The organism is Aquimarina agarilytica ZC1 (assembly GCF_000255455.1).
GTDB lineage: Bacteria > Bacteroidota > Bacteroidia > Flavobacteriales > Flavobacteriaceae > Aquimarina > Aquimarina agarilytica.
Genome location: NZ_JH621251.1, coordinates 57,672 through 115,342, shown reverse-complemented (window position 1 = coordinate 115,342; position 57,671 = coordinate 57,672). Strand labels below are relative to the sequence as shown.

52 protein-coding genes (2 of these 52 cut by a window edge) are annotated in these 57,671 nt (G+C 32.5%); 25 read left to right on the top strand and 27 right to left on the bottom strand.

The features are described 5' to 3' along the window. From KQA_RS0205065 to KQA_RS0205055, 3 genes are all read right to left on the bottom strand, one after another. On the bottom strand, nucleotides 1-193 hold the beginning of the coding sequence (locus KQA_RS0205065) for a TonB-dependent receptor (RefSeq protein ID WP_010178759.1). It extends 3,203 nt beyond the left edge of the window; only the first 193 of its 3,396 coding nucleotides appear in the window; it begins with the start codon at nucleotides 191-193; its stop codon lies beyond the left edge, outside the window. 317 nt (nucleotides 194-510) lie between these two features. Further along, a complete protein-coding gene (locus tag KQA_RS0205060) occupies nucleotides 511-1,701 on the bottom strand; it encodes a pyridoxal phosphate-dependent aminotransferase (protein ID WP_010178756.1) in 1,191 nt (396 codons plus the stop codon). A gap of 20 nt (nucleotides 1,702-1,721) precedes the next feature. Beyond that, nucleotides 1,722-2,822: a fatty acid desaturase family protein gene (locus KQA_RS0205055; protein ID WP_010178754.1), complete on the bottom strand. Its 1,101-nt coding sequence runs from the start codon at nucleotides 2,820-2,822 to the stop codon at nucleotides 1,722-1,724. A 152-nt stretch (nucleotides 2,823-2,974) separates the two neighbouring features. Between KQA_RS0205055 and rsmG the strand changes: the two genes are divergently transcribed. The 3 genes from rsmG to KQA_RS0205040 are packed head-to-tail and all read left to right on the top strand — an operon-like array spanning nucleotide 2,975 to nucleotide 5,351. After that, nucleotides 2,975-3,604 (top strand): 16S rRNA (guanine(527)-N(7))-methyltransferase RsmG, encoded by a 630-nt coding sequence (gene rsmG, locus KQA_RS0205050; RefSeq protein WP_029209463.1) that lies wholly within the window; start codon nucleotides 2,975-2,977, stop codon nucleotides 3,602-3,604. A gap of 53 nt (nucleotides 3,605-3,657) precedes the next feature. Beyond that, complete coding sequence (locus tag KQA_RS0205045; RefSeq protein WP_010178750.1) at nucleotides 3,658-4,377, top strand: NRDE family protein; 720 nt, start codon at nucleotides 3,658-3,660, stop codon at nucleotides 4,375-4,377. Nucleotides 4,378-4,382: 5 nt separating this feature from the next. Beyond that, nucleotides 4,383-5,351, top strand: a complete 969-nt coding sequence (locus KQA_RS0205040) for a DUF6695 family protein (protein WP_010178748.1) — start codon at nucleotides 4,383-4,385, stop codon at nucleotides 5,349-5,351. Nucleotides 5,352-5,402: 51 nt separating this feature from the next. Here the strand turns inward: KQA_RS0205040 and KQA_RS0205035 are convergent, their stop codons facing one another. The 3 genes from KQA_RS0205035 to KQA_RS0205025 form a co-directional block, all read right to left on the bottom strand. Then, nucleotides 5,403-7,550 carry a prolyl oligopeptidase family serine peptidase gene (locus KQA_RS0205035; RefSeq protein WP_029209462.1) on the bottom strand — a complete coding sequence of 716 codons (2,148 nt, stop codon included), beginning with the start codon at nucleotides 7,548-7,550 and terminating at the stop codon, nucleotides 5,403-5,405. 226 nt (nucleotides 7,551-7,776) lie between these two features. Next, nucleotides 7,777-8,163 carry a Co2+/Mg2+ efflux protein ApaG gene (apaG, locus tag KQA_RS0205030; RefSeq protein ID WP_010178744.1) on the bottom strand — a complete coding sequence of 129 codons (387 nt, stop codon included), beginning with the start codon at nucleotides 8,161-8,163 and terminating at the stop codon, nucleotides 7,777-7,779. Nucleotides 8,164-8,271: 108 nt separating this feature from the next. Further along, nucleotides 8,272-9,522: a type IX secretion system plug protein gene (locus KQA_RS0205025; protein WP_010178742.1), complete on the bottom strand. Its 1,251-nt coding sequence runs from the start codon at nucleotides 9,520-9,522 to the stop codon at nucleotides 8,272-8,274. Nucleotides 9,523-9,742: 220 nt separating this feature from the next. Here KQA_RS0205025 and KQA_RS0205020 point away from each other — a divergent pair, with 220 nt between their 5' ends. The 10 genes from KQA_RS0205020 to KQA_RS19495 all read left to right on the top strand — a co-directional run bounded on the left by KQA_RS0205020 (nucleotide 9,743) and on the right by KQA_RS19495 (nucleotide 22,090). After that, nucleotides 9,743-11,092: a Na(+)-translocating NADH-quinone reductase subunit A gene (locus KQA_RS0205020; protein ID WP_010178740.1), complete on the top strand. Its 1,350-nt coding sequence runs from the start codon at nucleotides 9,743-9,745 to the stop codon at nucleotides 11,090-11,092. A gap of 11 nt (nucleotides 11,093-11,103) precedes the next feature. Continuing rightward, nucleotides 11,104-12,318, top strand: a complete 1,215-nt coding sequence (locus KQA_RS0205015; RefSeq protein WP_010178738.1) for an NADH:ubiquinone reductase (Na(+)-transporting) subunit B — start codon at nucleotides 11,104-11,106, stop codon at nucleotides 12,316-12,318. A 2-nt stretch (nucleotides 12,319-12,320) separates the two neighbouring features. Continuing rightward, complete coding sequence (locus tag KQA_RS0205010) at nucleotides 12,321-13,091, top strand: Na(+)-translocating NADH-quinone reductase subunit C (protein WP_010178736.1); 771 nt, start codon at nucleotides 12,321-12,323, stop codon at nucleotides 13,089-13,091. Between the two features lie 2 nt (nucleotides 13,092-13,093). Further along, nucleotides 13,094-13,774 (top strand): NADH:ubiquinone reductase (Na(+)-transporting) subunit D, encoded by a 681-nt coding sequence (locus KQA_RS0205005; RefSeq protein WP_010178734.1) that lies wholly within the window; start codon nucleotides 13,094-13,096, stop codon nucleotides 13,772-13,774. Between the two features lie 22 nt (nucleotides 13,775-13,796). Continuing rightward, complete coding sequence (gene nqrE, locus KQA_RS0205000) at nucleotides 13,797-14,516, top strand: NADH:ubiquinone reductase (Na(+)-transporting) subunit E (protein WP_010178732.1); 720 nt, start codon at nucleotides 13,797-13,799, stop codon at nucleotides 14,514-14,516. A gap of 1 nt (nucleotide 14,517) precedes the next feature. Further along, on the top strand, nucleotides 14,518-15,825 hold the full coding sequence (nqrF, locus tag KQA_RS0204995) for an NADH:ubiquinone reductase (Na(+)-transporting) subunit F (protein WP_010178731.1): 1,308 nt from the start codon (nucleotides 14,518-14,520) through the stop codon (nucleotides 15,823-15,825). Between the two features lie 405 nt (nucleotides 15,826-16,230). After that, complete coding sequence (locus KQA_RS18550; RefSeq protein WP_010178729.1) at nucleotides 16,231-19,185, top strand: T9SS type A sorting domain-containing protein; 2,955 nt, start codon at nucleotides 16,231-16,233, stop codon at nucleotides 19,183-19,185. A gap of 132 nt (nucleotides 19,186-19,317) precedes the next feature. Beyond that, nucleotides 19,318-20,037 carry a DUF1223 domain-containing protein gene (locus KQA_RS0204985; protein ID WP_010178727.1) on the top strand — a complete coding sequence of 240 codons (720 nt, stop codon included), beginning with the start codon at nucleotides 19,318-19,320 and terminating at the stop codon, nucleotides 20,035-20,037. A gap of 30 nt (nucleotides 20,038-20,067) precedes the next feature. Beyond that, nucleotides 20,068-20,739 (top strand): class I SAM-dependent methyltransferase, encoded by a 672-nt coding sequence (locus tag KQA_RS0204980; RefSeq protein ID WP_010178725.1) that lies wholly within the window; start codon nucleotides 20,068-20,070, stop codon nucleotides 20,737-20,739. Between the two features lie 133 nt (nucleotides 20,740-20,872). After that, nucleotides 20,873-22,090 (top strand): alpha/beta hydrolase family protein, encoded by a 1,218-nt coding sequence (locus KQA_RS19495; RefSeq protein WP_010178723.1) that lies wholly within the window; start codon nucleotides 20,873-20,875, stop codon nucleotides 22,088-22,090. A gap of 15 nt (nucleotides 22,091-22,105) precedes the next feature. Here KQA_RS19495 and tsaB read toward each other — a convergent pair whose 3' ends face one another. From tsaB to KQA_RS0204915, 12 genes are all read right to left on the bottom strand, one after another. Then, the gene (gene tsaB / locus KQA_RS0204970) at nucleotides 22,106-22,792 is read right to left on the bottom strand and encodes a tRNA (adenosine(37)-N6)-threonylcarbamoyltransferase complex dimerization subunit type 1 TsaB (RefSeq protein WP_010178721.1); all 687 of its coding nucleotides are present in this window, start codon (nucleotides 22,790-22,792) and stop codon (nucleotides 22,106-22,108) included. Between the two features lie 40 nt (nucleotides 22,793-22,832). After that, complete coding sequence (locus KQA_RS0204965) at nucleotides 22,833-23,639, bottom strand: OmpA/MotB family protein (protein WP_010178720.1); 807 nt, start codon at nucleotides 23,637-23,639, stop codon at nucleotides 22,833-22,835. A 79-nt stretch (nucleotides 23,640-23,718) separates the two neighbouring features. Continuing rightward, nucleotides 23,719-24,117 (bottom strand): hypothetical protein, encoded by a 399-nt coding sequence (locus tag KQA_RS0204960; protein WP_010178718.1) that lies wholly within the window; start codon nucleotides 24,115-24,117, stop codon nucleotides 23,719-23,721. Nucleotides 24,118-24,215: 98 nt separating this feature from the next. Then, nucleotides 24,216-25,550 carry a TolC family protein gene (locus KQA_RS0204955; protein ID WP_010178716.1) on the bottom strand — a complete coding sequence of 445 codons (1,335 nt, stop codon included), beginning with the start codon at nucleotides 25,548-25,550 and terminating at the stop codon, nucleotides 24,216-24,218. 3 nt (nucleotides 25,551-25,553) lie between these two features. Continuing rightward, on the bottom strand, nucleotides 25,554-26,678 hold the full coding sequence (locus KQA_RS0204950) for an efflux RND transporter periplasmic adaptor subunit (RefSeq protein WP_010178714.1): 1,125 nt from the start codon (nucleotides 26,676-26,678) through the stop codon (nucleotides 25,554-25,556). Nucleotides 26,679-26,687: 9 nt separating this feature from the next. Next, nucleotides 26,688-27,968 (bottom strand): ABC transporter permease, encoded by a 1,281-nt coding sequence (locus KQA_RS0204945; RefSeq protein WP_010178712.1) that lies wholly within the window; start codon nucleotides 27,966-27,968, stop codon nucleotides 26,688-26,690. Beyond that, nucleotides 27,961-29,208 (bottom strand): ABC transporter permease, encoded by a 1,248-nt coding sequence (locus tag KQA_RS0204940; protein ID WP_010178710.1) that lies wholly within the window; start codon nucleotides 29,206-29,208, stop codon nucleotides 27,961-27,963. Before KQA_RS0204940 ends, KQA_RS0204945 begins: the two co-directional genes overlap by 8 nt. Further along, complete coding sequence (locus tag KQA_RS0204935) at nucleotides 29,201-29,902, bottom strand: ABC transporter ATP-binding protein (protein ID WP_010178708.1); 702 nt, start codon at nucleotides 29,900-29,902, stop codon at nucleotides 29,201-29,203. Before KQA_RS0204935 ends, KQA_RS0204940 begins: the two co-directional genes overlap by 8 nt. A gap of 297 nt (nucleotides 29,903-30,199) precedes the next feature. Next, nucleotides 30,200-30,415, bottom strand: coding sequence for a hypothetical protein (locus KQA_RS0204930; RefSeq protein ID WP_010178707.1), 216 nt, complete (start codon nucleotides 30,413-30,415; stop codon nucleotides 30,200-30,202). Beyond that, nucleotides 30,415-30,987: a DUF420 domain-containing protein gene (locus KQA_RS0204925; RefSeq protein WP_010178705.1), complete on the bottom strand. Its 573-nt coding sequence runs from the start codon at nucleotides 30,985-30,987 to the stop codon at nucleotides 30,415-30,417. Before KQA_RS0204925 ends, KQA_RS0204930 begins: the two co-directional genes overlap by 1 nt. Beyond that, the gene (locus KQA_RS0204920) at nucleotides 30,987-31,715 is read right to left on the bottom strand and encodes an SCO family protein (protein ID WP_010178703.1); all 729 of its coding nucleotides are present in this window, start codon (nucleotides 31,713-31,715) and stop codon (nucleotides 30,987-30,989) included. The genes KQA_RS0204925 and KQA_RS0204920 overlap by 1 nt, the downstream gene beginning before the upstream one ends. Nucleotides 31,716-31,717: 2 nt before the next feature. Beyond that, the gene (locus KQA_RS0204915) at nucleotides 31,718-32,368 is read right to left on the bottom strand and encodes a hypothetical protein (RefSeq protein ID WP_010178700.1); all 651 of its coding nucleotides are present in this window, start codon (nucleotides 32,366-32,368) and stop codon (nucleotides 31,718-31,720) included. 521 nt (nucleotides 32,369-32,889) lie between these two features. On the opposite strand from KQA_RS0204915, the gene KQA_RS0204910 reads away from it, so the two are divergent. Next, nucleotides 32,890-33,804 (top strand): manganese-dependent inorganic pyrophosphatase, encoded by a 915-nt coding sequence (locus KQA_RS0204910; RefSeq protein ID WP_010178698.1) that lies wholly within the window; start codon nucleotides 32,890-32,892, stop codon nucleotides 33,802-33,804. 77 nt (nucleotides 33,805-33,881) lie between these two features. Here the strand turns inward: KQA_RS0204910 and KQA_RS0204905 are convergent, their stop codons facing one another. The 3 genes from KQA_RS0204905 to KQA_RS0204890 all read right to left on the bottom strand — a co-directional run bounded on the left by KQA_RS0204905 (nucleotide 33,882) and on the right by KQA_RS0204890 (nucleotide 39,138). Then, on the bottom strand, nucleotides 33,882-36,395 hold the full coding sequence (locus tag KQA_RS0204905) for a DUF5686 and carboxypeptidase-like regulatory domain-containing protein (RefSeq protein ID WP_010178696.1): 2,514 nt from the start codon (nucleotides 36,393-36,395) through the stop codon (nucleotides 33,882-33,884). 249 nt (nucleotides 36,396-36,644) lie between these two features. Further along, nucleotides 36,645-37,604, bottom strand: coding sequence for an alpha/beta fold hydrolase (locus tag KQA_RS20480; protein WP_010178694.1), 960 nt, complete (start codon nucleotides 37,602-37,604; stop codon nucleotides 36,645-36,647). Between the two features lie 301 nt (nucleotides 37,605-37,905). Further along, nucleotides 37,906-39,138: a hypothetical protein gene (locus KQA_RS0204890; protein ID WP_157366589.1), complete on the bottom strand. Its 1,233-nt coding sequence runs from the start codon at nucleotides 39,136-39,138 to the stop codon at nucleotides 37,906-37,908. 240 nt (nucleotides 39,139-39,378) lie between these two features. Between KQA_RS0204890 and KQA_RS0204885 the strand changes: the two genes are divergently transcribed. The 8 genes from KQA_RS0204885 (at nucleotide 39,379) to KQA_RS0204850 (ending at nucleotide 46,880) form a co-directional block, all read left to right on the top strand. Then, the gene (locus KQA_RS0204885) at nucleotides 39,379-39,903 is read left to right on the top strand and encodes an RNA polymerase sigma factor (protein ID WP_010178690.1); all 525 of its coding nucleotides are present in this window, start codon (nucleotides 39,379-39,381) and stop codon (nucleotides 39,901-39,903) included. A gap of 139 nt (nucleotides 39,904-40,042) precedes the next feature. Next, entirely contained in the window at nucleotides 40,043-40,972 is a 930-nt protein-coding gene (locus KQA_RS0204880) for a FecR family protein (RefSeq protein WP_157366588.1), read from the top strand. Continuing rightward, complete coding sequence (locus tag KQA_RS0204875; protein WP_010178686.1) at nucleotides 40,973-43,498, top strand: TonB-dependent receptor plug domain-containing protein; 2,526 nt, start codon at nucleotides 40,973-40,975, stop codon at nucleotides 43,496-43,498. A gap of 82 nt (nucleotides 43,499-43,580) precedes the next feature. Beyond that, on the top strand, nucleotides 43,581-43,808 hold the full coding sequence (locus KQA_RS0204870; RefSeq protein ID WP_010178684.1) for a hypothetical protein: 228 nt from the start codon (nucleotides 43,581-43,583) through the stop codon (nucleotides 43,806-43,808). Between the two features lie 15 nt (nucleotides 43,809-43,823). Beyond that, complete coding sequence (locus tag KQA_RS0204865) at nucleotides 43,824-44,249, top strand: organic hydroperoxide resistance protein (protein ID WP_010178682.1); 426 nt, start codon at nucleotides 43,824-43,826, stop codon at nucleotides 44,247-44,249. 211 nt (nucleotides 44,250-44,460) lie between these two features. Beyond that, on the top strand, nucleotides 44,461-44,952 hold the full coding sequence (locus tag KQA_RS0204860; protein ID WP_010178680.1) for an RNA polymerase sigma factor: 492 nt from the start codon (nucleotides 44,461-44,463) through the stop codon (nucleotides 44,950-44,952). Continuing rightward, nucleotides 44,936-45,568, top strand: coding sequence for a hypothetical protein (locus KQA_RS0204855; RefSeq protein ID WP_010178678.1), 633 nt, complete (start codon nucleotides 44,936-44,938; stop codon nucleotides 45,566-45,568). The genes KQA_RS0204860 and KQA_RS0204855 overlap by 17 nt, the downstream gene beginning before the upstream one ends. Then, nucleotides 45,528-46,880: a hypothetical protein gene (locus KQA_RS0204850; RefSeq protein ID WP_010178676.1), complete on the top strand. Its 1,353-nt coding sequence runs from the start codon at nucleotides 45,528-45,530 to the stop codon at nucleotides 46,878-46,880. The genes KQA_RS0204855 and KQA_RS0204850 overlap by 41 nt, the downstream gene beginning before the upstream one ends. Before the next feature lie 21 nt (nucleotides 46,881-46,901). Here KQA_RS0204850 and uvrB read toward each other — a convergent pair whose 3' ends face one another. Next, a complete protein-coding gene (gene uvrB, locus KQA_RS0204845; RefSeq protein ID WP_010178674.1) occupies nucleotides 46,902-48,902 on the bottom strand; it encodes an excinuclease ABC subunit UvrB in 2,001 nt (666 codons plus the stop codon). Between the two features lie 111 nt (nucleotides 48,903-49,013). After that, the gene (locus tag KQA_RS0204840) at nucleotides 49,014-50,039 is read right to left on the bottom strand and encodes a PorP/SprF family type IX secretion system membrane protein (protein WP_010178671.1); all 1,026 of its coding nucleotides are present in this window, start codon (nucleotides 50,037-50,039) and stop codon (nucleotides 49,014-49,016) included. Nucleotides 50,040-50,463: 424 nt separating this feature from the next. On the opposite strand from KQA_RS0204840, the gene KQA_RS0204835 reads away from it, so the two are divergent. Beyond that, nucleotides 50,464-51,525, top strand: a complete 1,062-nt coding sequence (locus KQA_RS0204835) for a hypothetical protein (protein ID WP_010178669.1) — start codon at nucleotides 50,464-50,466, stop codon at nucleotides 51,523-51,525. 42 nt (nucleotides 51,526-51,567) lie between these two features. On the opposite strand, the gene KQA_RS0204830 is transcribed toward KQA_RS0204835, so the two are convergent. Further along, the gene (locus KQA_RS0204830) at nucleotides 51,568-52,683 is read right to left on the bottom strand and encodes an LOG family protein (protein WP_010178667.1); all 1,116 of its coding nucleotides are present in this window, start codon (nucleotides 52,681-52,683) and stop codon (nucleotides 51,568-51,570) included. 118 nt (nucleotides 52,684-52,801) lie between these two features. Here KQA_RS0204830 and hisS point away from each other — a divergent pair, with 118 nt between their 5' ends. Further along, entirely contained in the window at nucleotides 52,802-54,175 is a 1,374-nt protein-coding gene (gene hisS, locus KQA_RS0204825; protein ID WP_010178665.1) for a histidine--tRNA ligase, read from the top strand. A gap of 121 nt (nucleotides 54,176-54,296) precedes the next feature. Here hisS and KQA_RS0204820 read toward each other — a convergent pair whose 3' ends face one another. The 3 genes from KQA_RS0204820 to KQA_RS0204810 form a co-directional block, all read right to left on the bottom strand. After that, complete coding sequence (locus KQA_RS0204820) at nucleotides 54,297-54,662, bottom strand: hypothetical protein (RefSeq protein WP_010178662.1); 366 nt, start codon at nucleotides 54,660-54,662, stop codon at nucleotides 54,297-54,299. Nucleotides 54,663-54,977: 315 nt separating this feature from the next. Next, nucleotides 54,978-55,691, bottom strand: coding sequence for a VC0807 family protein (locus KQA_RS0204815; RefSeq protein ID WP_010178660.1), 714 nt, complete (start codon nucleotides 55,689-55,691; stop codon nucleotides 54,978-54,980). Between the two features lie 9 nt (nucleotides 55,692-55,700). Further along, nucleotides 55,701-57,272 carry a hypothetical protein gene (locus tag KQA_RS0204810; RefSeq protein WP_010178658.1) on the bottom strand — a complete coding sequence of 524 codons (1,572 nt, stop codon included), beginning with the start codon at nucleotides 57,270-57,272 and terminating at the stop codon, nucleotides 55,701-55,703. Nucleotides 57,273-57,490: 218 nt separating this feature from the next. Here KQA_RS0204810 and lpdA point away from each other — a divergent pair, with 218 nt between their 5' ends. Beyond that, nucleotides 57,491-57,671, top strand: partial view of a dihydrolipoyl dehydrogenase gene (gene lpdA / locus KQA_RS0204805; RefSeq protein WP_010178656.1) — the 5' portion only. The gene runs 1,226 nt beyond the window's last position; the window shows 181 of its 1,407 coding nt (coding positions 1-181); its start codon is at nucleotides 57,491-57,493; its stop codon lies off the right edge, out of view.

Sequence of the window (57,671 nt, the reverse complement as noted above, 5' to 3'; positions counted from 1 at the left end):
AACCATCTTCATCAGTTAATGCGCCATATAGTGTTCCAGAATTGACTTCGACCATAACTACTTGTGCTCCTAAAACGGGAGTGCTTTTGTCGTCTATGATTTTTCCAGAAACAGCGGATCGTGTTACTCCCTGAGCAAAACTGCTTATTGATTTAATTAATAAAAGGAATAATAAGAGTTGATTTTTTTTCATAGTAAAGTTTTGAGTAAAAAAAATTACTCAAATTTACTAGTTAGATGTAGGTACTTGCTTCTTTTAATGTAAATAAAAAGAGAATTTTAGATTATCAAATTGTAACGAAAACATTTTATTTGCACTTTTTAGTCCTTTTTATAATTAATATTGATTTATTTTGTGATTATAAAGTTGAATTTTAAGTTTTCGGGTAAATTTGTTTTTTGATTAAGTTTGTGTTTGAAGTTTCCTAAGAATTGTTATAATGTAAGCCTCGGATACAAAAAACCACCCTTAAAAGGATGGTTTTTTAAAATTTTTATAAAAAGCTTAATTTAGCTAACCGCTTCTTTAATGCGTTTTATGGCTTCGATGATTTGTGCTTCACTTGCCGCATATGAAATACGAATACAGTTTCCGTTTCCAAAGGCATCTCCAGTAACTGTAGCTACATTTGCAGCCTCAAGTAAATAGATAGCAAATTCTGAAGCATTGTTGATCTTTTTACCGCCTAAAGTTTTACCAAAAAAGGCAGTAACATCCGGATATACATAAAAAGCACCTTCTGGCTCATTACATTTAAATCCTTCAATGTCGTTTAATAAGCCTAAAATTAATTTTCTACGCTCTTTAAATTTGTCAACCATGTATTGAATACGGCTAACCGGTTCAGCCAAAGCAGTTATAACGGCGCGTTGAGCAATACAGTTGGCGCCACTAGTTACTTGACCTTGTAATTTGTTACAAGCGCGTGCTATATAAGTAGGCGCTCCAATATAACCAATTCTCCATCCTGTCATTGCAAAAGCTTTTGCAACTCCATTAACAGTAACCGTACGATCATACATGTCTTCAAACTCAGCCATGGATGCATGAGCAGTAACTCCGTAGTTGATGTGTTCGTAAATTTCATCACTTACTACTACAATTTGTGGATGCTTTTTTAATACATCAGCTAAAGCTCTTAATTCCTCTTTACTATAAATAGATCCACTTGGGTTACAAGGAGAGCTATACCAAAGCATTTTAGTTTTTGGAGTAATAGCAGCTTCAAGTTGTTCAGGCGTCATTTTAAAGTCACTATCAATTGAGGTGGCTACTTCGACAGGAACACCATCAGCTAATTTTACAATATCACTGTAGCTAACCCAGTAAGGACAAGGTAAAATAACTTCATCACCTTTATTAAGGCATACTTGAGCTACATTGTATAATGCTTGTTTGGCACCTGTAGAAACTACAATTTGAGAAGCTTCATAACTTAAGTTGTTATCTCGTTTAAATTTGGTGATTATAGCATCCTTTAGTTCACCATATCCATCTACAGGAGTATAGGAATTATAATCATCATTTACAGCCTGAATGGCTGCATCTTTTATGTAATCAGGTGTGTTAAAGTCAGGTTCTCCTAAACTAAGACCAATAATGTCTTTTCCAGCGGCTCTTAATTCACGCGCCTTAGCAGCCATTTCAAGTGTTGCGGATGGTGCTAAACTATTAATTCTTTCGGATAATTGATTACTCATTGTTATTTAAATTATGTGCTTTATGAAGTTAAATTGGGGTTCATGCCCAAGTGTTTTAAATGTCTAAAATGTGCAGCTAAAGCACTTCCCATACTCTTATATTCATAGTAAGGTAGGTTAAATTCTTTAGCAGTTTCTTTTATTATTTTTGAAATTTTAGGATAATGTACATGGCTAATATTTGGAAAAATATGATGCTCCACTTGGTGGTTTAAACCGCCTGTAAACCAACTTAAAAATTTATTATTTGTTCCAAAATTGGTTGTAGTGAATAATTGATGTATTGCCCAGGTGTTTTTCATGGTTCCTTCTTCACTAGGTAATGGAGTATCAGTTTCTTCAATAATATGCGCTAATTGAAAAACGGTACTCAAAATCAGTCCTGCAACATAATGCATTACAAAAAAGCCAAGTAATATTTTATACCAAGCCACATCCAATACAAGCATAGGTGTAACAATCCATACGCTGAAGTATAGAATTTTACTAACGATTACCGTAGTCCATTGTTTAAATGCATTTGGTAATTTTTCATAAGAGAGTTTACGCTTTAAATAGCGAGCCGTTTGTTTAAAATCAACAGTAGTTACCCAATTAACTGTAAGTAACCCATAAAGGAATATGGAGTAAATATGTTGAAATTTGTGAAAATATTTCCAATCAGAATGCCTGCTAAATCGAATAATACGACCTGCATCTAAATCCTCATCGTGTCCATGTATATTAGTATAGGTATGGTGTAGTACATTGTGTTGTACTTGCCAATTGTATACATTTCCGGCTAAAAAATACATGCTTGATCCCATGAGTTTGTTTACCCATCTTTTTGATGAATAAGAACCATGATTACCGTCATGCATTACATTCATGCCTATTCCAGCCATACCTATACCCATTATTACGCACAAAATTAGCATAAGCCATTGTGGTATTGGACTAAGTAAGATTAAAAAATAGGGTGCTGTGAATAAGGTGAACATCACCATAGTTTTAAGGTGTAGCTTCCAATTTCCTGTTTTTTTTATATTCTGTTCTTTAAAGTAAGTGTTTACTCTGCGGTTAAGTGTTTTAAAAAAAGCAGGAGAATTTACTCGGCTAAAACGTATTTGAGCTCCTTTCATAGAGGTTTTTTTTAGGAACAGTTTTGTTAATGTTTTATTAAAGCTAAAATTCCTATTCAATGAACAAAAATAGGTATTTAAATTTTTTACTCCTCTCAATTTTCTAAAAATAGCAATCTAAAACTTATTTTTGTGACTTATTTATGACCTGTATGCAAATTATATTAAAATATTTTCCAGATTTAACAGAGGAACAAATTGATCAGTTTACAAAATTAAAAGAATTGTATGCCGAATGGAATGCTAAAATTAATGTAGTTTCCAGAAAGGATATAGATTTACTCTATGAGAGACATGTACTCCATTCGTTGGGTATTGCTAAGGTGCAAAAATTTTTGCCAGGAGCTAATGTAATGGATGTAGGTACAGGTGGTGGTTTTCCAGGAATTCCATTGGCGATTCTTTTTCCTGAGACTAATTTTTATTTGTGCGATGTTATTGCAAAAAAAATAAAAGTAGTGAATGCAGTAGCTACAGCTTTAGAATTGACAAATGTTAAAGCAGAACAGAAGCGAGCAGGAACTTTTGATACGCAGTTTGATTTTATTGTGAGTAGAGCAGTAACTAAAATGCCAGATTTTGTGAAATGGGTACGTAGTAATGTGAAAAAGAAATCGAATCATGAACTTAAAAATGGTATCTTGTATTTAAAAGGAGGCGATTTAACCGAAGAGTTGAGTGTTTTTTCAACAGTTAAAGAATATTTGTTAGCCGATTTTTTTGAAGAAGACTTTTTTGAAACCAAAAAAGTTGTTCATCTACCCATGAAATATAAGGGGTAGTAATTAGGATTTTTTTGTAAGTTGTTATAGATTGCAATGACTGATAAATTTATATGTGTACAGTTACTTTAGTTTCTTTAAATAAAAATAGTTTCATATTAACTTCCAACCGTGACGAAGCCATAGGTCGTAAAACACTACCTATAGCAAGTTATGCGCAAGGTGGGAAAAGACTTCTATACCCTAAAGATGAAGTGGCTGGAGGGACATGGATAGCTGCTAGTGATGAACAAACAATGATTTGTTTATTGAACGGAGGTTATAAAAATCATGTAAAAGCCCATAATTACAGACATAGTCGTGGAGTGGTAGTTACTGATATCCTTACGGAAGGTAATTTATGGGAAGCTATGCAAAATTATAATTGTGAAGGCTTGGAGCCTTTTACTTTAGTAGGTGTAGATTGGAATTCTGAATTAAAATTTTATGAGTTGGTTTGGGATGGCTCTAAGAAACATATCAGAAAATTGGCGACATCTCATATGCATATATGGTCCTCATCAACTTTGTATACCGATGAAATGAAACAAATGCGTAAAGATTGGTTGGCCGATTTTAAGTTAAATAATAGTATAGATAAAGATTCCTTGATTCATTTTCATAAAAATGGAGGAATAGGAAATGAATATTACGATTTGCAAATAAAACGAGGTGATCTACAAACTCGTAGTATTACTCAGGTATGCGCTGGTGATCGGGATTTGCAAATGCGATATGAAGATTTAGTGATTAATAAGGTGTTTCAAAAATCCTTTGAAACAGTAAATATCTAAAATCCTTGAATACAGGTAAAATTATCCCCATTGCTTTTCCTGATACTTTTGTTCGTTACTCAGAAGAAAAGGTGTTGAACTATTTTTTTCCATTAGTAGGACTGGGAAGGAAAAAGTATATTAAAGCTGGGCACGCTATTTTATTGTTAATTGAAAATGCAACAGGTGCTATTCAGTATTTTGATTTTGGTCGTTACATTACTCCTTTGGGAAAAGGTAGAGTGCGAAGTGCCAAAACAGATGTGGAATTGAAAGTACCTTTTAAGGCAGAAATATCAAGTTCAGGTCATGTTGAAAATATTGAAGCTATTTTATTGTGGTTAGATGCGCATCCAGAAAAAACACATGGAAGTGGGCGTTTGGTAGCTTCAGTCTGTCATGATATTGATTATAGTAAGGCGATTAACTTTTTAAATAGTTTACAGGACCAAGGAAGTGTTCCTTATTTAACTTTTGGTAATGTAGGTAGTAATTGCTCACGTTTAGTGGCGGATACATTGATAAATTCTTCAACAGATAAAAAAATAATAAAAGTTTTAAAACGTAATAGTTCGTTTACTCCAAGTCCATTAGGTAATGTAAAATATGGAGCTAATGGAGGTAAAATATATAAAGTGTTACATGGGAAAGTAGGGGAGTACGATGGTTATATGTTGAAGGAAAATTTAACAAATTATTTTGATCCTAGGATTCCAAAGCTTGCAAGTAAAAGCCTTAAAAAGACAAAGGGGAAAGCCCAATTATTATCAGGTATAGGGGCTAGCGCTTATTTTGAAATTGAAGCTACAGAACTAGAGGATAGGTATGTAATAAAAAGATACACCCCTAATTTTTGTAAAGATTTTGAAGGAGAATTTATTGTAAATAAATCAGGCTTTGATATCAATGAAAATTATGAGTTTGTTTATGATTCCAATTGTAGTTATTGTCACATAATGCAGGCGGGCATAACTTACAGGTTTGATGTGATATGAAATATATTAGAGCGAGTTATAGATTGATGTCTATAACTCGCGTTCTATTTTTTAAAGCTTTTGAATTGTTTTAATTCCCATATTAAACAGACTAAAAGCAAATATATCTGCATATTGTTCTATAGTTTTACTTATTGGAGTTCCTGCTCCGTGTCCTGCATTAGTTTCAATACGAATTAAGGCTGGATTAATACCTGTTTGATATTCTTGTAATGTAGCAGCAAATTTAAAACTATGTGCAGGTACCACGCGATCATCATGATCACCTGTAGTCACTAATGTGGCAGGGTATTCAATTCCTTGTTTAACATTGTGTAAGGGAGAGTATTTTTTTAGGTATTCAAACATTTCTTTACTCTCTTCGGCAGTTCCATAATCATAGGCCCAACCGGCACCAGCTGTAAAAGTATGGTAGCGTAGCATGTCTAAAACTCCTACTTGACAAATGGCAACTTTAGCTAAATTGGGTTGCTGAGTCAATGTGGCACCAACTAAAAGGCCTCCATTGCTTCCTCCTCGTATAGCTAAATAATCGGAAGAAGTGTATTTTTCTGATGTTAAAAAATGAGCAGCAGCTGCAAAATCGTCAAATACATTTTGTTTTTTTAATTTAGTTCCAGCTACATGCCATTTTTTACCATATTCACCACCGCCACGTAAATTGGCAACAGCATAAATACCTCCTTGTTCTAGCCAAACCGAATTGGGCGTGCTAAAACTTGGGGTGAGGCTAATATTAAAGCCTCCATAACCGTATAGGATTGTTGGGTTTTTGCCATCAAGTTTGATTCCCTTTTTGTGTGTAATAATCATTGGGATTTTAGTCCCGTCCTTAGAGGTGTAAAAAACTTGTTTGGATTCATATTTTTCAGAATCAAAATCAATTTTAGGTTTCCAATATTCGTTATACTTTCCAGTTTCAATATTGTATTTGTAAGTACACCATGGAGTGTTGTAATTAGTGAAGTTGAAATACAATTCTTTATCTGTATTTTTGGCGCTAAATCCACTAGCGCTTCCTATACCGGGGAGTTTAATTTCACGTATTAATTTGCCGTTATAATCATATTGATATACTTTGGAAATAGCATCTACGGTGTATTCTGTGAAAAAATAACCACCTCCAATATTTGCAGAAAGGACGTTTTCTGTTTCGGGAATAAGATCTTTCCAATTTTCTGGCAAAGGATTTGAAGCATCTACCGTAACAATTTTTTTATTTGGTGCATTTTTGTTGGTGCTAATGTATAGTTTTGTGTCTTTATTATCTATTACATAGCTGTCGGAATCAAAATTATCGATAATACAAACTAATTTACTATTAGGGGTAGTAAGGTCTTTGATAAATAACTTATTTCCCGAAGTGGATTTAGCAGCAGTGATTACTAAAAACTTTTCGTCTTCGGTTAAGTATCCCCCAACATAACGATGCTTTTCAATATCATTTCCACCGTAAATTACGACATCAGACGTTTGAGGAGTTCCTAATTTGTGGTAGTATAATTTGTGCTGATCCGTTTTTGCAGATAATTCGCTGCCGTCAGGTTTGTCATAACTTGAGTAATAAAAGCCTTCATTTCCTTTCCAGGAAATACCGCTAAATTTAATATCGACTAGCGTATCTTCAATGATTTTTTTTGATTCGGTGTCAATAGTAATTACTTTTCGCCAATCGCTTCCGCCTTCTGATATGGCATAAGCAGCTAGACTTCCATCTTTTGAAAAATTGATAGATGATAGGGATGTGGTACCGTCTTTAGTAAAAGTATTTGGATCTAAAAAAACTTCATCACTATTTTGATCTTTTTTTTGATAAAGCACATATTGATTTTGGAGTCCATTATTTTTGTAATAATAAGTATATTTTCCTTCTTTAAATGGGGCAGTTATTTTTTCGTAATTCCATAATTTTTCAAGGCGTTTGCGAAGTGTTTCTCTGTAGGGAATTTTTTCTAAATAACTAAAGGTGGTTTTATTTTGTGTATTCACCCATTTTTCGGTTTCTGCGCTTCTATCATCTTCAAGCCAGCGATAAGGATCTTTAACTTTGGTGTCAAAATAGGTGTCTATGCTATCTACTTTTTTTGTGTTGGGGTAATTCACGGTAATGTTTCCTTTTTTTAATGTTTGTGCTTTAATACTTTTCTTGAAAGGCACTACTGCTAATGTGGCGAGTAAAATTAATTTGAGTGAATTCATTGTGTTGTTGTAAAATTGAGTTTCATTAAAATTACTCAAATCAACTACATAAATGAAATTGTGTGGGGTTATTTGTTAATTTTTTAGAAAAGTATAATTTATGATTTTTTTGATAAAGAATTAATTAAAATGAAGGCTTGAAAATGCTAATTCTTGATTAAGAAAATAACAAAGTTGCTTGTAGTAAAACGAATGTTAGTTTTAAGTAGATTTTTTAATGTACTATTTAATTAATAGCAAAAGGAGCGCTCAGCTTAAAAGAAGGTATAATAACCTTAAACTTTTTGGTAGAAGTAAAGTTGATCATGTTGTAATAGCCATCCATCGAACCAAAGGGAGATGATAAAAGGCATCCGCTTGAATAGGTGTGAGATTCTCCGGGTCTTAGTACGGGTTTTTTACCAACAACTCCTTCGCCTTCTACAATTTCAGTGTTGTTTAAGGCATCTTTAATTTTCCAAAATCGAGATGTAAGTTGAACGGAATCTTTACTTTGGTTTTCAATGGTAACACGATAACCAAAGGCAAAGTGAATTTTATAGTTCTTATAGAACGTCCCTTCGAAATTAGTTTCGACAGATATTTTTATCCCACTTGTAACTTGTTGTACCATAACCCAAATTACCTAACACTATTAATTTGAGCATACAATATAGTGAATTTTGTAAAAACAACCAGTGTTTTTAGTAAATCTATAAGTGTGAAAAAGGGTACAAGGCTATTAATTGGTAATATTAGCGGAATTCGTGCTTCCAATTCCTATAATACTATCGTTTCTGCTATTCGGAGCGCGGTAGTAAGCAATGATTATATATTCATTTTCTGTTTTGTCAAAATTGCCGCAAATCGCATTTTCGTCTATAATTCCATTTTTGTCTTTTGTAACGTATTTAAAGTTGTAAAAACCTTGTTTAAATAAGCGTTTTCCAATATAAGCACGCTCTTCTTTATTGTAAGTTAGTAGCGTACTTTGATCGGTAGTAAAGTTGTTGAAATTTCCATAAAGATGAATTTCTTTGTTGCCTACGTTGGCTGTTTTTAATTTAAAATGAAGCCATACATATTCGGCTTCAATATCACTATTTTGTGCATCAATATTGCGGACAACAAAATTTCCGTTTACATCCGGGAAAAAAGTATACACTTGATTTGATCTGTTGGAGTGTGCATACAAGTAATTATGATAGATGTCTTTTAATTCAATATGACTAATGTTTACTGTGGCATTTCTCACATCTTTATTATCAAAATTCCAATATTCATTCCCGCCCCAAAAGCTAGTTTCCTTGTCGTATCTGTAAATGAATTTATTACCAATAGTATATTGTGATTTTAAATTGGTAATGGCAGTTTTTAAATTGTTATTTTGTAAAATAAGTGTTTTTAAATTCTTTTTAGGGTTAACAATAAGTTCATTGGAGTTAATGCTAAATTGTACTACTTGTTTTTTGTTTAAAAAATTAAAATCTCTAGATCGTTTTACATTAGCTTGTATAGTGGCTCCTTTTTGGTAGACTATGAATTTTTTTGAAAAAACCAATTCTTCATTGTCGTTATAAAGTTCAAAAATGTAATTACCACTTTTTTTAAGAGCACGAGTGCTACTGTTAGGTATTTGCATTTTGTAATGTGTGTATATTTGAAGGCTGTTTAAGGAATTTTCGGTATCCTGTAAAAGTATGTTGTCAATTCCATCTAGATATTCATTTTTTGAAAGAATGGTTGGTGTCCAATCAAAATTGTAATAGCTGATCTTGTAATAGTAAAAGGCTTCGTCTCCAATAATGTCATCAAAGTTGATTTCAAAACGAGTACCAAGCTCAATTAGAGGTGTGCCATTTTTGTTTTCGCCATTTTGAACAAATTGAATTGTTTTAATATATTCTGGTGGAGCTACTTCAGTTGCTTCTTGCGAAAGCATATAAAAAAAAGAAAGTAGTGTAAATAAAAATGACAAAGACTTAGAATACATAGTAGAATTTTGACTTGTTTAATGTTATCAAATTTAGTGCCTAAATGAAAGCTAAATTTAGGTAAATCCCTTTTGAAACGCTAGTATATTGAATTAGTTATAGGAAAGTACTTTATTTAGAGTTGTTTTAAATAATAATAAGTAGGTATAGTTGTTTTACAGAGCCTGAAATTATCACTAAATTTGTGCGGTTTTTAAGTTAAATATACAGACTACAAATATGTCAAAAGACATTCGTATTAAGAAAGGCTTAGATATTAGTTTGCAAGGAGCTGCTGAAAAGCAATTGGCTCAGGCAATAAAAAGTAATACCTATGCCATCAACCCAGACGATTTTCATGGAGTAATCCCTAAAATTATCGCTAAGGTTGGTACAGAAGTAAAAGCAGGTTCTCCGCTTTTCTATTCCAAATCTAACGATCAAATCCTTTTCAATTCGCCAGTGAGTGGTGAGGTTGTTGAAATTGTGCGTGGTGCTAAAAGAAAAATCCTTTCTTTTAAAGTACTTGCGGATAAGGAACAACAATATGAGGATTTTGGAGCTAAAAATGTAGCCTCAATGAGTGGTGATCAAGTAAAATCACACTTATTACAAGCTGGATGTTGGCCGTTTATTAAGCAACGCCCGTATGACATTATAGCAAATCCAGAAGTAGCTCCTAAGGCTATTTTTGTATCGGGACACAATAGTGCACCTTTGGCTGCGGATTTGGATTATGTTTTAGCTGGAAAAGAAAATGAATTGGATGCAGCCATTACAGCTTTATCTAAATTAACTTCAGGTAAAGTACATGTTTCGGTAAATAACCAAGCATCACCACTTGCAAAAGTGGGTAATGCTGAGGTGCATACATTAAGTGGGCCGCACCCTATAGGAAATGTGAGTACACAAATCGCTAAGGTTGATCCTATTAATAAGGGAGAAATTGTTTGGGTAGTTTCTGCTCAAGATTTGGTGATTATTGGAGAGTTATTGCTTACAGGGAAGTATAATGCAACACGTAAAATTGCGGTTGCAGGTTCATCTGTAAAATCACCTAAGTATTACGAGACTAAAATTGGTGCTGAGGTATCAACTTTTGCTTATGATGCAGGTATTAATGGTGATAATGTGCGTATGATTAATGGTAATGTATTAACAGGTATAACTGTTGCACCTGATGGACATTTAGCATCAACCGTTGATACGTTTACTGTAATTCCAGAAGGAAATGATTATGAATTTTTCGGATGGAATAAACCAATTTTTAACAAAATTAGTTATTCTAGAGCCTTGACTTTTTCTTGGTTATTTCCAAAGAAAAAATACGATTTAAATACAAATACTAATGGTGAGCACAGAGCTTTTGTAGTTACAGGTAACTATGAAGAAGTGTTTCCTTTAGATATTTATCCATTACAGTTATTAAAAGCATTTAGCTACAATGACTTAGATGAAATGGAGAAATTAGGCGCTTATGAAATAGCACCTGAGGATTTTGCGTTAACTGAATTTGTGTGTGTTTCTAAACAAAACCACCAAGAGATAGTACGTAAAGGTTTGGATCTTATGTATAAAGAAATTGGTTAAAAGACGGAAAGATGAGCTTAAAAAATAAATTACATAATTTAAAAGAGCAGTACAAAGGCACTAAAATGGCGCCTGCGTTTAACGCAATCCATACGTTTTTGTACTTGCCTAATGAGACTACGCATGCGGGAGCACATGTGCGTGGTGCCGATGATTTAAAAAGAACAATGAATATGGTGATTTTAGCCATGGTTCCTTGTTTAATTTGGGGAATGTTTAATGCAGGTTACCAACATTATTCAGCTATCGCTGGTGGGACACCTGAGTTTGTATCATTCTTTGATCATTTAAAGTATTTTTTCACTTTAGATAACTTGTTAATAGGAGCAAAAAAAGTACTTCCTTTAGTAATTGTGTCTTATGTAGTTGGTTTGGCAATTGAGTTTTTATTTGCTGTAATCAAAAAACACGAAGTTGAAGAAGGATATTTGGTAACAGGAATGTTAGTGCCTTTAATTGTACCTATTGATACACCATTATGGATGTTATCAATAGCAGTAGCTTTTGGTGTTGTTATCGGAAAGGAAGTATTTGGAGGAACGGGAATGAATGTATTAAACCCGGCCTTAACAATTAGAGCATTTTTATTCTTTGCTTACCCAACTTGGATGAGTGGTGATAAAGTTTGGGTACACGATGCTGTTAATAGAGTAGGTACACCCGATGCTATTTCTGGTGAGACTATGTTAGGTATGCTTGCGCAGAAGAAAGATTTAACCTATGGAATGGACGAAGCATTTTTTGGTTTTATTCCAGGTTCGGTAGGAGAAACGTCTACCTTGTTAATTGCTTTAGGAGCTCTGATTTTGATTTTTTCGAAAATTGCAAGTTGGAGAATTATAGCTAGTGGGATTGTTGGAGCTTTAGCTATGGGATTAATCTTTAATGGAGTTATTGCTCAAGGATGGATTACCGAAGGGAGTAAGTTTTATGACTTAATGAACCTGCCATTTTGGAATCATTTATTAATAGGAGGTTTTGCTTTTGGTATTACATTTATGGCAACAGATCCCGTATCTGGAGCACAAACAAATAAAGGGAAGGTTTGGTATGGATTCTTAATCGGATTTTTCGCAGTAATGATCCGTGTATTTAATCCAGCATATCCAGAAGGAATTATGTTAGCGATCTTATTAATGAATGTTTTTGCACCAACTATTGATCATTATGTAGTTCAAGGTAACATAAACAAGAGATTAAAACGTTTAAAAGTTAAAACAGCATAACGATGGCAGTAAATACTGAAAAAAATTCATATACCTTACTATTTGCTGTCGGAATGGTAGTAGTAGTAGGAACCGTGTTAGCAGGTCTTTTCGGATCATTAAATGCAAACATTAAGGAGAATAAGAAGAAAGAGAAAAAACAAAATATTTTGTTTGCTATGGGAATCACCAAAGCAACATTAACAAAAAATGCCGAAGATGCAAACTCTCCAGTAGATGCTAATGAGGCAGATAAAATTTTTTCTCAATATATAGGTGAAAACCAATATATCATTGAAGGATCAAAGGCAACAAAATCAAGTGATGCTTTTGATATTGATGTTAAAAAAGAAGGACAGAAAGCAAAAGAAGCAGGTTATGTTCGTAAGTTACCATTGTATATAGGAACAGTTGATGGAAAAAAATCATATGTAGTGCCTTTATATGGAAAAGGACTTTGGGATGCCATATGGGGTTACGTAGCTTTAGAAGGAGATCTAAAAACGGTAAAAGGAGCTTTCTTTGATCACAAAGGAGAAACACCAGGTTTAGGAGCTAACATTAAAGAAGCATTCTTTTATGAAGATTTTAAAGGAGAAAGTATTTATAGTGGAGCAGAATACAAAGGTATTACTGTAGCTAAAGGAAATAATGATCCAACTAACCAAAGAAAAGGAGATAACAAAGTTGATGCAATTGCAGGTGCTACCATTACAGGTGATGGTGTTACGGCAATGATTAAATCAGACTTAAAGTTATACATTCCTTATTTTGAAACTGTAAAACCAAACTAGTCATGGCTGAAGTAGCAGAAAAAGAAGTAAAAGCAAAAGAGCCGTTGTTCTCAAAGCAGAATAAAGGTTTAATGACAGATCCTCTGTTTGATAATAACCCAATTACAATTCAAGTACTGGGTATTTGTTCAGCCTTAGCAATTACAGCGCAATTAAAAGCGTCAATTGTAATGGCATTGGCAGTAATGTTTGTATTAGCAATGGGTAATGTTGTGATTTCATTAATGCGTAACATTATTCCTTCAAAAATTAGAATTATTGTTCAACTAGTTGTAGTTGCAACTTTAGTGATTGTTGTGGATTTAGTACTTAAAGCTTTTGCTTATGAGTTAAGTAAACAATTATCAGTATTTGTTGGATTAATCATTACCAACTGTATTATCATGGGACGTTTCGAAGCTTTTGCTTTGGGTAACGGTCCTTGGAAATCATTCCTTGATGGAATTGGTAATGCTGCAGGTTATGGTTTAATATTGATCATAGTAGGTTTTTTCCGTGAATTATTAGGTTCTGGTACTTTATTAGGATTTAAAGTTTTAGGTGATCCAATCGGAAAAACAGGATTGTATGCAATTGGTTATGAAAATAATGGTTTTATGTTATTAGCGCCAATGGCCTTGATTACTGTAGGTATCATTATTTGGATCCAACGTAGTAGAAATAAATCATTAATTGAAAGTTAAGAACTTAAAAGTATAAGATATAATGGAACATTTAGAATTATTTTTTAAGTCTATATTTATAGATAACATGGTATTTGCAACCTTCCTTGGGATGTGTTCATATCTTGCAGTGTCTAAAAAAGTATCAACAGCAGTAGGTTTGGGAGCAGCAGTTATTTTTGTAATGGCAATTACTGTACCTGTGAACTGGTTGTTGGATACTTATGTGTTAAAAGAAGGAGCATTATCATGGTTAGGAGCAGAGTATGCTAGTTATGATTTGAGTTTCTTGTCCTTTATTTTATTCATTGCTACCATTGCAACTATGGTACAATTAGTAGAAATAGTAGTAGAAAAATTTTCACCATCATTATACAATTCATTAGGTATCTTTTTACCTTTAATTGCTGTAAACTGTGCTATTTTAGGAGGTTCATTATTTATGCAATCTCGTGAAATTCCTACTTTAGGAATGGCCTTAAATTATGGAGTTAGTTCAGGAATTGGTTGGTTTTTAGCAATTTTAGCTATTGCAGCTATTCGCGAAAAAATCAGATATTCAAATGTGCCTGCGCCATTAAGAGGTTTAGGAATTACATTTATTTTAACAGGACTTATGGCTATTGGCTTTATGAGTTTTGGAGGAATGTTAACTGGTGATGAAGGAAATAAAAAGCCAGTAAAAGAAGAGGTTCAAGCAGAAGCGGAAGAGCTTTTAGATGAATCTAAGGAAATGGTGTTAAATACAACAAATAAGCAATAACATGATATTAGCAGCTAGTACAGGAGGAACAATTATTGCAACGGTGGTAGCCTTTTTACTACTTACGTTGATTTTAGTTGGTATCCTTTTATTTGCAAAAGAAAAGCTTTCGCCTTCGGGGCCAGTGAAACTTAAAATCAATGGAGGAGATGAGATCGAAGTATCTTCAGGGAATTCATTGTTAAGTACTTTAGGAAACAATAAAATATTTTTACCATCTGCTTGTGGTGGTGGTGGTACATGTGTACAATGTAAATGTCAGGTATTAGAAGGTGGTGGAGATTTACTACCTACTGAGGAGCCTCACTTTACACGTAAAGAAGCCGCAGCAGGATGGCGTTTAGGATGTCAGGTTAAAGTAAAATCTGATATGGTAATCAAAGTTCCAGAAGAAATTTTTGGAATTAAAAAGTGGGAGGCTACTGTGGTACGTAACTATAACGTAGCTTCATTTATTAAGGAATTTGTAGTTGAGATTCCTGAAGATATGGATTATGAAGCAGGAGGGTATATTCAAATCGAAGTACCAAAATGTACTGTTGATTTTAAAGATATCGATATTACAGCACACCCTGAAGAACATGAGACGCCTGATAAATTCCAATTAGAGTGGGATAAATTCAAACTTTGGGATTTAAAAATGACTAATCCAGAAATGGTTGAGCGTGCCTACTCAATGGCTTCTTACCCAGCAGAAGGACGTGAAATTATGTTGAACGTTCGTATTGCAACTCCTCCTTTTGATAGAGTGAAAGGTGGTTGGGCAGATGTGAATCCAGGGGTAGCTTCATCATACGTATTCTCATTGAAAAAAGGTGATAAGTGTGTCATTTCTGGTCCTTACGGTGAATTCTTTATTAATCACAGTGAAGCCGAAATGATTTATGTAGGTGGAGGAGCCGGTATGGCACCAATGCGTTCTCACTTATACCACTTATTCCGTACATTAAAGTCTGGTCGTAAAGTATCCTACTGGTACGGTGGACGTTCAAAACGTGAATTGTTCTACACAGAACACTTTAGAGCTTTGGAACGTGATTTTCCTAACTTTAAGTTTTACATTGCATTATCAGAACCAATGGAGGAAGATAACTGGAAAACTAAAGATGGTTTAGATGGTGAAGGTGATGGTTTTGTAGGTTTTGTACACCAAGTAGTAATTGATAACTACTTATCAAAACACGATGCTCCAGAAGATATTGAATTCTATTTCTGTGGACCACCATTAATGAATAAAGCTGTTGAAAAAATGGCTGATGATTTTGGTGTGCCAAAAGAAAATGTTCGTTTTGATGACTTTGGAGGTTAATTGAAATTTATATTTAATAGCATAGAGGCTGTCTGAAAAGATAGCCTCTTTTTTGTTTAAAAGTTTCTGGTTTGTAGTTGTTTATATTTTTGCACTTTAATTTATGGCAATGATAATAAACTACCGCAACTTTAAGTTACTGCCATTAATACTACTATTTTTTGGAGCATGTTCTAGCAGTGATGATGTTTTCATAAAATAAATAATTTAATGTAATACGCATCTCAAAGAATTATCCCTACCACTCCTTGTAAGATTTTTTTTATAATTGTAATAATGTTAATTTTTTAATAAAAACATACGTTCTATTAAAATTTACTTGTGTGGTATAATTCGTTCAATGTGTAGATACTAATTAGTTTTTTGAAATGTTATGTAGGGACAAAACCAAAAAACCAAAATACAATGAAATCAATTTTACACTTTGCGTGTGTAGGAGTACTTGCCTGTACTTCATATGCGCAAACGCTCGATCAAGATTATTTCGATAATTTAAAATCAAAAAAGCAACTTTCTTCTTCTAATTTTGAATGGCGACAATTTGGGCCAGGAAATTCAGGATATTGTGAGGAGTTTTGGATACATCCTACAGACCCAACTTGTTTTTATATGTCTCCAGATTTATCAAACTCTTATGGTAGTTTTGATAATGGTGAAAGTTGGCAAACTATTAAAGAGATAGATGGAGATAGTCAAGGAATGAGACGCGTTCAAGCCATTACTTTTTCACATCAAAATCCCAATTTAGGTTATGCTACTAATGTGCGTGGTTTTTTATTTAAGACTACAAACAAAGGGAAAAGTTGGGACAAAATAGAAGAACTTATTGAAGGAAGACATTCTGAATTAGTCGTTGACCCTTCTAATGATAATAATTGGTACATAGGTGCAGGTGATTTTTGGAATGTTAAAGGCTACCATCGTACCAAAGCTAATCCACAAGGTAACATCGATCGTTTTATAGCTTATGGTCATATTTATCGTAGTACCAATAAGGGAACCTCATGGGAACCGGTTATTGTTGATCCAGCTCATAAGGATGATTTATCTGTAGGAGTTATTATTGTTGATCCTTCAAATTCAAATAGGATTATTGCCGCAACAAATTTTGGATTGTATAAAAGTACCGATAAAGGGCTTACATGGGAAGCGGATTCAGGAAAAGGACTGCCTCATAATTTACCTAGGGATATGGATTATTATGTGGATAATACAAATCCCAAAAAATTAAAAACAACGTTATTTTTAGTAGAGCAAACCCAATATGAACCTAATGGGAATTCGATTAAAGCAACAGGTGGTGTATTTAAAAGTAATGATTTTGGAGCTACTTGGACTAGTGTTACAGGTAATTTAGGAGTACGTTTTACTTCGGCAAATAGTGGAGGAGTAGATCAACCTAATGGTGTGGATAATTTTTTTGCAGTAGATAAGTATTACCGCGCGGTTTCTTATTGGTTGGGAATGAATAAAGGAGAAGCTCAAAAAACATATAGTAAACTTCCTGAAACAACTATACTATCAGTTTACAATCGATTAGTGGTTAATCCTAAAAATGCAAAAGAATTGTATATATCATTTAATTCCAAACATGATTTTAGTTTTGGACCTGGTGATGTATGGAAAACAGAGGATGGAGGTATAAATTGGTTTCCGTGTGTGCGAACAGGTACTTATTGGAAAGGAAGTAGGGATGATGATTATTGGACTGCTAGAAATAGTCCTAATGATGTGAATACAAAATTTGCACATTTAGAAAGAGAGATGCAAAGCGGAAATGAATCTTCGGGATGTAGATTTTTAGAAATTAATACCAAAGGAGAAGTATTTACCAGTATTGATCAACAAACATTCCGATCAAGGGATAATGGAAAAACATGGGAACAAATTGATGATATTGAAACTTCACCCGGAAGTAATAAATGGATTGGTCGAGGTGATAGTAATTTGCCAGGACGATTTATTTTATTGGAAACTGGTGTAAAAGGCAGAAAGCTTTTATGCTCTGGTGAACATGGTTTGTGGAAAACAGTTCCTCATGATGATTATGCTAAAGCAGATGAATTAACAGTTGCCGTTGAGCAAATTGAAGGCCAGAATAACCCCGGAGGAGCTCATTCAATAGCGTCAGTTGCAGTACATCCCAATGATCCGAATACTATTTTTACTTTGCAATTTAGACAAAAACATCGCGGACAGTTGCGTAAATCTACAGATGGTGGTAAAACATGGAATAATGTAGCATTTCCGTTTGAAGGTGACTATACGGGTACAAGTGAGTCTCAAAAGCATATTTTTCAATATAATTTGTTGATTAGACCTGATAATGCAGATCGTATGTATTTTTGTGTCATGGAAAATCCAGTGGCAGAGGTAAATGCTTCCTTTAGAAAAGTGACTCGGGATGCAGATTTAGGAATACGACGAAGTTTTGATGGTGGTACAACTTGGGTAGCTTCAAACAAAGGCTTACCCCAAAAGCCAAGTGTAAGACGAATTACATTTCACCCAGGTAAGCCATGGCAAATGTATGCTGCTTTAAATATAAGTAGCTCTGGTACTAAAGGAGGACTTTATTTTTCGGATAATAGTGGTCAAGTATGGAGCAAAGTTACCATCCCTTCCGTTATAAAATCGGTGAATAATGTATTTGTAGATACACACAAAAATGAAAATAATGTAAATGATATTTATATTTCATGTGGTCAATTTGAAAGTAATGATCCAAATGAAGGAGGTGTTTGGAAAAGTGCTGATGAAGGAACTACATGGAAAAAAATATTTGATATGCCTTATGTTTGGCAGACAGAAACCTCACCAATTGATCCTAAAATTATTACAGTAAATGTGCCTTTACAGGATAAGAAAAGGAAAAATGTAACTGTTTTTAATCCGGGGGCATACCTGTCATTAGATGGAGGGAATACTTGGGAAAAAATAGCAAATAACTTAGGACAACCTAACGTAATCACAGATCTTAAACCCGATACAGAAAATACCAATGAATTTTGGTTGGCTTTAAAGGGAAGTGCATGGGCCAAAGGAATTTATAGAGGTAATATTATATTGGGAGTAAATGATGCCGGCGATATTGAAAAAGGAGAATCTGAGTTTGTAACCTATTATCCTAATCCAACTGTTAATGGAAGTTTTACTATTAAATCCGCGCATTTAAATTTTACTAAGCCTACATTAGAGGTTTACGATTTAGAAGGTAGGTTAGTTGAAAGTATAAAAACAACTCCTTTAATTGGTAAAAATGAAATAGCTATTCATTTGAATAAAATTAGTGCAGGTGTGTATATAACGCTACTAAAACATGAAGGCAAAAGCTATGTTAAACGATTAATAATAGAGTAATTTATTTATTTGTATTAAGGGGATGTTAGTTGTAACAGCCCCTTTTTTAAGTTTAGAATGCATTTTATAGTAAAAATAAGTGGTAGTTTGGTGTTCTTGTAATGGGTAAACTGGTATAACGTCTATTTATATATGAAAAAGATATCTATAGCCGTTTTTTTAGTTTTAAATTCAATAGTATTAAGTGCACAACAAGCTAACATAGTTTTAGAACTGTTTACTTCACAAGGTTGTAGCAGTTGTCCTAGAGCAGATCAATTATTAAAAAAAGTAGCAGAAAGTGCTCATGGAGGTGAAATTATTACTTTGGCCTACCACGTTGATTATTGGGATCGTTTGGGTTGGAAGGATCCATTTAGCAAAGCAACATATTCGCAATATCAATATAAGTATGGGCAAAAATTTGGTGGCAATTCGATTTACACACCTCAATTGGTTATTAATGGAGATCAGCATATTGTAGGTTCGGATGTAAAATCATTAACTAATCTATTACAAAAACTAAATAACAAAAAGTTCACATCAAAAATTAGGTTGTTTAACCCTGTAAAAGGAAGTAATAAAATTAGTGTTGATTATACTGTAGAAAGTGGATTGGATGATAATTTAAGTGTTGTTTTAGTACTTAAAGAAAAAGTAACTTCGGTTAAACGAGGAGAAAATAGAAATAAAGTACTTACTGATGCATATATTGTTTTAGACAAAAAAACAGTAGCGTCTTTAAAAATAAAATCCGGAACGATTGATTTTGATTTAGACTCTAAATATACCCTTAATGAATTACAGATTGTAGGTTATACTCAAGATCAACAACTTTCATTGACTGGTGCTTGTAAGTTAGAACTATTTTAGTAGCTTTAAGTACTACTAAATTAAGAAACATTGGAAGATCAAATCACAACACCCGATTTTAAAAAAATAGCGGCACAATTAAGAAAGCCAGAAGGAGCAGATGGTATAAAAGTTGCCGAAAGAATGAATGTAGGAAACAAGTCGATGAACCTGCATGCTATAGCAGTTTTAGATCCGCAAGCAAATGAAACTATTCTTGAAATAGGTATGGGGAATGGTTTTTTTGTTAAAAATATAGTTTGTGTAGGGGAGCATATTAATTATGTAGGTTGTGATTATTCTGGTGATATGGTGCAATTAGCTTCCGAAATAAATAAAGATTTTATAGCCCAAGGTCAAGTTAATTTTGTAAAAGCTGATATTAAGGATTTGCCATTTGATACCGCTAGATTTGATAAAATAATAACTATCAATACGTTTTATTTTTGGGAAGATCATGTAAAAGTTTTATATGAATTGAAGCGAGTGCTTAAAAAAGAAGGAGAACTAATTATTGCTGTTCGACCAAAACATAATTTAGAAAAATTCCCTGTTACCAAATATGGCTTTTCAATTAAATCAAATGATGAAATTATAGAATTATTACGATCAAATGGTTTTAATAGCATAGAATCTACAGCGATAATGGAGCCTTTACAAGAAGGTTTTGTTGCTGGACATAACGAAAGAGAAACCTTAATTTTGAGTTGTAAATTGGAGTAATATATAGGGGAATGACAACTATATTTGTCCGAAAATAGTGACATTTTTTTTGTTTTTTCAGCTTTTTATTGATGTGAAAAATAATTAAATTAACTAATAATCAGTTAGTTGGTGTAAAATAAATTTATATCCTATGGAATTAGTTAAAAAGTTTAGCTTCCCTATTTTAGTAACGAGTATACTATTTTTAATGGCATCATGCTCCTATGTGTTCGATGTGCCCAATAAACCAATACCTAAAGTTATGGTAGCTTCCTCTTTTGGAAAAAGTTTTACAAGTCAAGAGATTATTGATTTTAAATTTACGAATGAACGTTTAACCAAAGTGGAAAGGTTTGTTGATTCGGATATTGATGTATATGATGTAGCTTATAAAACGCTCAATGGATTTGGGGAGAAAATAATAAATTCTGGTATTGTACTATTACCAACTAGTGATATAGCTATAAAAGGAGTAATTAGTTACCAGCCCGGAACTGTTTTTTTAGAAGCAGATCGAACAACAAATTACAACAATACGGAAACAGGGACTTTTAATTTTTTCTCATTTTTAGCGGCGAATGGCTATATTGTGTTTGCAGCAGATTATGCAGGTTTTGGACTTTCAAAAGAGGAGAAGCATCCTTATAATATTCCCGATAAATTGGCGGTATCTGCATATGATTTTATACAGGCAGGTTATGAATTTTTAGAAAAGGAAAATATTGAAAAACCTTTAAAATTATTTTTATCGGGGTATTCGGAAGGGGGCTTGTCCAATTTAGCTTTAACCCGATTAATTGAAGCGCGTAAAGAGTTTAAAATAACAGCTGCCGCGTGTGGTGCCGGAGCTTATGATTTAAATGCCTTTTCGCAGGTGTTAAAGTTTGTAATAACTAATGAGCTTCCTTTAAATGAGTTTGTTCCCTTAATTTTTGATTCGTATAATACATTCTTTTTTAAAAGACCTACTAATGCTATTTTTGCCGAACCATATGCAGAGGCTATTAAAAATGGCTTATTTGATGGAGCATTTAATACGCAACAAATTTTAGATAATTTACCAGCGACTTATAAGGAATTATTGAATCCCGAATTTGCTTTAGGTTTTGTGTCTTCAAATGATACCGTAGTTGAAAATGCGATAAAAGAGAATACCTATGTAGGCAATGCTTGGATTCCTGTGACGCCGATATTATTTTACCAAGGTTTAAATGATCAAGCAGTTTTACCTTTGAACACTCAAAATATAGTAGAATATTATACAAATAACAATAAAAAGGATATCACACTATCAACTGATGATGCTAATCATTTTGAAGGTAGAGGTTCCTATAATGTGGTTAGTTTGGAGTATTTTAATCAGTTTTAAGTTGATTTGACTCTTTTACTGTTTTTTCTGTTTGGGTTTGCCTGCCACAAAATCTTTTAAATAATAAGGCTCAAAGTAAGCAACATCATCAAAGTCATTATTTTGAAATTTTTGATAACCTAATTTTCCTAATTGTTTGGCAGAAGGAAGTGCATCCTCGATAATAACAGCATTATTATGCGTACAAATCTCTTTAAATTTAGTGACCCCGTTACCAATAAAAATAGTTTTTTGTTTATCTAGTAATACCATATAACTTGTCTCATCTAAAATTTTTGCGTGAGTAGTATCTAGGCAATCATAATGGTTATTATAGGTAGCGGTGTATACTTCCATCCGTCGAGCATCTAGCATGGGAACAATAAATGATGGAGTAGTAGAGTGAGTTGTTTGATGAGCTAAACTTTCAAGCGTATTTATGGATATAAGAGGTATATCCAAGGCATAGCATAGTCCTTTTGCTGCCGAAACTCCAATTCTAAGGCCTGTATATGATCCAGGCCCTTTACTTACTACAATGGCATCAATTTGTTGTAAGCTTACTTTAGCTTCTGCTAAAAGAGCTTCAATAAATACATGTAGGCTTTCGGCATGAGAATAATTTTTACTATTATCCTCTTTAAAGCTAACAATATTACCCTTCAGCGAAAGCGCTACAGAACAATTAGTAGTACTGGTTTCAATACAAAGTAAGTAACTCATGTGAAATTTATAAGCTGCAAATTTACAAACTATCTCAGAATTACTTCTTCATACGATCCTTTATTAAACTAAAGAAATCATCAAACTGGGCATCAATAATAATTTTAGTTACAGTTTCCACCCCAGTTGTGCCATGTTCCCCGTTACTAGTAACTTTTAAACGCTTAGGTTCAATTTCATGATCTATTTGTAAGCTATGAGCAATGGCAGCAGCTTGCCTAGCACTTAAATCCCAATTATTAAGGGCTTTTTCTGTTTTAAATTCAATAGCGTTACTATTCCCTTCAATAATGATAAAATATTGAGTATTGGCTTTGAGTACTTCGGCAATTTTTTGCAAACTCATTTTTCCTTTTTCACTTAGGGTTCCATCACCATCAACAGCTAAAAAAAGTTCGGTGTTAGGTATACTTAGCACCAATTGATTATTTTGAATGCCTACTTTTCCTATCGTATTTAGTTTTCCTTTAAAAGTTTGTAATTGAGCTAATCGAGTTTCTTCAGCTTCGGTAAGGGCATCATTCACTACTTTTAGTTGGGCATCTTTTTCTTTAATTGTTTTAAGACTAGATTCCACATTCGCAGTTTTTTGCTTGGTAACCGATGCAAAATTGTTAATTGTTTTTAGTAATGTTTCATTTTCATGTTTCACTTCATCCACTTGACTGTTTGCAAAATCAAGTTTTGTAAGCATATTTTTATTGCTACTTTCTGCTTTATCAGCACGAGCTTTCTCTTCTCTTAAATTTGACTTTAATTTGTTTATTTCGTCAAGTAAATCTTTCTTTTTTTGAGCGGTAGCTATAGTACTAATGCATATAAATAAAGGTAGTATGATACTTTTCATTCTTTGTGGTATTTAGAAGTTCGAAAATACTATTTTTCCGGAACATTTTTAATAATTGAAATGGGATAATGATATTTGATTAGTTAAAATCCGTATTTGTTACTATAAGTTCAAGACTAGCGCAGGTATCATTTTTGGTCTGTTTTTTTTTAATCCAAAGATTAATTTGTTTAGAGTTTAGTCGATAATGCTTATTAGTTGTATTCCTAATTGATAAGGAATCTAAAGTAATGCTTGAAATTTTTTTTAAGAATGAATTGGAAGTTTCGCCAGAACCAAAATCTTCATAAATTATGAATTGTTGCTTGCTTTTAAGTGTTACCGTGTTGCTATCAAGGTTATATTCTTTATCATAAAATTTAACGATGATATCATTGTTAGAAGTATTATTAATAGTGTATTGAACACAGTAAAATTGATCACAGCTAATAAGTAGCAGTAAGCTTGAAATGAGTAGCAATAATTTTATTTTGTTCATGAGATTAGAAAAATAGTATAAACCAAAATGGTATCATTCCTTGATCAAGAATGATACCATTTTGGTTTATATAAAATCAAATTTATATTTTATTGAACTTATTTGATTGGACTTTCATAGTACAATTCCAATAGCTTTACTTTAAACAGAAAATCGTATTTAGCTCTTAGTAATTGGGTTTGACTATTTTGATATGCAATACGTGCTTGTGTAAAATCAAGAGAATTACTAATACCTACTTCAAATCGATTTTTAGCATATTCAAAAGCACGCTCTTGAGCAGTTACAGCAACTTTTGCTGCTTCATATGATTTGTTACTGGCTTTAGCATCCAAATAGGCTTGGTATACATTTTGGGTAATACGCTGCTTGGTTTGTTCTAATTGATTTTGAGTACGTAATACGTTTACTTTGTTACGAGAAACTGCATTTTTTGTTTGGAAGCGGTTAAATAAAGGCATGTTTAGTCTAGCTCCAATACTAAAAGATTTATTATCATTTAATTGATTAAAAAAAGGTCTTGAAGGAAATCCTTCGATATCCACTTCTTGACTTCCGTATTCTACAAAGCCAGAAAGTGTGGGTAAAAATGCTCCCTTAGTAATATCTATATCTTTTTCTGCGAGTTTTATATTTTGTTCAGCAAATTTGATTTCGTTTCTATTTTCCAATACAGTGCCTACAATTTGTTTTATTTCTTTATCCAAAATAGACAGTTCGTCAAGCTCAATTTCTATTTGTGAAATTTCAAATGGATTGTCAAAGTTAAGTTGTAGTAATTGTTTTAGTCCTAATTTAGCAATGGCTACACTATTTTCACTTGTAGCAATATTTTGTAAATTTTCTGCAGCAGTAGCTTTTAATTGCAATACATCACCTTCAGGCAAATTACCAGCATCAATAAGCTGTTGTGTACGCTTAATTTGTTCTAATGTAATCTTATTTTGAGCGTTAAGTACATTTAAATTTTCTTGCTGTAGCAAAATTTGAAGGTAATTATTGGCTATATTTATTCGAATATCATCTTTTAAACGTTCAATATTGAATTGACTGGCTACTTTTTGAAGTTTGGCTCTTTGTACTCTATTATAATTTTGTAATCCGTTATAAATAGGCACGTTTGACCTTAACGAATAGCTAGATCCTCTGGTGTTTCTTTCTGCAGAAACCCCTGAAGCATCACGACTAAAACCAAAACTCCATTGGTTTCCAGCACTTCCATTTAGATCGGGTAAAAAGGTATTTTTAGCATCTTTTTCATTAATATCAGCATCCTGTAAATCTAATTGTTGTTGTTGGATTTGTAAATTGTTTTCAATGGCATATTCTATGCAATCTTGTATGCTCCAGACTGTTTTTTTAGCTTTTTCTTGGGCTTGACCTAAACTATAAAAAGCAACTATAGCAAATGTGGTTATAAATAACTTTTTCATAGTTTAGGACTTATTCTTTTTGGTTTCTTCGGGCACAGTAATGGCATTCCATTCTTTAATTTTATCATCTTTAGTGACTCCGTTTTTAATTTCAACGGTAATTCCATCACTTATTCCTAATGTAAGATCTTTACGTTCAAATTGCTGTTCGCCAGTTTCAATTTCAACATAGGGTTTTTTAGTTTCTTTATCATATTGCAAAAGCGCTTCACTCATGGCTAAAACATCAGTAGCTTTATCTAATATAATTGAGGCATTGGCACTTAAACCAGCTCTAATTAGTACATCTTTCGAGATACTTAGTTTAGCTTCAATGTCAAATTGTACAGCTCCGTTTACCATAAAGCCTTTTGGGGCAATGTAGTTAAGCTTGGCATCGAATTCTTGATCTGGCATAGCTCCTATAGTAATTTTTATGGGCATACCTTCTTTAATTTTACCTACTTCACTTTCATCGATTTTTCCTTTAAAAATCATTTTACTTACATCGGCAATGGAGGCTACTTCAGTTCCTTCATTAAAATTATTGGTTTGTATTACTTGGACACCTTCTTCCACAGGAACATCCAATATTTGGCCACTTATAGTGGCTTTAATTATGGTTTGGGCAATGTTATTAAAACCTTGTGCAGTTCCTGTTTTTACAATTTGATAATTCTCATTGGCAGAATCATAAGTTTGTTTGGCTTGATCGAAAGCATTTTTACTTTGATCAAAGTCATTAGCAGAGATTACTCCTTTATCAAAAAGTTCTTTTTGACGGTTGAATATTTTTTTCTGAGTTTCTAAATTGATTTTAGCACTTTGTACACCGTTACGAGAGGCTTGTAAATTATTAATGCTAGGAATGACCTTAATACGCGCAATTTTATCACCAGTTTTTACAAAATCACCAGCTTCGACATAGATATCTTTTATCACTCCGGAAATATTAGGACGAATAGATACTTCTTCGTCGGGTACAACACTTCCAGTAGCAATAGTACTTAAAGTAATGGTTTGTACCGAAGCTTTTTTAGTGTTATAAACAACAGCAGGTTTTTGGTTACGTTTCCAGAAATAAAATAGTGACAGTCCAAAAAATAGTACAATGGAGACTAAAATGAGTATAGTTTTTGATTTTTTCATGAGTGTAATTTATTCAGTTCTAAGTGCTTCAATTGGTTTTATTTTAATGGCTGTTTGAGCAGGTATGAAGCCTGCAATTAAGCCGCTTATTACTAATATAATGAGTACCGTAATTATTGTAACTAAATCAACAGATGGGTTATAAAGTAAGGATTCTGAAGTAGCAGGATCCTGACTGTCTAATTGCAAATTGATCAGATAGGATATTAATGCTGCTAATGAAACTCCGGTCATTCCCGAAATAATAGTAAGGAATAATGATTCGAGTAATATTTGTTTCCGGATATTACCGGGCGTGGCACCTAGGGCTCTGCGAACACCAATTTCATTGGTACGTTCTTTTATTACAATAAGCATAATATTACTTATTCCAATAATTCCCGAAAATAGAATGAGGATACCGACAAAGTAGGACACTATTTTTAAGGTTAAAAAGAGCATTCCAAATTTGGTAAAAAACTTATTTAGGTCAAAATTACCGATGGCTCTATCATCTTTTGGGTGAATAGAATGACGTTTTCTTAGCAAAGAAAAAATAGATTCTTTAATTTCTGAAATCGATTGATTATCGTTAGCGGTAATATGAAAAAAACGGACTTTATCTCCTTCATTAAATACTTGTGTAAAGGTGGAAAAGGGGACATGAATGTATTTTTGTTCTTCAATCTGTCTTTTGCCTTGCATGGATATATCTTTGTATACCCCGACTACTTTAAAGCTAACTCCTTGAATTTTAATATAGCTTCCAATTACTTCTTCACCTTTTTCATATAGTTCATCAATAATAGCCCAGCCGATAACAACATTTTTTTTATTATGTTCGATATCATTATAATTAATGAACCTCCCTTGTTCCATTATTAAAGACTTTTGCTCAAGTATTTCTGGAAAATCGGCCATTACAGTAAAGGAACCTTCATTTAAATTATGGGTGATGGTGTTGGAAACTCCCCAACCACCAAGTTGATTACGAGGTGATACTGTTTTTAAACCTTTTATATTGTTTCTAATAGCTTGGGCATCTTGCATTTTAAAATTATACTCTCTATTTTTTGGTAATCCCTTATATTCCATAGAGACCCCTTGAGCCCATATAAAAATGGAGTTTGTTGAAATCCCAGAAAAAGAGTTTTCAATACCGTTTTTAAGTCCATTGGATGCACAAAGTAATAGTATGAGTATAAAAACACCCCAAAAAACACCAAAAGAGGTAATTATTGTTCTAAATCCATTGGAAGTGATGGATTGTAAAATTTCTTTCCATAAATCTTTATTAAATAAACTATTCATCACGTAAAGCTATTATGGGTTTAATTTTGGAAGCATGGCGGGCAGGAATGTAACCAGCAACTGCACCAGCAATAATTAAAAGTAGCACGGTAATAATGGCAACGCCAAATTCTACATTAGGATTTAAAATAAAATCGGTTTCTATTTTTGGGCCTACCAAGGCTAGCAAAGCCAAAGCAAATATTAATCCAATACCACCTGAAATTGAGGTTACAAAGATGGATTCATGTAGAATCATTTTTACAATTGATTTAGGTTGAGCACCTAAGGCTTTTCGTATGCCAATTTCCTTTGTACGCTCTTTAACAATGATTAGCATAATGTTACTTACACCTACAATCCCAGCAATTAATGTTAAAATACCAATACCCCAGAAAAATACTTTCATACCTAGGTTTAACATGTATAAATCTTTATTTCCATCCACAGCATTATAAAAGCGAATAGCTTTTAAATCATCTGGATGTACATGATGTTTTTTTTGAAGGTATGTTTTAACTTGTTCTGCAAATTTTTCAGATTTTTGTAGGGCTAAATTATAGTCATCTTCGGGTTGTAATGTAAAATCAAAACTACCTACATCACGTGGTCTATTATATAGTTGAGCAACAATAGGTAATGGGGAATATAACATACTATTGGCACGTTCACCACCGGCATCTGTAAATACGCCTATGACTTTAAATTTGATATTATTAATTTTTATATCCTCACCTACGGCTTTAGTATAATCTGTAAATAGATCTTTAGCGACTCTTATTCCTATAGCTACCACTTTTGCATTGTTACTTATATCTCTTTCAGATATAAAACGCCCAGCGTTTAATGTGGCATTAGTAACAAATAACATATCTGGCATAACTCCTCTAAATTGATAAGAGCCATTTTTGTCTTTGTAAATAGCTCGGGCACCCCAATTTCTAAAATCGGTAGTTTTGTATTCAATTTCATCTTTATATTGATCTGTTACGTAGTTGTAATCGTTATTTTTAAATGAAATCCACCTATTTATATTAAATCCTTTATATTCTTTAGAGGTACTTGCCGTCCAAAAGCTAATTTTTGTAGCTATATCACGCTCGAATTGTTTTTTTGTACCATTTTTCATTCCATCGGCTACGGCCAGAAGAATGATAAGTATAAAAATCCCTGAACCTACAGAAAGTCCTGTCAAAAAAGTACGAAGCTTGTTTTTAGATATAGCTTCAAAAATTTCCTCCCAGCGTTCAATATCAAACATGAGCATTCGCTATTACGGGTTCAATGTAGGTGTCGTTTATAATAAGACCATCTTTAAGGTCTACAATTCGTTTTGTCATTTGAGCAATATCAGGCTCATGGGTAACAATAAGTATTGTTTTTCCTTCGTCGTTAATATTTTGGATGAGTTCCATAACTTCGTAAGAGGTTTTGGTATCCAAGGCTCCAGTCGGTTCATCGGCTAATAATACTTTTGGGTCAGAAGCCAATGCGCGAGCAATGGCTACACGTTGTTTTTGTCCACCTGAAAGTTCATTGGGTAAGTGCGTTGCCCAATCGGCTAATCCAACTTTTTCCAAATAATGTAAGGCTTTTTCAGATCGTTCTTTACGAGCTACACCTTGGTAATAAAGAGGAAGAGAAACATTATCAATAGCATTCTTATAATTGATAAGGTTAAAAGACTGAAAAATAAAACCTAGAAATTTATTTCGATATTCTGCGGCTACTTTTTCATTTAGGTTTTTAATAAGCGTATTGTCTAGGGTGTAGGTACCTTGATCAGCTTCATCCAAAATACCGATGATATTTAATAAGGTAGATTTTCCTGAACCAGAGGAGCCCATAATTGAAACCAATTCTCCTTTTTGGACATTAAAATCAATTCCCTTGAGAACATGCAAAGAATTGCTGCCCATTTGATAAGATTTGTGTAAATCTTTGATTTCAATCATGAGTTCATTATTTAAGTTGGTTATATAATTTCAACACTCAGGTGTACCACTAAACTAGTACACTACAAATAAAAGAATTAAAAATTAATAATCAAATACTTAGATAGGCTTAAAATCTTAAAATTCTCTTAAATTTAATGATGACTATAGTTTTTACTAATAGTCGGGAGATGTACTATTAGGTATAGCCTTATAGTGTACGTAGTACACGGGTAAATATATTTATATAACTGAAGTGTAGGAGAGATGTGTCAATTTATTTGACACAAAAAATAAATAAGTAATTGTAGGAAATAGTTACTTATTCTTTTTAAAAACTTGGTAACCAACTATGGCAACAAGTATATAAGGAATAACCATTAAAAAAGTAATACCATCATTAACACCTTCGGCTAGTTTTTTTCCTTCTTCACTTTCTAGAACAGCTCTGCACATAGCGCATTGTGCCCAAGTGTTTATTTTCGCGAAAAGAAAAAGAAGTAAAAAGCTAATATGTAGGTGTGTTTTTTTCATTATGCAGGATAATAGGGAGAAATCATTAAATAAACAACAACACCGGAAGCGGCTACATATAACCATAACGGAAAGGTGTATTTCGCTATTTTTTTATGCTGTTCAAAGTTTCCATTTGAGGCACGAACGTAAGTGACAAGTACAAAAGGGATTACAATAATAGATAAAAGTATGTGAGTGAGTAATAAGAAATAGTAAATATATGCCCTTGAACCAATGGCTAATTTTTCGGCAGCATCAACGATTCCATTATAATTAGTATCGCCAAATTTTGTAGCATCAGCCGTAGCATGATAGACAACATACAACAGTAGAAAAAGAACGGAGAGTACCATTGCTGCTTTTATTAATTTTTCATGCATTATTCGATTTCCTTTTTTTATTTGAATAACAGCAAAAACTAATAATACCGAAGTAATAGCATTAGTGGAAGCATAAATTGGAGGTAAAAAACCTAAACGATCTACACCTGGAATGCGTACTGTAAATAAAGCTGCTACAGCCAGAGGAATTACAATGGATAGGACAGCAATAATACGGTTTTGCTTTTTTTCAATATTCGACTGTTTCATTATTCTTCTAGTAATTTTTGAATATCTTTTGTTAGTATGCTTATTTGCTCTTCTTCGCCATTGTCGGCTATTTTTTCTTCTAAACTAACAGTTCCTCGATAATAAATAATTGGGTTGCCGTAAGCGTCATAACGTGAACGAATAAAACCTTGTTTATCTACCAACGCAAAATATCCTGAATGTTCAAAACCACCAGGGACATTTGGATTTTGTTCCGCAAATAGATTGAAAGAATTTTTAGCTAAACCATATATTTGGTCTCTATCACCCGTTAAAAAATGCCAGTATGGGTTAGTCACTTTATGCGCTTCAGCATATTTTTTGAGCTTAGTAGGAGTATCGTATTTTGGATTTATAGTAAAGGATGCGATAGCAAAATTAGGATTTGCTTTAAAAGTATGTTGTAAATGCACCAAATTACTGGTCATTTTCGGGCATATTGTAGGACAGTTCACAAAAAAGAAATCTACTACGGTAACTTTGCCTTTATAATCATGCTGTGTAATTAATAAGCTATCCTGATTTTGTAATGCAAAAGCAGGGATTTTCTTTTTTTGTCCATTGATTAAAATATAACCTAGTTTTTCGTTGGTCAATTTATTGTCGGCGCTCATGCGACTGTTGCTCACAATTTTGGTGTCCTTAATACGATTTACAATTCGAGGAACAAAAATAATTCCAAAAAGGAGTATAATAAATGATATACCTACATATGAATACTTCTTCATTTTTATTCCGAAATTTTAGTTTTTGAATCGTTATATTTCTTCAGCGCTAAGCGATATTCAGCCAAAATTACTTTAACATCATCTTTCATTTTTCCATTAATTTCAGAAACCGATCCCGAATTGTAACCATATAATTTACCAACTTCTTCGTCATCATCACGTCCGCGTAACCCTCCTTCTTTGTCAATAATAAATACTTGGGGGCTGTGTAAGTATGCATCAAGTGCGTAAGGTGAATTTAATGTTTTAAAAAATGATCTAATTTTTGAAGGTTCGGCATATATAAATTTCCATTTATGTGTATCTGTCAATCCATCGAGTTCTGCCATCGTTTTAGCTACTTCATTTTGTGTGCCATTTGGCATGAGCATGAGCATCTGGAAATCGGAAAAACCATGAAAGTAATTGTATATTTTTTGATTTATATTAAAAATATTTCCTTTGGTTACGGCTAGGTTACTTCCCATAAAACCAAGAATAGTGATATGATTTTTAAAGGAAATACTATCGGAAGGAGAAACAAATTTAGTAATATCACCAATTTGAGGTTCTAAAACAGGGAGTTTGGAAAAATGATTTACCCCAGAAGCAAAAAATAAATAAGCTACTAATGGTAAAATAAAAAGAACTCCTAATACAACTGTTTTTTTCATTTACTGTTCTTTAATCCACATTGCGGAATTTGCTTTTAAGTCTAGACTTAGGCTAGTAAAAACTTAATTAACTTTTGTAAGTTGATAAGTATAATTGTAACAGGCCTCTTTTTTGTTTTTTTTACGAAGTCTTTTCTTAATTAAAAGTTGGTTGCAAAGGTACTAAGCAAAGCTTACTTTATCCAATAGAATCATTAAAATATAACAGAAATATAGTTTTTGTTTTAACTTGAATTAGGTGTTTTAAATTCGTTAAGTGGATTGATAACATAATAAAATCAAATGTTTTCTTAAATTTTGGAATAGCATCGCTATAGTCAAATGAAAAAGTACTGAAGAATAATTGATTTGCAAGGGTTTAAATATGTAATAGACTTTAAAATGTATAATTTGAGTTCGTTTAAAGAGTTATTTGTAGTTTAAGTTGTATTTGAGGGAATTAAATCCATAGAAATAATCGATGATTCGGGTTAAATGAAAAAGGTTTCATAAATTCGCAGCAAAATTGTAAACAGTATAGAATGTCAATTAAAATTTTCGGACATAAATCTCCGGATACAGATGCTACCGCCTCAGCCTTAGTATGGGCATGGTATTTAAATGAAAAAGGAGTTAATGCGAAAGCTTATGTATTAGGAACGCCTAATACAGAAACTTTATTTGTGTTGAAACATTGGGGGGTTGAACTCCCAGAGCTTTTAAGTTCTGTTTCAAAAGAAGATCAAGTGATTATTGTAGACACGAATAACCCTAAAGAGCTTTTTGATAATATTAATAAGACACAGATTATTCAAATAATAGATCATCATAAATTGGTAGGAGGCTTGCATACCTCTGGTCCAATTGATATTTGTATCAAGCCTTTGGCGTCATGTGCATCGGTTATGTATACCATGATGTCTGCTAATGATATTGAAAAAATGCCTAAAGCCATTAAAGGTTTAATGTTGTCGTGTATATTATCGGATACCTTGGAGTTTCGTAGTCCTACAACAACAGATAAAGATCGAGAGATTGCACAATTTTTATCAGATCAATTAGGTATTGATATGGAAGCTTATGCTATACAAATGTTTGAGGCAAAATCGGATGTATCTCATTTTTCTGATGAGGATTTGATAAAAATGGATAGCAAAAAATACGAAGTAGGAGGTAAAAAATACCGTATTTCAGTATTAGAAACTACGGCGCCAAATATAGTTCTAGATCGTAAAGAGAGTATTTTAAAAACGATAGAGACAGTTAAAGAAAGTGAAGAATTGGATGAAGTATTGCTTTTTGTTATTGATATTTTAAACGAAGAGGCTACTTTTTTTGTGCCTAATGAATCTGTGAAAACTATTGCAGAAAATTCATTTAAAGCAGTGCCAACTTCAGAATTGGTTGTATTACCGGGTATAGTATCACGTAAAAAGCAAATTATACCTGCTTTATAATAAGGTTGGGATACTGTATAAAACAAAAAAGCCCTTTTTTTAAAGGGTTTTTTGTTTAAAAAGCTCTTCTTTCTTATTTAGAAGAAAAATCCAAACGATCCAGTAATTCCAAAATTACGAGCATCAGTATTATTTTTATAGTTTCCACGGAAGTTAAAATCAATACGGATTAACTTAAAAATATTACCAACACCTAAACTGTATTCATAATAAGGAGTTGAGGAGGGAGCCAATAGTGTTCTTCCAGAATTATCAATGGCCTTATTTTTATCGGAAATACTACCTGAAATGGTTCTAAATGAAACTAATTCTCTCAAATTAAGTTTGCGCAATAATGGAATTCGCGAAAAAATACGCCCACCAAAATTATGCTCTAAATGTAAAGAACTATAAGTGTCTGTGGCAAATTCGTAAAAATTAAGCATCGGGAAAGTATTGTATATAGAAAAATAGGATTGATTTCCAGGAACAATACTTAGTAAACCTAAAGGTACTGTACCAAAGGTTTTTCCAAGTTCAATGGTGCTTCGTAAGCGTCCAAAACCTCCTATATTAAAGGGTTGTTTGTAAAACAATTGGATTTTTTCATAATCAAAATCACTACCTAAAGGACCTTTTAATCCTTTGTTAAATTCTAAAAATAATATAGGATGGCTATTTTTATTTACTTTAAAACGGTCAACACCATAACCAGTAGTTTTTTTACGCGGGGTGTAGGTTATTTTTGTGCCTACTTCGAGTTGTTCAATAGTTTCTTTGGTGTTTGTAAATGTATTATCCGTAAAGTAACTTAAGCTGAATAAATTAGGGTTTGCAGGTTTGAGTGTTCTGTACGAGCTGCTTAAAGAAACAACTAGGTTTTTTACAGGCTCACAGGCTAAATTAAGTGATGTTAAATTAATATTAGTAAGTGTGCGATTATCCCCAACTCCAAAAAGTGTATTGGAGGCAAAACTTCTCCCTTGTACATCATTAGTGTTTGTTAAACTGGCACCTAATTGCTCTACATCTCTTCGGTTACCAAAGGTTAATTTTAAACGATTCTTTTTATTTAGTAAAAACTTGGCAGCTATACTGTATTTGAATTTGTTGTCACCAAACCCATAAGCAGTATAACCTTGTAAACGCCATAAATCATTTGGGCCAGTATAGGTGCGCCCTCCTAATCGTAAACGAAAGCCTTCTATTTCATTATAGCCTACGGTTGAAAACACAGGGCCGTATTCAACTTTTCCTAAGTTAATGTAACCGCTAGCTAAAATTTCACTAATAGTGTATAGGTTTTTAAAAGCTTTTACTTGTTTAAGTGTGTCTAGCATGCCATAGACTTGTCGTTCATTTTTGTTTAGCTTTTCCAGTCTGTTTGTTTCCCAAAAATTGTCATCACGTTGGTAGGCGTCAAATGTAGTTGGATTAACCTCTCTCTTATAGAATTTTTCTTTTTTTGGTTCGTCAAATTTGTATGAATCATACAAAGAGGTACGCTTTCCGTATAAACCTCTGGAGGATTCTTTTTTGTTAAGTGTAAAGTCTGTTTGGAAATAGTCACGAGTAATTAAAAATAAAGAATCGTTGAGTACGTCATATTCTTGTTCAATATAAAGCTCTTTTACCCAGTTAATATTGGCACTTTTGGTGGCTTCCATATTAATGTCTTTTATTGCCCACGTAGTATCGTTTACCCAAAAGTCACCTTTAAATGTAAGTTCGTTTTTGCGACGCGGATAGTATACAATATTATAACACCATTTATTGTCAATATAAGCACTGTCGGTTAAAGCATAATTGTATACGTTTACACCAGTTCTGGAGAGTGGGCTAGTAAAACTTTTGTCATAAAGTTTTATGTAATTGTCATACACATCATAAGTTGTATACAAGTCTTTTACAAAAGCAATAAGCGATTGATTGTTACTAAAACCAGAATTTTTATTTCCTAAAAGTTCTGTTTTTTCTTTGTTAATAAGATTGTCTCCATATACTTTGGACACGGACTCATTAATAAATATAGGTAAAAATGTTTTTCCCGAAATACGGGAAGTATCTTGGTAATTAAAAATAAATTGCATGCCTTTAAACATGCGATTATTTATTAAGGTACTGTCAATATTATTGAGGTCAAATTCAAGCTTTTCATACTTGTTATAGGCATATTGCTTGAATTGTTTTACACCATTTTTTCGTTTATGCTTCCATATTTTACGTAAAATATCAATAGCGGGATTATTCTTTTTAGATTGTTTTCCTGTAACAATATGTACTGCGTTTAAAGAGCTAGTTTCTTCTTCCACTTTAGCTACTAATTTATAGTTAGCTCCTTTATTTAAATTAATGGTAGTGGTTTTGTATCCAATAAATGAAATAATAAGTGATGAGTGATAGGTTTCATCTTCTAAATAAAAGCTTCCATCTTCGTTGGTTACCGTTCCAATAATAGTACCGGGAAAATAGACATTGGCGTAGGGTACCGGTTCGTTATTTTGATCAACTACTTTTCCACTAGCTTTAACTTGGGCTATTAGATTAGTTGATGCAACTAAAAGAATAAAAATTTGTAGAAAAAAATGACGTTTAAAAAAATGCAAATTCATGCTTGTAAATTCTATATTCGGTAAATTCTGGCAAATATATTTTAGTTTATTTTAAAAAGACTAGATATTATATTTTTTAACCGGAAAAATGCGTTAAAATTATATTAATAAGAGGTGAACTACTTTAAATATAAGTGGTTTCTTAATTTTGGTCAAAAGAGGCGGTTTGATTTGATCTCAATTTCTTAAAGTTTAAATTAGGGTATACACCTGGCTTTAGTTACCTATCTGAAAATTAATGAATTCGATTTATTTATTAATGAAATCTGAAATTTGTGATGCATAAGGTTCAATAAAAGGAGCGGAATGACCGTCTTCGGTAGTATTTGGGATTTCAATAATTTTTGAATTACGTTGGTTTAAAAAATGGAGTTCCTCTATAGATAATCGTCCTGTTTGTTGGTCGTTTAAAGCATGCACATATAAAAGGTTTTCAATGCTAGTAATTTTGATAGTTTCTGTAAATCGTTCTTCAACATGGTAACCACCTAAACTAAAAATCAAAGGAGCATTTTGAGGAGATTCGGGATCAGTTAAATCTTCTTTTTCTTCCTTATAAGGAAGAATGGTTTTACCATCAATGTCAAAGTGATTTGGGGTTATTTTTTTCCAACTTTCGCTTATTTGTAAATCCATATTTAATCTAGATGCCATAATGATAAATTTATCAGCTTTTTTGTTTCCAAACTTTGAAAGGTATTGTTGGATCACAAAGCCGCCATATGAGTGCCCTATAACGATTACTGTTTTGCCGTTATTTTTAAATTGTGTAATAAGTGCATTTAGTATGTCTGCATTCAATTCTCTAAGCCTAAGAGCTTCTTGTTTATTTATTTTGTCTTTTTTATTGTTTTTTTTATCAAAGCTTAATGCTTGATGTGCATAAACGCGGTAATAATCAACTAAATGATCTGCTAAGTCGTTGTTTTCTTCTGGATTATCAGTATTTACATTTTCTAAACAGTATAAACTTAATTCGATTGAAGGACCTCCTTGTTCGAATATAATAACAGTATCCGAATTTTTATTTCCTTTTCCAACATATAGTTTGTTGATATCTGGAAATTCTTGAAACTTAATTTCAGTAGCTATTTTTTCTGTTTCTCCAGAAGGGAGGATTGTAGAAGTGTCATCATCGTTACTACAGCTTAGCAATAGTGTTAATAACAATAAAGTTAGAAGTTGTGATAATCTTGAAATAGTTTTCATGGTATTATTTTTAATTACAATTACTATAACACCACAGTATTTAAAAACCCTAATTTTTTTTAATAAGTCAATTAAAACTGAATTACATGAATAAAAAGATTATTATTCTATTGGTAGTAGAATAGTTAGCCTTTTTGGCTAATATTACTTTTTTGAACCTTTTTAAAGATGGATATGCTGTCTTTATTACATAGTTTAATACGATTATCACTAATTAGTAAAGTGTAATCAAAAAAGGAGTTTATGTATAAGCTTACATATTGTAATTAAGTGAATCGAGAATAATTGATGATGCTAAAGACTATAAGTCTTCATCATTAATAGTAATTATTTTACAGTCTGTAATTATGTCGTCATCGCTAAAACAACTAGGGTTATTTACGGTAACACATATTCTATTTGTTTCTGCTTTGGAAAAAGTGTAAGTAAGTTCGTTAGATGTTTCTGTAATAGGAGTACTATTTAAAGTAATGCCATTGTCTATCGTCCATGTGTAGGTGATATCATCATGGTCAATAGATCTATAAATAGCTTTAAAATTGTATTCGGCAGGATTAAGGCTGCTTTTTTCAACTTTTAATTCTACGTTAGGGCTACAAAATTCATTAATATCGATTACAAAAAGAGGCGGGATTTGGCACACCTCAACAACTTCTGTACATCCAGAAAAAGTTAGCTTAGCGCATGCATTGTATACGCCATTTTTAATAATATCATATGCTAATGTTGTCTCCGTTTCACCTTCTATAATTTGATCATTAATTAACCACTCTATTTTTGTTGGTGTATGGTCATCCAATATGTTTAATGTAAAAGTATAGGTAGTGTTATTTACTTGAGGCTTTGTGTATTCAATGTCAAAATCAAATAAATCAGGACAATCATCATTTTCGTCTATAGGCGTAATAATTACTTTGCAATTGTTTCTTAAAGCATTAAAATGCTCAAATTGATTGTTAATTGTTATTCCTGTATCTGTAGTGACAGGGTAATCAAGGGTTATTTGTGAAAAATTTAAATCAGTTAAAAAGTCAAGAAAATCTATTGAATTATTAACAGCTCTAGAGTTACTTTGGTCTAAAGTTGATGTAACCTGTAAAGGATATTCATAATCAAAACAACTAACAATACCTTGTGATAAAATCATACTAAATGAGGGTACGGAGCATGTAGTTAGTAAGTTAGAAAAATCATTATTATCTCTTATAGTTAAGGAAGATGCTTCATCTAAAGTAACAGAAAAAGGGAAGGTGATACCTTCGATAAAGAAATTTGAGTTTTGAGTATTTTTAAATTCATTAACACCATTTTGATCCAAAAAGGTAATAAGCATTCCTGTGTTAGTAAACACGCTCAAAGGGAATTCTAATTCAAAGCAATTACCCGATAGATTATAAAGGTAATCAAACATGGTGGGTGCAAATGAAGTTTTTGTAGGTGACATGATGTCTTCCTCAAAAGTACCTTCTTCAGAAACACAGCCTAAAAGAAGCATGAAAAAAATAAGCGATATGTAGTAATGTTGTTTTTTCAATTGATCTTAAATATGCAATATATTAATTATTTGAACTAATAACAGAAATGTTCTAGTATTTAATAGTAAATGAGATTTTTTTGGTAACATTTACGTTAGAAAACATGGAATTTATGTTAGTTGTTTACTTAATCTTAAAACGCTTAGAGTACGATTTACCCTACCCCTAATAAAAATAATTTTTTTGACGAGAATGAATATAAAAAAAAAATTACTTTTGGCTTCTGTAAATAATTTTTAATGCAAAATTCAAAAGAAACTTCCTTGTGTGGAGACCGGACTTACGAATTGTTTTTTAAAGCTCAAGCTAGAGCTTTAAGGAATTTTTTGTTTGTGAAATTTGGAGAAATGGATTTGGCAGAAGACTTGGTGCAAGAAGCTTTTGTTAAACTTTGGAAAAATTGTGATAAAGTTAACCCTGAAACAGCCAAAAGTTATTTATACAAAATTGCCATTAATTTAGGAATAAGTACCAAGAGACATGATCAGGTAAAATTTAAGCATCAAAATATTGTGATGCATCAAAATGATATTGTCACAAGTGAATCTCCAGAGTTCTTAATGGAAGAAACAGAGTTTAAAGAAAAGGTAAAGCGTATTATTGCGAATTTACCTGATAGACAACGTCAGGTATTTATGTTAAGTCGGATAGAGAAAAAAACATATAAGGAGATTGCCGAACTATCAGGAGTATCTGTAAAAGCAGTTGAAAAACTAATGCACAAAGCATTATTGAAAGTAAGATCAGAAATTGGAGATATTTAAAATAGATAAGTATAATATGCTTGTCTCTGAAAAACAGATGCTAAAGGGGTAAATGCTCGATTATTGTAAGAAAAAAAATTTACAAGGGGGTAGGGTAAATCTTAGCAATAAGCGTATTAATTGTATAGAGCTTATAATTATGAAAGATAACAAACTTGACGAAACTTTTTTAGCGAAATGGTTATCGGGTGAATTAACACCAGATCAACTAGCTGATTTTGAGTTGCATCCGCATTATGAGGAATATGTTAGGATTAATAAAGTCACATCGAACATGTCTTTTTCAGATTATGATGAAATCGAAGCGTTTTCGAAACTGAAAAATAGAATCAATACCCCTAAAAAGACTAAAGTAATTTCGCTTTACAAATGGGTTGGAGCAGTTGCAGCTTGTCTAATATTGGCTATAGGTTTATATACATTTAACTTTTCAGATACTGTATATGAAAGTGGTATTGCAGAACATAAAAATATTACTTTACCAGACGGATCTACTGTTATTTTGAATGGAATGGCTTCAGCTAAAGTTGATAAGGGACAATGGGATAATAGTAATAGACAAGTTCAATTAGACGGAGAGGCCTATTTTAAGGTTAAAAAAGGAGAGAAATTTAGTGTTAAAACTACTATTGGAACAGTTCAGGTGTTGGGAACACAGTTTACTGTAAACACTATAAATGATGATTTATTGATTGTAAAGTGCTTTGAAGGTAGAGTGAGTGTTACTACAAATGAGGGGGAAGTGATTTTAACTAAAGGAAATGCTTATCAACTATATAAGGATAAAGGAAAACAATGGAATTTTGAGGCTTTAGCTCCAAGTTGGACAACAACAAACGAAACACTTTTTAATGGAGTACCAGTAAGCCATGTGATTACGTCATTACAGCGTCAGTATGGTGTTAAAGTGCTTAACATGGAGTCAATTAGCAGTGATGTTGTTTTTACAGGAAGTTTTTCTAATAAAGATTTAAATAAGGCATTATATATGGTATTTGGTACCTTGGGAGTAAAATATGAATTTGTTTCTGATAAAGAAATTCGTATTTTACGCCAAGTGAAAAAATAAATGAGTCAAAAAAAGTTTTGGGTATTGTGCTTGTGCACGTTATTTTGTTTTGTAATGAATGTTCGAGCTCAGGAAAATGATCTTGAAACTGTCATTCTGAAAGAATATATCCAAACTCTAGAAAGTAAGTTTGACTTAAAATTCACATATATAGATTCTTATGTAGGTAAAAGTGTAAAACCTATAAATTCCGATAATCTAACCAAAATAATAAGTTCATTAGAAAAGCAAGTTCATTTACGTTTTGAATTTGTAGAAGATAAAAAAGTAGTCATTCGACCATTTTTAGATGATGACATGATTACAATATGTGGTATAACTAGATTAGATAGGAAAATCCAAAGTGGTATAAGTATAAGTTCGGTATTTAATTTAAAGCAAACTTATAGTGATCAAAATGGTTTTTTTGAAATACAAGTACCTTACAACAGTTCCTTAGTTTTTGAATTCAATGCCAGTGTCTTGGAGAAAAAAAAGGCAAGTGAACTTTTTAAAGAGAAATGTCCAGACCTATTTTTTTCTATTTATCATCAAGAGTTAAAGGAAGTAAATCTGTGGCAATATTTGACAAAGGGTGTTGATAAAAAATTCCAAAAAATAATGTTCACCCCCAAAAAGTTTAGTGTAATAGCAGGACTAACTGAGCCAGATGTAATGCAAAGTTTACAGCATATACCCGGAGTACAAAGTCCATTTGAAACTGCTTCTAGGCTTAGTGTTCGTGGTGGTACACCGGATCAAAATTTAGTATTGTGGAATGGGATAAAAAGCTATAATCAAGGTCATTTTTTTGGTTTAATATCTTCATTTAATCCATATTTAATAAAAGAAATTGATTTTTATAGTAAAGGAGTTAATGCACAATTTGGAGATCGAGTAGCAGGAGTTATAGATTTAAAATCCTCTCAAAAGGTAGCTTCAAAATTCGAAGGAGGTATAGGTACAAATTTGATACATGCAGATGCTTTTGCTAGAGTTCCAATAATTAAAGATCGATTATCAATTGAAATAGCAGGCAGAAGGTCCTTTAATGATTTATGGGAATCACCCACCTATAAGCAAATGGCAGAGCGCGTATTTCAGAATACTAAAATTAATGAGTCATCTTCAAACAACACAAATAGCTTTTATTTTGTAGATTATAGTTTTAGTATACAAGGTAAACTTTCGGAAAAAGATGATTTACAAGTAAATGCTTTAGTTACAAAAAATGATTTAAGTTTTGATAGTAGTACTGGGAATATCATGTTTTCTGATGAATTAATTACTGAAAATGAAGGTTACAATATACAATGGAAGAGAAGGTATAGTGATAGGTTTTCGCAAAGTACTAAGGTTAATTTGTCGAATTATGCATTAGATTATACATTTAGTAATATAGAAGATGACATAGCTTCCTCAGAAAAAGAAGATAGTAAGCAAAATTTTATAAATGATATAGGAGCACAAACTTTTGGAGTACTAAAATTAGGAAAACAATCAAGTTTACAGTTGGGGTATGAATATTCCAAAACGAATATCCGATTTGCATTAAGGAGTAGATTTTTTAGTATTTCGGTAGTCAAAGATGAAGAAAAAAGTGAATTAGATACTCATAGTGTATTTTCTCAATATGAGATAAAATCAAAAAATAAATTTTTGTTACAAATGGGTGTTCGTGGAAATTTTTATTCCATAACTAATGATGTGTTTATTGAACCCAGGTTGTATTTAGAAGTACCCGTGTTGCCTAATGTAAATGTAAATACTTCTTTTTCATTAAGAAGTCAAGCTATAACTCAAATTCAAGAATCGGTTGTGAGTAGTTTGTCTCTTGAAAATCAATTGTGGCGAGTTACGGATAATGAATTTGATGTATTAAGAACAAGGCAAGTATCATTTGGAGCTACGTATAAAACTAAAACTTGGTTTATAGAGTTTGATAGTTACATTAAAAGAACAAATAATGTTACCTCATTAACCACAGGTTTTTTAACGCCAGATAGTCAACGGTTAATTTTAGGACTAAATAATGTAGAGGGGGTCGAAATGTTTGTTAAAAAGAAGTATAAAAATTATGCCTCTTGGGTAAGTTATAGTTACACAAATCAAAAAAATAAATTTGAAGATTTAAACGATAATAAATTTTTCACGGCCAATTTAAACATAGATCATACCTTCAAATGGTTGCATTTTTATCAGTATAAAAAATTTCAATTCTCATTAAGTTGGTTGTGGCACACAGGTAAGGCTGCTACAGATTCTGATTCTGTAGTGTTGACGGGTGATGGTATTGATTTAAAAAACCTTAATGAAGATAATTTGCCAGTCTATCATAAGCTAGACGCATCCATGTTGTATAATTTTAAATTCTCAGATAGTTTTAGGTATCAGTTAGGGTTTTCGGTACTTAATATTTATAATAGAAAATCAATTATAAATCGTGAATTTAGATCGACACCAGGTAGCATATCAAAGGACTTTCTTACCTTAAATTATGAAGCTTTAGGGATTACTCCCAACCTAAGCTTACGTGTTTTTTGGTAAATGAATTTAATAAACAAATCGTTTTAAAGAAAATCTAGAGAAAAGTATTTATTTAGTATATTTAATAAACTTCAAAAGTAGAATGGAATTTCCCAAATTTTTATTAGGTGATAATACTGATTATCCCGATGCCATTTTTGTAATTCATACCGAGTTTCCCCGTTGTATAATTAACCTTGTTGATGATGAGGTGGAATGGCTGGAAGAATTTGACAAAAATGATGAAGAAGAATTGTTACAAGAATCGCAAATAATTGTCGAAGCAGCAAGTACCTTTTATGATCGAGAAATTGAACGTTATAATAATTAACTAAATTAGTTTAAAATGAAAACATTGTATACAACATCAGCTACAACAGCTGGAGGTAGAGCAGGAAAAGCCACAACAGCTGATGGTAAATTGTCATTAGATTTAAGTGTGCCGAAAGAGTTAGGTGGTAATAGTGGTAGTGGAACAAATCCCGAGCAATTATTTGCTATGGGATATTCATCATGCTACGGAAGTGCATTACAACATGTTGCTGATCAGCAAAAGATTGATTTAGGTAATTTTTCGGTTACAGCCGAAGTATCATTAGGTAAAAATGAAGAAGGGGATTTTCAATTGGCAGTAATTTTAGATACTTATATTCCAGGTGTTTCTGTGGATCAAGGGGAAGCTTTGATTAATGAAGCACATGAAGTTTGTCCCTATTCACGTGCCACTGAGGATAATATTGACGTTACATTAAATTTATTATTAGACGAATAGTCTAAAAAGAAGATGCAATACTAAAACACCTGAATTATTGAACAATTCAGGTGTTTTTGGTTGGTAACAAACTTTATTTATACTATTTCAAAGATTTTTTTTTATTTTTTGCAACAATCATTAAATTGTAACGTATTAAAAGTATATACTAACTACTGTGGATAATAAAAAATTAATAGCACGCTGCCGCAAGAAGGATCGTAAAGCCCAGATGGAGCTTTACAATAAATATTCGCGTGGGATGTACTTTGTGGCGTATCGTTTTTTTAAAGATTCTTTTTTGGCCGAAGAAGCTATGCAGGAATCATTTATAAAAGCTTTTTCAAAATTAGATCAATTTACAGGTGATGTTACTTTTGGAGCTTGGTTAAAACGAATTGTAATTAATAAGAGTATTGATATGCTTAAGGCACGCAAGTTGGAAACAACTGCGCTCAATGAGCAAATCATGGGGACTCCAGATGAGTTTGAAAATTGGGAAGTTGAAGATACGACTACTGCCGATGAGGTTAAGAAAGCTATTGAAAGTTTGCCTGAAAAATATAAATATCCAATACATTTATTTTTATTAGAGGGATATGATCATAACGAAATTTCTGAAATTTTAGGAATTACGGCAGTATCATCAAGAACATTGGTACATAGAGGGAAGAAACGCTTACAAGAGCAATTAAAGCACTTGAAACATGGGACAGGATATTAGAGAATTATTACAAGGTGACTTATTTAAAGACCAAAGTTCAGTTGATATTAATGACAATCATGAACTTCGTTTTTTAGACAAACTCAATGAGGCTTTTCCTGATGAAGTGAATGGGGCTGATGATGTAGTGGTTTTAAAGAAAAACACAAATTGGTATATGTCAATTGCTGCATCAGTTGTAGTAACTATAGGTTTAGGAGCTTATGTGTTTACAGGATTAAATACAACAAATAAAGTGCAACAGCCCGATGATTTAAACGTATATAATATGAGTGTGGTTAATGAAGCTGTTTTACCTTCATTAGCAGATGTCTCTCCAGAATTTAAAAAAGTTGAAGATTATTATTTAACATCCATTAATGTTGAATTAGCTCAGCTCAAAATTAATGATGATAATAAAAGTGTTGTGGATAGTTTTATGCAGCATTTAAGTCAGTTGGATGAAGAGTATAAAACATTACAAAAGGAATTAAGGCAAGATGGCACAAATTCACAAACGCTTGAAGCTTTAATACAAAATTTACAAATGCGATTAGAATTGCTACAGCAATTGAAGGAAAAACTTAAAAATCTACATGAATATACTAACCCAACATACAAGAATCATCAAGCTTAATAAAGCAGTAGTTGCGGTTGTTTTCCTATTTAGTGCACAGGTTTTTTTAGCACAAAGCATAGTTTCCAAATTAAAAAAAGAATTTACTACAAAACGCATAGCTGTATTAGAGCTTAATGCCTTGTACACCGATATTGTTTTTAAAAGTTGGGATAAGGATCAAATTTTTGTTAATGCTTATGTAAAAGGCGCAGCAGAAGATACAGAAGGACTCAAGGAACAAGTTGATTTATGGGAAGTGCAAATTAATGAGAATGATTCATTATTGATCATTTCATCAGATGCTTCTCGTAGACCAAAACGAACAGTTTCTACTACAGCTTACAATATAACAGGTGACATATCTCAGGAAAAACTAGCACAGTTAATGCAAGCTATGATGGCCCCTGTACTTGAAAATGTGCAAAATAACCCCATACCAGCATCATTAAAAAGCAGTTTGGCTCAATTACAGTTTGATTTTAATGCCTACGATAAATTAGGCGAAACTTATCTTAAAATTTGGGAATACAATTTAGTTAAAGATTTAGATCCTAAATCTGCTACCGAAGTACGTAAATGGTCTAAAAATGCAACGTCTAATTTACAACAAGTAACTAATTCTAATGTGGTTAATGAAGTTTTGGTACCGAATAATGTTGTTGTGAATAAACCAAATTATATTCAATTTTCACAAACGCTTAGTGCAACTTCAACAGTAGAAGTTTCTTCAAAAAAAGTATTAGAAGTCTATGTTCCACTTAGTGCAAAGTTGAGGTTTAAAACACGTTATGGAAAGGTGAGTGTTATCAATGAGTTAGCAAATGCCAAGGCAGAAATGAAATATACGCCCTTTAATGCCGAAAAGGTTTCGGGAGTTGATACTGATTTAGTAGTTTCATTTGCACCAGTGTCGGTTAATCACTGGGAAGCTGGGAATTTATCTTTAGGTTATGTGAAAAAATCAACACTAAACCAAGTTGATGATATTAATTTATATGCCAAATCTAGTCGTGTTCAAATCGAATCTTTAAGTGGAAAAGGAACAATAGAAAGTCTTTTTGGAATGGTAAATATTTTAAAATTAGATGAAAAATTTTCAAAATTATCATTGATATCTAAAAATAGTGATATAGGAATTACGCTACCTAAATCTCCTTACAATTTTGCTTACACAGGGAATCGTAGTCGTATCGAAATCCCAGAAAACACAATGCAGTTAACCTCGCTTGGCGATAATTATAACCAAATGCTAAATGGATATTCAACATCTAGAAATACAGATAAAGAAATCCAAATGAGTGTAGCAAATAGTCAGATTTTTTTGAGGTAATAAATAGGTTATCACCTTCCATTATTTCTCTTTTACCTTTTCCTGTAACATTTTAATTTCATCTCGTAGTTTTGCTGCTTTCATAAAATCTAGATCCTTGGCCGCAGTTTCCATATCCTTTCTAAGTCCTCGAATACGAGTTTGTAGTTGATCTTTTGAATAATAAACTACTTCTTCTTCAGCAGCTTTTAATGTGGCTGCAGCCTCAATTTTATAAGGTTCTTTTTTTGTAGTATTTAAACTATTGTCAATAGGCTTGTTTAAAGGTTGTGGAACAATATTATTTTTGGTGTTGTAATTCATTTGTTTGCTTCTGCGATAAGCGGTTTCATCAATGGTTTTTTGCATACTAGCAGTAATTTTATCCGCATACATAATAGCTTTTCCATTTACATTACGGGCTGCTCTACCAATGGTTTGTGTTAGTGAGCGCACATTACGTAAAAAACCTTCTTTATCAGCATCTAAAATGGCAACTAATGAAACCTCGGGTAAATCCAAGCCTTCACGGAGTAAGTTAACTCCAATAAGTACATCAAATAAACCTTTTCGGAGGTCTTGCATAATTTCTACACGTTCCAACGTGTCAATATCACTATGAATATAACGGCAACGAACATTAATTCGGGTGAGGTATTTAGCTAATTCTTCGGCCATACGTTTGGTAAGGGTAGTCACCAAAATGCGTTCATCTTTATCGATGCGTAATTGCATTTCTTCCACCAAATCATCTATCTGATTTAAGCTTGGTCGAACTTCAATAATGGGATCTAATAATCCCGTTGGTCTAATGATTTGCTCGGTATACACGCCTTCGCATTTTTGTAATTCATAGTCAGCAGGAGTTGCACTTATATAAAGCACTTGGTTTTGCATGACCTCAAATTCTTCAAATTTTAAAGGCCTATTGTCCATGGCTGCGGGTAATCGGAAACCATATTCAACTAAGTTTTCCTTACGAGAACGGTCCCCGCCATACATGGCATGTACTTGTGGAACGGTTACGTGACTTTCATCAATTATCATTAAATAATCATCAGGAAAAAAATCAAGTAAACAGAAGGGGCGAGTTCCTGGTTTACGCCCATCAAGATAGCGGGAGTAATTTTCAATACCGGAACAGTAGCCTAACTCTTTAATCATTTCCAAATCAAAATTAGTGCGCTCTTCCAAGCGTTTTGCCTCTAAATGTTTGCCTATTTCATTAAAGTATTCCACTTGTTTTCCTAAGTCTAAAGCTATTTGGTCTATGGCTCCATTTAATACTTCTTTCGAAGTCACAAACATATTCGCAGGGTAGATACTCAGTTTTTCAAACTGCTCCAAGATTTCTTTGGTTCTGGGGTCAAAAGATTCTATTTCTTCAATTTCATCACCAAAAAAATGAATGCGAAAGGCATCATCGGCGTAGCTAGGATAAATATCAACAGTATCTCCTTTAATTCTAAAGTTTCCTGGTAAAAATTCAGCTTCGGTACGGGCGTATAAACTTTGCACCAATAGGTGTAATAATTCGGTGCGAGATATTTCCTGATCCTTTTCTAAATAAATAATACTTTTTTGAAATTCATCAGGATTCCCAATTCCGTACAGACATGAAACTGATGCTACGACCAATATATCTCTTCTTCCCGAAAGGAGGGAGGAAGTAGTACTTAGTCTTAGTTTTTCGAGTTCATCGTTAATGGATAAGTCTTTTTCAATATAAGTTCCAGTAGTTGGAATAAAGGCTTCGGGCTGGTAATAATCATAATATGAAACAAAGTATTCCACTGCATTATTAGGGAAGAATTGTTTAAATTCTTGAAATAATTGAGCCGCTAAAGTTTTATTATGTGCTAAAACTAAGGTAGGTTTTTGTACTTCGGTAATTACATTGGCGGCCGTGAATGTTTTACCAGAACCTGTTACTCCTAAAAGAGTTTGAAATTGTGTGTTGGAGTTTAATCCGTTAACTAATTGTTTTATAGCCTCAGGTTGGTCTCCTGTGGGTTTGTAATCAGATACAAGTTCGAACTTCATAAAAAAAGAATTGGAATAAGTGTAAAATTAACTCTTTTAAGATAGAGTTGTTTTATCCATTTCTGAAATTATGATTTTTTTGCGAATTGTACGAAGTAATAACGGATTAATCTAATCGTTAATGGCAGGACAGTTACAATGCCATCTTTTTTCGGCGCCTCGATATTTATTACCCCCAAAATTATAGCCTAAGGTAATTTGATGAAAACCAGCATTACTAATAGTTACTTCGTTTAATTGATTGGTATAAGTATAGGCAAAAACAAAGTCTTTGTAGTTCATACCAACAAAAGGGCTAATGGATTGAAATCGTTGTTCTTCCACAGTTTGATTGTCAGTGGTAATAGGAGTGCCTTCAAAATTTACACGGTATGACAAGCCTCCCCAAAATTTATTACCATTAAAACTTTTATAAATTTTGGCGTTAACATCCATTAGTTGTTCGTTTATGGATGGAGTAGTTAAGTATAAAAATGAAGGTTCAAAACTTAATCCATTGTCACCTACACCGAGAGTGTAACCTATAGTTGAAATAAACCTGCGTTGTGTTTCGGGTTCTGTGTTGCTAAAAGAATTGAAACGAAGTTTACTTATTGATAGGGCATTTTTAACGGTAAAATGAAGAAAGAAATCATTGTTTAAATAAGATACTCCAAAATCGGTATCAAAATAATTATCGGCAAGTACGTTACCTGTTATTGCAGGGTCATTAAAACGTGGATTTATTAAATCACGTTCATCAATCTTTTGTTGGATTACGGCGCCACTAACTCCAAAAATGATTCTGTTTAAACTTAGTTGTCTAGATGTTAAATTTAAATGATAGGAAAACGTAGCATAAAAACCATTTTGAGAAAAATTACCATTAGTATCACTAAAGGCTAAAATACCAGCTCCTATATTATTTCTAATTCTTCCGTTGATACTTGCTGTAGCTAATGTTGGGGCATCCTGTACATCAAACCATTGTGAACGACCTGTTAAGCGGATTTGGTTAGATTCGGCGGCTCCAGCCATGGATGGGTGAATAAGGTACCAACTACTTGTTAAGTAATCTTGATAAGTGGGTAAACCTTCTTGCGAAAGCAGTGTTTGAAAAATGCCAAAAAGTGCTAATAAAGTAATTTTTGCTTTCATGTACTGAAACCTTATTAAATAATTTGTAAGAATATACAAAATTCAAAGTTAAGGATTTAGAATTATTAAACACTATTTTTTATAGATTAAATGCATAAAAATATCGATTATGTGACATTTTAAAGCTGGTTGTTAGTAAATAAGATTTGGTTTCTATTACATAATAAGGGTTTAATCCGCATTCTGTATTAGCACTTTGTTATGAGTATTGAAAGCTTATTAGGGCTGAAATGTCAAGCCAAAGGTTTGGCTTGTTATGAAAGAGCCAGCTGGTGCAGTGGAGCATTTTCTTGATTTTAGCATAGCATGACTATGCTGAAATCAAAAAATGTAGCGAAGCGTTTGATTTTGTAGAGATTTCGATACGCAATAGATTTTTAATGTTTAATTCGGATTTAAATAGAACAAAGTATATTTGTTTAATATGGAAGAGCGCTTAATGTCAAAAAAAAAACCAACCTATCCTATTCAATCTTTTTTGAGTAGCTACTTGAACGATTATAATAGGTTGTTAAAAATATCTGTGTTTTACGATGATTTGTTACGTTTTTCGGGTGCTATTAGTGTGTTGGATGCCAATGATAATGATACGTTGTGGGTAAGTGTATATTACAATGAATTTGAGCATAAGGATATTGATAAAAGTTTAAAACAGGTATATACAATTTTGCATTCTGACGGGAATCAAGATATTACTGAATTTTTGAGTATTGATGCTATTGACTATTGTACTTTTGGAAACTCAAAACCATTCAGAATTAAAATTCGTAATATTTTAAACGATAATTACACTTATTTTTATGTAAAGCAAGCTGATGCTTCAAGAGTTTATGGTTTGGAGTTAGAGCATATTTTTTCGCCTAACAGAATCAATTTTTTTGTGCATGAAAACACGCTTATTGAAGAACATATAGTAGGTATTCCCGGAGATACGTTTATAAAAGATTATTTACCGGACTTAAGTTCACAAGCAAAAGCACAAATAGCAAAAGAATTTGTAAAGTTTAATGAACGTTGTCAATTGCGTCTTTTAGGCGATATGAGATCGTACAATTATGTGATTATACCAACGCATGATTTTGATCATGTAGAGTATAAAATAAGAGCGATTGATTTTGATCAACAATGTTACGAAGGAAAATTAAAGGTATATCAACCACAATTTTTTAAGGAGAATAATGAAATGATTTCAATGATTAGTGATCGTTTGGATTTATCATCGGTACATCAATATCAAAAAGAGGAACGTTCCATTTTGGCCAAACGAATGATGAACACCCATACAAGAACTGCGCGTTTGCTTGAATGTATGGAAAAGGATAGTATTTCAACACCAGAAAATATAAAAGTATTACGCGAGGATCTGTTTAATTTTACCTTCCATTCTAAGTTCCGAAAATGTGAAACTATGGGTCAAATTTTAAAAACAGGTTTTGATTTTGTGACTAAAAATTATGTAACACACCGTAAGGAAACAGGCTATTAATTGTTCTCGATGACTAGAGTTACACAAATTTTATTTACAAGATTACTCAGGAATCGAAAAAGCATCCAATTGTTCAATGACTTGTTCTTTAGTGTCACAAAGCGATAGTAATAGATTGCTGTATTTTTCTTCGTTATTTAATTTTTCAATTAAAGGGTAAACAGGGCGTTCTTTTGTCCAGTAGTCAGAATTCAAAAAGATCATAGGACTAGAAACTTCAAAACTTAAATAATGATTTTGAGTAGCATCTTGAAAAATTTCTTGAATAGTACCTGCACTACCTGGTGTAAATACAATGCCTCCTTTAGCAATGGCAAGTAAACCGTCTTCGCGTACACTATTGGCAAAATACTTAGCAATTTTACTAGCAAATGGCGTGGGTGGTTCGTGGCCATAAAGCCAAGTTGGAATGCCTACACTTTCGTAATCGGATGTAGGGTATTTGGCAAGTACCTCAAAACTTTTGTCAAGCCAAAGCTTATCCTTATAACTTGGAGCTGTCGCTAAAATAGCAATAGCATCATTTAGTTCTGCATCTGTTTTACCAGCAAACCATGCGCCAACATGAGTAGCTTCCATAGCACCAGGACCTCCACCAGAAAGCATTAAGTAACCTTTTTCGGTTAATTTTTTACTTAATTGTGCAACGGTTGTAAAACCTTGATCGGCACGTGACAATCCATGGCCTCCCATAATGGCCACTTTTTTATCATCAGGATAGTCATCCAAAAAACCGTAAAGCGCATCTGTTATGGAATGATCATGTAAACGTCGACCCAAAGTTTCTTTAATATCATTAGCTTCTTTACCCGTTTTTAAAAAATGTTCATAGACTATAGCATCTTGTGTGTTTTTATAGCTTTCGGGTTGATTTAAAATATAATTATTATACAAAGTTTCTTTTGTATACAAGCCATTCACGTAATTGTTAAAGGGCATGTTTAAATTAGGGAATAAATAATTTTCGGTATATAAATCACACACTAGACTATTTGGAAGTATACATCCTAAAAAAATACAATCGGTAAACGTAATATCGCTCAAGGCAGAAGTAATACTGTTAAAGTCAAGATTTTGAAAGGCATATTTCGAAATTTGATTTTTTGTAATTAATAGTTGTTGTAAGGCTTCCTGAGATTCTATTTCGGTGTAGTTCATATATTAATTGTAATAGTTTACAAATATAAGCAGTCGAATGAATAATGAGGCAATAAATAAATGCGTCAATGAGGCAAATTCATAATTAATATAGATATTTGCGGCTACAATTTAAGTTATGGCACAAAAACCTTCATTACCAAAAGGGACACGAGATTTTTCACCAGCTGAGGTGGCAAAACGAACTTATATTATGAATACGGTTCGTTCACATTTTAAAAACTTTGGTTTTAATCCAATAGAAACACCAAGTTTTGAAAATAGTAGTACCCTTATGGGTAAATATGGTGAAGAAGGAGATCGTTTGATTTTTAAAATTTTGAATAGTGGTGATTATTTAAAAAAGGCAAATGAAGAGGTGTTGGCAAATAAGGAAAGTCAGAAATTAATTTTTCAAATTTCTGAAAAAGCTTTGCGCTATGATTTAACAGTACCTTTTGCGCGTTATGTGGTACAACACCAAAATGACATTGAATTTCCGTTCAAGCGTTTTCAAATACAACCCGTTTGGAGAGCAGATCGCCCTCAAAAAGGTCGATTTAGAGAGTTTTTCCAATGTGATGCAGATGTAGTTGGGAGTGCTTCGCTTTGGCAAGAGGTAGAATTTATTCAATTGTATGATGCTGTATTTACTGATTTAGGTTTAAACGGGGTAACCATAAAAATGAATAACCGAAAAATACTTTCGGGGATTGCAGAGGTAATTGGGGCTAAAGACAAGCTGATTGATTTTACTGTAGCTTTAGATAAGTTGGATAAAATTGGAGAAGATGGAGTACGTAAAGAAATGTTAGCTAAAGGAATTTCGGAACAAGCTTTAGAAAAAGTAGCGCCATTGTTTTCCTTTTCAGGAAGTTTTACTGAAAAGCTAACACAATTAAAAGAATTACTTAATACTTCGGAGGAAGGATTAAAAGGAGTAGAAGAGTTAGCTTTTATCATTGAAACTATTGAAGCACTTGGGTTAAAAACAGCCAGTTTAGACTTGGATGTTACTTTAGCACGTGGTTTAAATTATTATACCGGAGCTATTTTTGAAGTAGCAGCACCAGAGGGTGTAGCTATGGGATCCATTGGTGGTGGTGGTCGCTATGATGATTTGACAGGAATTTTTGGATTAAAAAATGTGAGTGGAGTAGGTATTTCATTTGGATTGGATCGCATTTATTTAGTGTTAGAGGAATTGAATCTATTCCCTGTAGAGGTTTCGGAAACAACGAAAGTATTTTTTATAAATTTTGGAAATTCCGAAGCTTTATATGGTTACCAAACAATACAAAAATTGAGAGCACATGGCATTTCTGCTGAATTATATCCAGATGCTGCTAAAATGAAAAAACAAATGAACTATGCCAATAAAAGAGCATTCCCATTTGTGATTTTAGCAGGAGATAATGAAGTGGAAAGTAACCAGTATACATTGAAAAACATGCTAACAGGAGCTCAAGAAACTGTTGATTTTGATGGGTTGTTATCTATTGTAAGCAAATAATTAACTTATACATATTGTACAGTAATGTAGTAATGTAATGTGTATTGAAAAGAGATACCATAAAAAAATCCACTATTAAAAACAGTGGATTTTTTGTAGTATTTAATATTTATAAATCACGTTATTCAACATGTATATCATTATTCTTAATTTCTAAAGATTTTTTAGAATATTGATAAGCGAATATAGCAGAGGTAACCTCTTTCAATCCAAATTTTGCTTTGGCTTGCTCAAAATTCATAGTTAGCATTTCCTTTAAAATTGAAGCACTTTTTTCTTTTTTTTCAACCCTTTTATTGATGGTTTCAACAAAAATTGGATTTTTTAAATAATTACTTTTCATTTCCTCAAAATCTGTTTCAGTGTATGAAACAGCTTCAGGAGTAGCACTATGCGATTTGTCAGCCTTTTTAGGAGTGGTTGTTTGTGCAACTATTGATGAAGCACCTAAGACAGTAAAGGCTACAAATAATAATAAATTTTTCATACTAATTATATTAAGGTTTGGGACTTAAACCCAAATTATGCATTAAAAAATCTATTTCATATCGAAATCTCTGCAAAATCAAACGTTTCACTGCATTTTTTGATTTAACCATAGCAATGCTATGCTGAAATCAATAAAATGCTTTATTTTATTAAGCTTTCAATATTCATAACGAAGTTTTAATGCATAATGCGGGTTAAACGATTTATTAAAAATACTAATAAAAATAATATGCGCTGCTATTAATAGTATTAGGTGTTCATATAAAATAATATCAAAGCATAAATTATACCAAAATAAATATAGGAGTTTAATCTAGCTTTTAAACATAAAAATATCATCGCTACTTAATCCTGTAAGCTTTTTAATACTCATGTAAATATATCTAATAATAGCAATCATTATAAGCATTGAAGGTACTACAATAATAGGATAACTATATAAACTCATTTTTCCCATTTCATTATTAAAGGCTTCTGTACCAGCTGGACTAGTGACAAAGTATTTAGCAACCACATAATTTAATATGGCAGATAGGATAAAAGAAAGGAAAAGATAAAAAGAAGCCTTTTTAATGTTTTTCTTTAAAATCAACTCTTCATTGTCATTTAAGTGTTCATTAATAGTTTTTTTATCAAATATATCATCATTATATAAAAACTTGGGAGCCAAAGGGTATGAGGTGTAATTTGAAATTAAAAGCACACATCCAATAATAAAAGGAATAGCGGCTTCCTTAATAGCAATAAATTCAGTAGGAAGTTCAAATACACCTACAATCCCAGTTAAAAGGATACTCACAAAACCCAAAACCGAAATAAAATTCTTTTCCTTTTTAATAATTAAGTCATACAAGCCGTAACCTAGCGGTAGCGCTAAGGCTATGAGTAAGATATGAAGCGATGTAAGTTCAAGACCAAGTTTAGTGGTCCATTTAGCACCTTTCATTAATATAAGAGCAGGTAATATGATATTGATAATTAGATTGTTTAATCCATTATCATTTTTTTTAGGGGTGTTCTCTTGCATTTTTTTGGGTTATTTTTCTTTATCTTCTTCTTTTTCAAAAACAATACTTTCGTAAGCTCCTATGTCTGGAGCGGTAGTATTTCTTTCGGTACCAGTAATGTCTTTTCCAGCAAGAATTGTTCCTTTTCCATTAGCGGCAGATTCTTCACTAATTTGCATAAAGTTTAATTTGGTGTTTTTAAACTCAGGCTTTTCATTAAAAATACATTCAGTATAAAAATCAGTGTTATCAAAGTTGTATTCCGGAGAACTTTGCGCTAGCGTTTGATCATTAAAGTCAATAAGGCAGTTTTTAAATTCAAAGTTAAAGTCAGCTTCATCACTATTGGATAAATTGAGTTCCACTCTATTACTACCTGTAATGATACAGTTGGTAAAGTTTGCTGCTTCTAAATTAGAATCGGCAATAGTATTTTCTTTGTTTGGTCGATTACTAATATTTAAAGCAGGTTGGGAGCGTAAACCAAAATTAAAATAATTTGTAATGGTGGAATGAATAAAATTATAAGTTCCTCCTTCTTCAATATTTAGGCTAGCTTGTCCACTTTGGTTAATAACAACATTATTCCCCGAAATATTTGTGGCGTTTGCTTGTATGCCGGCAGCTTGCGAGTTGTAAATTTGTACATTTTCTAAAGTTAAGCTAGGTGTAATTTCATCTCCATTACCATCAATTAAAATACCAAGCGTAGCATTTTTTATAGTAGTATTAGTAATACTATTGTTTATGGAGCCTTTACGAAACCATATAAATCCCCACTGTCCTGGTAAGTCATCAAAATCTTCAGCTATACGATCACCTTCAATAAAGACTTGATTTTTTAAAGGTTCATCAGTAGGGCTTTCGGTACCATTAATGTTTACGCTCGCACCTTCTTCAATAATCAGCCCCGAATCTTCATGGAAATGTAAGCGAGCTCCAGCTTCAACGTTTAGGGTTTTCCCGGTAGGCACAACTGCATTTCCATAAATTACATAGGCCTTTTCATTGGTCATGGTTAATTCATCATCGGTTAAATTAAACGCTTTTAGTTTTATAAAATCACCTTGATCATCTCGTTGTCGCGTTTCAAATTCACGTCCAGTTTCAGTAGTTTCTTTAAAAATAAAAGTAGCATCTTTAACCAAGGTTACTAGATCGACATCTTTTTCTTGATTTGAGAATGTGATTTTATCATTATAAAAAGAGTCTACAAGCGGATCAGCAGTCGCATCAATAGTAGTTTCGATAAAAATAAAAATACTATCCTTAGCTAAAATATCGATGTCTTTAAATATTTTACCAGATTCGGAGGTTTGAGGGCTCCCTATTAAAGGTAGGCCATCAACACTTAGGGTGTACTTTGAAGTTGTTCCTCGTTCCAATGAAATCATCGGAATGGTGATATCATTATCCGACCTGTTATATACTTTTAAAGTTTGTGTACTTGATTGAATTCTGGAAAATAGCGTATCCATAAAAATGGTATCACTTGAAAATTCAATACCTCCAGGGGCTACAATATCGGTGTCAAAATCTTTACGGCAACTACTCCATAGCAGAATGCAAACAAAGGCAATTATAAAATGAAAATACTTCATGTATTAAAATACGTTTTTGGTAAAAATAGGATATTTTGGCAAAAGCTAAAGTAAAGTTTATTTGTTTGATGGAATAACTACGTATTTATACGTAATTAAGACGGTCAATTTTGATGCTAACAAAACAAAACATTTGTACATTTGCCAGAGTAATTAATAAACTAAAATAAGTTGTTATAATTGTAATTTAAAACGACTATTACCAAAAAATATATATTATGAGTTCATTTGATGTTGCTGTTATAGGTTCAGGCCCTGGAGGATATGTTGCTGCTATTCGTTGCGCACAATTGGGGATGAAAACAGCTATTATTGAAAAATACAGTACACTTGGAGGTACCTGTTTAAATGTGGGATGTATTCCAAGTAAAGCATTGTTAGATTCGTCACATCACTATG

Coding starts and splice junctions, on each gene's coding strand:
- KQA_RS0204865 (WP_010178682.1), top strand. CDS start 43,824: ATGAAAACATTGTATACAACATCAGCTACAACAGCTGGAGGTAGAGCA.
- KQA_RS0205020 (WP_010178740.1), top strand. CDS start 9,743: ATGTCAAAAGACATTCGTATTAAGAAAGGCTTAGATATTAGTTTGCAA.
- KQA_RS19495 (WP_010178723.1), top strand. CDS start 20,873: ATGGAATTAGTTAAAAAGTTTAGCTTCCCTATTTTAGTAACGAGTATA.
- KQA_RS0204925 (WP_010178705.1), bottom strand. CDS start 30,987: ATGAAACAGTCGAATATTGAAAAAAAGCAAAACCGTATTATTGCTGTC.
- KQA_RS0205025 (WP_010178742.1), bottom strand. CDS start 9,522: ATGTATTCTAAGTCTTTGTCATTTTTATTTACACTACTTTCTTTTTTT.
- KQA_RS0204815 (WP_010178660.1), bottom strand. CDS start 55,691: ATGCAAGAGAACACCCCTAAAAAAAATGATAATGGATTAAACAATCTA.
- KQA_RS0204885 (WP_010178690.1), top strand. CDS start 39,379: ATGCAAAATTCAAAAGAAACTTCCTTGTGTGGAGACCGGACTTACGAA.
- KQA_RS0204855 (WP_010178678.1), top strand. CDS start 44,936: ATGGGACAGGATATTAGAGAATTATTACAAGGTGACTTATTTAAAGAC.
- KQA_RS0204965 (WP_010178720.1), bottom strand. CDS start 23,639: ATGAAAAGTATCATACTACCTTTATTTATATGCATTAGTACTATAGCT.
- KQA_RS0204880 (WP_157366588.1), top strand. CDS start 40,043: ATGAAAGATAACAAACTTGACGAAACTTTTTTAGCGAAATGGTTATCG.
- KQA_RS0205005 (WP_010178734.1), top strand. CDS start 13,094: ATGGCTGAAGTAGCAGAAAAAGAAGTAAAAGCAAAAGAGCCGTTGTTC.
- KQA_RS18550 (WP_010178729.1), top strand. CDS start 16,231: ATGAAATCAATTTTACACTTTGCGTGTGTAGGAGTACTTGCCTGTACT.
- KQA_RS0204905 (WP_010178696.1), bottom strand. CDS start 36,395: ATGAATTTGCATTTTTTTAAACGTCATTTTTTTCTACAAATTTTTATT.
- KQA_RS0204915 (WP_010178700.1), bottom strand. CDS start 32,368: ATGAAAAAAACAGTTGTATTAGGAGTTCTTTTTATTTTACCATTAGTA.
- KQA_RS0204920 (WP_010178703.1), bottom strand. CDS start 31,715: ATGAAGAAGTATTCATATGTAGGTATATCATTTATTATACTCCTTTTT.
- KQA_RS0205045 (WP_010178750.1), top strand. CDS start 3,658: ATGTGTACAGTTACTTTAGTTTCTTTAAATAAAAATAGTTTCATATTA.
- nqrF (WP_010178731.1), top strand. CDS start 14,518: ATGATATTAGCAGCTAGTACAGGAGGAACAATTATTGCAACGGTGGTA.
- uvrB (WP_010178674.1), bottom strand. CDS start 48,902: ATGAAGTTCGAACTTGTATCTGATTACAAACCCACAGGAGACCAACCT.
- tsaB (WP_010178721.1), bottom strand. CDS start 22,792: ATGAGTTACTTACTTTGTATTGAAACCAGTACTACTAATTGTTCTGTA.
- KQA_RS0204940 (WP_010178710.1), bottom strand. CDS start 29,208: ATGTTTGATATTGAACGCTGGGAGGAAATTTTTGAAGCTATATCTAAA.
- apaG (WP_010178744.1), bottom strand. CDS start 8,163: ATGGTACAACAAGTTACAAGTGGGATAAAAATATCTGTCGAAACTAAT.
- KQA_RS0205010 (WP_010178736.1), top strand. CDS start 12,321: ATGGCAGTAAATACTGAAAAAAATTCATATACCTTACTATTTGCTGTC.
- KQA_RS0204910 (WP_010178698.1), top strand. CDS start 32,890: ATGTCAATTAAAATTTTCGGACATAAATCTCCGGATACAGATGCTACC.
- hisS (WP_010178665.1), top strand. CDS start 52,802: ATGGCACAAAAACCTTCATTACCAAAAGGGACACGAGATTTTTCACCA.
- KQA_RS0205055 (WP_010178754.1), bottom strand. CDS start 2,822: ATGAAAGGAGCTCAAATACGTTTTAGCCGAGTAAATTCTCCTGCTTTT.
- KQA_RS0204860 (WP_010178680.1), top strand. CDS start 44,461: ATGGAGCTTTACAATAAATATTCGCGTGGGATGTACTTTGTGGCGTAT.
- KQA_RS0204820 (WP_010178662.1), bottom strand. CDS start 54,662: ATGAAAAATTTATTATTATTTGTAGCCTTTACTGTCTTAGGTGCTTCA.
- KQA_RS0204935 (WP_010178708.1), bottom strand. CDS start 29,902: ATGATTGAAATCAAAGATTTACACAAATCTTATCAAATGGGCAGCAAT.
- KQA_RS0204985 (WP_010178727.1), top strand. CDS start 19,318: ATGAAAAAGATATCTATAGCCGTTTTTTTAGTTTTAAATTCAATAGTA.
- KQA_RS0205035 (WP_029209462.1), bottom strand. CDS start 7,550: ATGAATTCACTCAAATTAATTTTACTCGCCACATTAGCAGTAGTGCCT.
- KQA_RS0204875 (WP_010178686.1), top strand. CDS start 40,973: ATGAGTCAAAAAAAGTTTTGGGTATTGTGCTTGTGCACGTTATTTTGT.
- KQA_RS0204955 (WP_010178716.1), bottom strand. CDS start 25,550: ATGAAAAAGTTATTTATAACCACATTTGCTATAGTTGCTTTTTATAGT.
- KQA_RS0205060 (WP_010178756.1), bottom strand. CDS start 1,701: ATGAGTAATCAATTATCCGAAAGAATTAATAGTTTAGCACCATCCGCA.
- KQA_RS0204850 (WP_010178676.1), top strand. CDS start 45,528: ATGAATATACTAACCCAACATACAAGAATCATCAAGCTTAATAAAGCA.
- KQA_RS0204840 (WP_010178671.1), bottom strand. CDS start 50,039: ATGAAAGCAAAAATTACTTTATTAGCACTTTTTGGCATTTTTCAAACA.
- KQA_RS0204830 (WP_010178667.1), bottom strand. CDS start 52,683: ATGAACTACACCGAAATAGAATCTCAGGAAGCCTTACAACAACTATTA.
- KQA_RS0204960 (WP_010178718.1), bottom strand. CDS start 24,117: ATGAACAAAATAAAATTATTGCTACTCATTTCAAGCTTACTGCTACTT.
- KQA_RS0204810 (WP_010178658.1), bottom strand. CDS start 57,272: ATGAAGTATTTTCATTTTATAATTGCCTTTGTTTGCATTCTGCTATGG.
- rsmG (WP_029209463.1), top strand. CDS start 2,975: ATGCAAATTATATTAAAATATTTTCCAGATTTAACAGAGGAACAAATT.
- KQA_RS0204945 (WP_010178712.1), bottom strand. CDS start 27,968: ATGAATAGTTTATTTAATAAAGATTTATGGAAAGAAATTTTACAATCC.
- KQA_RS0205015 (WP_010178738.1), top strand. CDS start 11,104: ATGAGCTTAAAAAATAAATTACATAATTTAAAAGAGCAGTACAAAGGC.
- KQA_RS0204870 (WP_010178684.1), top strand. CDS start 43,581: ATGGAATTTCCCAAATTTTTATTAGGTGATAATACTGATTATCCCGAT.
- KQA_RS0204950 (WP_010178714.1), bottom strand. CDS start 26,678: ATGAAAAAATCAAAAACTATACTCATTTTAGTCTCCATTGTACTATTT.
- nqrE (WP_010178732.1), top strand. CDS start 13,797: ATGGAACATTTAGAATTATTTTTTAAGTCTATATTTATAGATAACATG.
- KQA_RS0204835 (WP_010178669.1), top strand. CDS start 50,464: ATGGAAGAGCGCTTAATGTCAAAAAAAAAACCAACCTATCCTATTCAA.
- KQA_RS20480 (WP_010178694.1), bottom strand. CDS start 37,604: ATGAAAACTATTTCAAGATTATCACAACTTCTAACTTTATTGTTATTA.
- KQA_RS0204930 (WP_010178707.1), bottom strand. CDS start 30,415: ATGAAAAAAACACACCTACATATTAGCTTTTTACTTCTTTTTCTTTTC.